Annotated in this window: 47 protein-coding genes and 1 tRNA gene (1 of these 48 running past the window's edge); 30 read left to right on the top strand and 18 right to left on the bottom strand. The window is 57.5% G+C overall.

Translation table 11 applies throughout. From position 1 onward, the window contains the following. Window positions 1–1,306, top strand: partial view of a citrate synthase gene (locus QS713_RS07095; RefSeq protein ID WP_313273909.1) — the 3' portion only. The gene continues 50 nt to the left of window position 1, outside the view; only the last 1,306 of its 1,356 coding nucleotides appear in the window; the start codon falls outside the window, past its left edge; its stop codon occupies window positions 1,304–1,306. Between the two features lie 96 nt (window positions 1,307–1,402). Here the strand turns inward: QS713_RS07095 and QS713_RS07090 are convergent, their stop codons facing one another. Together QS713_RS07090 and QS713_RS07085 are read right to left on the bottom strand one after the other, a co-directional pair. Next, window positions 1,403–2,200, bottom strand: coding sequence for a Maf family protein (locus QS713_RS07090; protein ID WP_313273907.1), 798 nt, complete (start codon window positions 2,198–2,200; stop codon window positions 1,403–1,405). Between the two features lie 16 nt (window positions 2,201–2,216). After that, complete coding sequence (locus QS713_RS07085; RefSeq protein WP_313273906.1) at window positions 2,217–3,983, bottom strand: DUF885 domain-containing protein; 1,767 nt, start codon at window positions 3,981–3,983, stop codon at window positions 2,217–2,219. A 307-nt stretch (window positions 3,984–4,290) separates the two neighbouring features. Here QS713_RS07085 and QS713_RS07080 point away from each other — a divergent pair, with 307 nt between their 5' ends. The 3 genes from QS713_RS07080 (at window position 4,291) to QS713_RS07070 (ending at window position 6,978) form a co-directional block, all read left to right on the top strand. Then, entirely contained in the window at window positions 4,291–4,575 is a 285-nt protein-coding gene (locus tag QS713_RS07080; RefSeq protein WP_102217124.1) for an HU family DNA-binding protein, read from the top strand. 238 nt (window positions 4,576–4,813) lie between these two features. Beyond that, window positions 4,814–5,176 carry a DUF3039 domain-containing protein gene (locus QS713_RS07075; RefSeq protein WP_102217123.1) on the top strand — a complete coding sequence of 121 codons (363 nt, stop codon included), beginning with the start codon at window positions 4,814–4,816 and terminating at the stop codon, window positions 5,174–5,176. Beyond that, complete coding sequence (locus QS713_RS07070; protein ID WP_313273904.1) at window positions 5,173–6,978, top strand: DEAD/DEAH box helicase; 1,806 nt, start codon at window positions 5,173–5,175, stop codon at window positions 6,976–6,978. Before QS713_RS07075 ends, QS713_RS07070 begins: the two co-directional genes overlap by 4 nt. Window positions 6,979–6,982: 4 nt before the next feature. Here the strand turns inward: QS713_RS07070 and QS713_RS07065 are convergent, their stop codons facing one another. Then, window positions 6,983–8,320: a nicotinate phosphoribosyltransferase gene (locus QS713_RS07065; RefSeq protein WP_313273902.1), complete on the bottom strand. Its 1,338-nt coding sequence runs from the start codon at window positions 8,318–8,320 to the stop codon at window positions 6,983–6,985. A gap of 58 nt (window positions 8,321–8,378) precedes the next feature. Between QS713_RS07065 and clpS the strand changes: the two genes are divergently transcribed. The 4 genes from clpS to QS713_RS07045 are packed head-to-tail and all read left to right on the top strand — an operon-like array spanning window position 8,379 to window position 10,979. Continuing rightward, complete coding sequence (clpS, locus tag QS713_RS07060; protein WP_313273901.1) at window positions 8,379–8,687, top strand: ATP-dependent Clp protease adapter ClpS; 309 nt, start codon at window positions 8,379–8,381, stop codon at window positions 8,685–8,687. Between the two features lie 52 nt (window positions 8,688–8,739). Continuing rightward, entirely contained in the window at window positions 8,740–9,360 is a 621-nt protein-coding gene (locus tag QS713_RS07055; RefSeq protein WP_313273899.1) for a DUF2017 family protein, read from the top strand. Between the two features lie 24 nt (window positions 9,361–9,384). Continuing rightward, window positions 9,385–10,185 (top strand): glutamate racemase, encoded by an 801-nt coding sequence (gene murI, locus QS713_RS07050; protein ID WP_313273896.1) that lies wholly within the window; start codon window positions 9,385–9,387, stop codon window positions 10,183–10,185. Further along, the gene (locus QS713_RS07045) at window positions 10,182–10,979 is read left to right on the top strand and encodes an MBL fold metallo-hydrolase (RefSeq protein ID WP_313273895.1); all 798 of its coding nucleotides are present in this window, start codon (window positions 10,182–10,184) and stop codon (window positions 10,977–10,979) included. Before murI ends, QS713_RS07045 begins: the two co-directional genes overlap by 4 nt. 4 nt (window positions 10,980–10,983) lie before the next feature. On the opposite strand, the gene QS713_RS07040 is transcribed toward QS713_RS07045, so the two are convergent. After that, window positions 10,984–11,772 carry a non-canonical purine NTP pyrophosphatase gene (locus tag QS713_RS07040; protein ID WP_313273894.1) on the bottom strand — a complete coding sequence of 263 codons (789 nt, stop codon included), beginning with the start codon at window positions 11,770–11,772 and terminating at the stop codon, window positions 10,984–10,986. Continuing rightward, on the bottom strand, window positions 11,772–12,575 hold the full coding sequence (gene rph / locus QS713_RS07035; RefSeq protein ID WP_313273893.1) for a ribonuclease PH: 804 nt from the start codon (window positions 12,573–12,575) through the stop codon (window positions 11,772–11,774). Before rph ends, QS713_RS07040 begins: the two co-directional genes overlap by 1 nt. 36 nt (window positions 12,576–12,611) lie before the next feature. Here rph and nudC point away from each other — a divergent pair, with 36 nt between their 5' ends. Continuing rightward, window positions 12,612–13,574: an NAD(+) diphosphatase gene (nudC, locus tag QS713_RS07030; RefSeq protein ID WP_313273891.1), complete on the top strand. Its 963-nt coding sequence runs from the start codon at window positions 12,612–12,614 to the stop codon at window positions 13,572–13,574. 188 nt (window positions 13,575–13,762) lie between these two features. Next, window positions 13,763–15,772 carry an ATP-dependent helicase gene (locus QS713_RS07025; RefSeq protein ID WP_313273888.1) on the top strand — a complete coding sequence of 670 codons (2,010 nt, stop codon included), beginning with the start codon at window positions 13,763–13,765 and terminating at the stop codon, window positions 15,770–15,772. 117 nt (window positions 15,773–15,889) lie between these two features. On the opposite strand, the gene QS713_RS07020 is transcribed toward QS713_RS07025, so the two are convergent. Then, complete coding sequence (locus tag QS713_RS07020; protein ID WP_313273886.1) at window positions 15,890–16,849, bottom strand: hypothetical protein; 960 nt, start codon at window positions 16,847–16,849, stop codon at window positions 15,890–15,892. A gap of 106 nt (window positions 16,850–16,955) precedes the next feature. Next, a complete protein-coding gene (locus QS713_RS07015) occupies window positions 16,956–18,410 on the bottom strand; it encodes a zinc-dependent metalloprotease (protein WP_313273884.1) in 1,455 nt (484 codons plus the stop codon). A 217-nt stretch (window positions 18,411–18,627) separates the two neighbouring features. Between QS713_RS07015 and QS713_RS07010 the strand changes: the two genes are divergently transcribed. Then, window positions 18,628–19,668: a YlbL family protein gene (locus QS713_RS07010; protein ID WP_313273882.1), complete on the top strand. Its 1,041-nt coding sequence runs from the start codon at window positions 18,628–18,630 to the stop codon at window positions 19,666–19,668. Between the two features lie 89 nt (window positions 19,669–19,757). Here the strand turns inward: QS713_RS07010 and QS713_RS07005 are convergent, their stop codons facing one another. Then, window positions 19,758–20,402 (bottom strand): PPA1309 family protein, encoded by a 645-nt coding sequence (locus tag QS713_RS07005; protein ID WP_313273879.1) that lies wholly within the window; start codon window positions 20,400–20,402, stop codon window positions 19,758–19,760. A 90-nt stretch (window positions 20,403–20,492) separates the two neighbouring features. Between QS713_RS07005 and QS713_RS07000 the strand changes: the two genes are divergently transcribed. Next, window positions 20,493–23,531 carry a UPF0182 family membrane protein gene (locus QS713_RS07000; protein WP_313273877.1) on the top strand — a complete coding sequence of 1,013 codons (3,039 nt, stop codon included), beginning with the start codon at window positions 20,493–20,495 and terminating at the stop codon, window positions 23,529–23,531. A 323-nt stretch (window positions 23,532–23,854) separates the two neighbouring features. Here QS713_RS07000 and QS713_RS06995 read toward each other — a convergent pair whose 3' ends face one another. Beyond that, the gene (locus QS713_RS06995) at window positions 23,855–25,684 is read right to left on the bottom strand and encodes a BCCT family transporter (protein ID WP_313273876.1); all 1,830 of its coding nucleotides are present in this window, start codon (window positions 25,682–25,684) and stop codon (window positions 23,855–23,857) included. 324 nt (window positions 25,685–26,008) lie between these two features. On the opposite strand from QS713_RS06995, the gene nrdD reads away from it, so the two are divergent. The 5 genes from nrdD (at window position 26,009) to QS713_RS06970 (ending at window position 31,553) form a co-directional block, all read left to right on the top strand. Then, a complete protein-coding gene (nrdD, locus tag QS713_RS06990; RefSeq protein WP_313273874.1) occupies window positions 26,009–28,171 on the top strand; it encodes an anaerobic ribonucleoside-triphosphate reductase in 2,163 nt (720 codons plus the stop codon). Window positions 28,172–28,186: 15 nt separating this feature from the next. Further along, the gene (gene nrdG, locus QS713_RS06985; RefSeq protein ID WP_313273873.1) at window positions 28,187–28,795 is read left to right on the top strand and encodes an anaerobic ribonucleoside-triphosphate reductase activating protein; all 609 of its coding nucleotides are present in this window, start codon (window positions 28,187–28,189) and stop codon (window positions 28,793–28,795) included. Window positions 28,796–28,903: 108 nt separating this feature from the next. Further along, window positions 28,904–28,980, top strand: a tRNA-Met gene (locus QS713_RS06980). A gap of 217 nt (window positions 28,981–29,197) precedes the next feature. Further along, window positions 29,198–30,409: an MFS transporter gene (locus QS713_RS06975; RefSeq protein ID WP_313273871.1), complete on the top strand. Its 1,212-nt coding sequence runs from the start codon at window positions 29,198–29,200 to the stop codon at window positions 30,407–30,409. A 298-nt stretch (window positions 30,410–30,707) separates the two neighbouring features. After that, a complete protein-coding gene (locus QS713_RS06970) occupies window positions 30,708–31,553 on the top strand; it encodes a hypothetical protein (RefSeq protein WP_313273869.1) in 846 nt (281 codons plus the stop codon). Between the two features lie 115 nt (window positions 31,554–31,668). Here the strand turns inward: QS713_RS06970 and QS713_RS06965 are convergent, their stop codons facing one another. Continuing rightward, on the bottom strand, window positions 31,669–32,757 hold the full coding sequence (locus QS713_RS06965; RefSeq protein ID WP_313273867.1) for a hypothetical protein: 1,089 nt from the start codon (window positions 32,755–32,757) through the stop codon (window positions 31,669–31,671). Between the two features lie 541 nt (window positions 32,758–33,298). Here QS713_RS06965 and QS713_RS06960 point away from each other — a divergent pair. Both QS713_RS06960 and QS713_RS06955 read left to right on the top strand, forming a co-directional pair. Continuing rightward, entirely contained in the window at window positions 33,299–34,552 is a 1,254-nt protein-coding gene (locus QS713_RS06960) for a Glu/Leu/Phe/Val family dehydrogenase (RefSeq protein WP_313273865.1), read from the top strand. 420 nt (window positions 34,553–34,972) lie between these two features. Further along, the gene (locus tag QS713_RS06955; protein WP_313273864.1) at window positions 34,973–35,569 is read left to right on the top strand and encodes a pyroglutamyl-peptidase I; all 597 of its coding nucleotides are present in this window, start codon (window positions 34,973–34,975) and stop codon (window positions 35,567–35,569) included. A gap of 110 nt (window positions 35,570–35,679) precedes the next feature. Here the strand turns inward: QS713_RS06955 and QS713_RS06950 are convergent, their stop codons facing one another. Next, window positions 35,680–37,353: an EndoS/ChiA family endoglycosidase gene (locus QS713_RS06950; RefSeq protein ID WP_313273862.1), complete on the bottom strand. Its 1,674-nt coding sequence runs from the start codon at window positions 37,351–37,353 to the stop codon at window positions 35,680–35,682. Between the two features lie 214 nt (window positions 37,354–37,567). On the opposite strand from QS713_RS06950, the gene QS713_RS06945 reads away from it, so the two are divergent. From QS713_RS06945 to QS713_RS06925, 5 genes are all read left to right on the top strand, one after another. After that, a complete protein-coding gene (locus QS713_RS06945) occupies window positions 37,568–38,035 on the top strand; it encodes a GNAT family N-acetyltransferase (RefSeq protein ID WP_313273861.1) in 468 nt (155 codons plus the stop codon). A 211-nt stretch (window positions 38,036–38,246) separates the two neighbouring features. After that, window positions 38,247–39,065, top strand: a complete 819-nt coding sequence (locus QS713_RS06940; RefSeq protein ID WP_313273859.1) for an ABC transporter ATP-binding protein — start codon at window positions 38,247–38,249, stop codon at window positions 39,063–39,065. Continuing rightward, window positions 39,062–39,715: an ABC transporter permease gene (locus tag QS713_RS06935; protein ID WP_313273857.1), complete on the top strand. Its 654-nt coding sequence runs from the start codon at window positions 39,062–39,064 to the stop codon at window positions 39,713–39,715. Before QS713_RS06940 ends, QS713_RS06935 begins: the two co-directional genes overlap by 4 nt. After that, window positions 39,712–40,407 carry an ABC transporter permease gene (locus QS713_RS06930; RefSeq protein ID WP_313273855.1) on the top strand — a complete coding sequence of 232 codons (696 nt, stop codon included), beginning with the start codon at window positions 39,712–39,714 and terminating at the stop codon, window positions 40,405–40,407. Before QS713_RS06935 ends, QS713_RS06930 begins: the two co-directional genes overlap by 4 nt. A gap of 4 nt (window positions 40,408–40,411) precedes the next feature. After that, window positions 40,412–41,362, top strand: a complete 951-nt coding sequence (locus QS713_RS06925) for an ABC transporter substrate-binding protein (protein ID WP_313273853.1) — start codon at window positions 40,412–40,414, stop codon at window positions 41,360–41,362. Window positions 41,363–41,417: 55 nt separating this feature from the next. Here QS713_RS06925 and QS713_RS06920 read toward each other — a convergent pair whose 3' ends face one another. The 5 genes from QS713_RS06920 to QS713_RS06900 all read right to left on the bottom strand — a co-directional run bounded on the left by QS713_RS06920 (window position 41,418) and on the right by QS713_RS06900 (window position 44,752). Further along, window positions 41,418–41,939 carry a dihydrofolate reductase gene (locus QS713_RS06920; RefSeq protein WP_313273851.1) on the bottom strand — a complete coding sequence of 174 codons (522 nt, stop codon included), beginning with the start codon at window positions 41,937–41,939 and terminating at the stop codon, window positions 41,418–41,420. Window positions 41,940–41,946: 7 nt separating this feature from the next. Further along, window positions 41,947–42,741: a thymidylate synthase gene (locus tag QS713_RS06915; protein ID WP_376779576.1), complete on the bottom strand. Its 795-nt coding sequence runs from the start codon at window positions 42,739–42,741 to the stop codon at window positions 41,947–41,949. Further along, window positions 42,737–43,534 (bottom strand): hypothetical protein, encoded by a 798-nt coding sequence (locus QS713_RS06910; protein ID WP_313273847.1) that lies wholly within the window; start codon window positions 43,532–43,534, stop codon window positions 42,737–42,739. Before QS713_RS06910 ends, QS713_RS06915 begins: the two co-directional genes overlap by 5 nt. A 159-nt stretch (window positions 43,535–43,693) precedes the next feature. After that, window positions 43,694–44,101, bottom strand: coding sequence for an OsmC family protein (locus QS713_RS06905; RefSeq protein WP_313273846.1), 408 nt, complete (start codon window positions 44,099–44,101; stop codon window positions 43,694–43,696). 147 nt (window positions 44,102–44,248) lie between these two features. Further along, the gene (locus QS713_RS06900) at window positions 44,249–44,752 is read right to left on the bottom strand and encodes a DUF2505 family protein (protein ID WP_313273844.1); all 504 of its coding nucleotides are present in this window, start codon (window positions 44,750–44,752) and stop codon (window positions 44,249–44,251) included. Window positions 44,753–44,805: 53 nt separating this feature from the next. On the opposite strand from QS713_RS06900, the gene QS713_RS06895 reads away from it, so the two are divergent. Next, entirely contained in the window at window positions 44,806–46,269 is a 1,464-nt protein-coding gene (locus QS713_RS06895) for a sensor histidine kinase (RefSeq protein ID WP_313273843.1), read from the top strand. 145 nt (window positions 46,270–46,414) lie between these two features. Here QS713_RS06895 and ligA read toward each other — a convergent pair whose 3' ends face one another. After that, window positions 46,415–48,742 (bottom strand): NAD-dependent DNA ligase LigA, encoded by a 2,328-nt coding sequence (gene ligA / locus QS713_RS06890; RefSeq protein WP_313273841.1) that lies wholly within the window; start codon window positions 48,740–48,742, stop codon window positions 46,415–46,417. A gap of 252 nt (window positions 48,743–48,994) precedes the next feature. On the opposite strand from ligA, the gene QS713_RS06885 reads away from it, so the two are divergent. Further along, window positions 48,995–51,844 carry an FtsK/SpoIIIE domain-containing protein gene (locus QS713_RS06885; RefSeq protein ID WP_313273838.1) on the top strand — a complete coding sequence of 950 codons (2,850 nt, stop codon included), beginning with the start codon at window positions 48,995–48,997 and terminating at the stop codon, window positions 51,842–51,844. A 184-nt stretch (window positions 51,845–52,028) separates the two neighbouring features. Next, on the top strand, window positions 52,029–52,277 hold the full coding sequence (locus QS713_RS06880; protein ID WP_102217088.1) for a WhiB family transcriptional regulator: 249 nt from the start codon (window positions 52,029–52,031) through the stop codon (window positions 52,275–52,277). Between the two features lie 108 nt (window positions 52,278–52,385). On the opposite strand, the gene QS713_RS06875 is transcribed toward QS713_RS06880, so the two are convergent. Beyond that, on the bottom strand, window positions 52,386–53,690 hold the full coding sequence (locus tag QS713_RS06875; RefSeq protein ID WP_313273835.1) for a phospholipase D-like domain-containing protein: 1,305 nt from the start codon (window positions 53,688–53,690) through the stop codon (window positions 52,386–52,388). A 141-nt stretch (window positions 53,691–53,831) separates the two neighbouring features. On the opposite strand from QS713_RS06875, the gene gatC reads away from it, so the two are divergent. Genes gatC through gatB form a run of 3 tightly spaced genes read left to right on the top strand, consistent with a single transcriptional unit; the run spans window position 53,832 to window position 57,121 of the window. Continuing rightward, complete coding sequence (gene gatC / locus QS713_RS06870) at window positions 53,832–54,128, top strand: Asp-tRNA(Asn)/Glu-tRNA(Gln) amidotransferase subunit GatC (protein ID WP_313273832.1); 297 nt, start codon at window positions 53,832–53,834, stop codon at window positions 54,126–54,128. 3 nt (window positions 54,129–54,131) lie between these two features. Next, window positions 54,132–55,616: an Asp-tRNA(Asn)/Glu-tRNA(Gln) amidotransferase subunit GatA gene (gene gatA, locus QS713_RS06865; RefSeq protein ID WP_313273830.1), complete on the top strand. Its 1,485-nt coding sequence runs from the start codon at window positions 54,132–54,134 to the stop codon at window positions 55,614–55,616. Window positions 55,617–55,630: 14 nt separating this feature from the next. Then, window positions 55,631–57,121 carry an Asp-tRNA(Asn)/Glu-tRNA(Gln) amidotransferase subunit GatB gene (gene gatB / locus QS713_RS06860; RefSeq protein WP_313273828.1) on the top strand — a complete coding sequence of 497 codons (1,491 nt, stop codon included), beginning with the start codon at window positions 55,631–55,633 and terminating at the stop codon, window positions 57,119–57,121. Window positions 57,122–57,671: the final 550 nt, after the last annotated feature.

Here is a 57,671-nt window from a genome sequence, read left to right as displayed (position 1 = left end):
CCCAGTGGATGGCAAACTCATAGATGGGAAACAAGAAGTTCCTTTAACTCGGGTCCGTGGGAAGCGCGGCTCGGATGGTTTGAGTGTCGGTAAAGTACTGTCCACCACCGGTGATGTCGTGTACGACCCCGGGTTCACTAATACAGCTGCTTGTTCCTCAGCCGTCACTTATATTGACGGTGGTGCCGGCGTGTTGCAGTACCGCGGTTACCCCATCGAGCAGTTGGCGAAAAACTCCAGCTTCTTGGAGACCGCGTACTTACTGATCTATAAGGAGCTGCCTAAGGCGGCGACGCTCGAAGCGTTCTTGCGTAGAATTAAACGCCACCGAATGCTGCACGAAGATTTCAAAGCGTTCTTCACCGCGTTCCCACACAATGGGCATCCGATGGCTATCTTGCAAGCTGGGGTAGCGGGTTTAGCTACTTACTACCAAGAGACTTTGGATCCGGCGGACGATGAGGCTTTGGACCTGGCCTCGGTGCTGCTGTTGGCGAAAATGCCAACGATGATTTCTTACATCCACAAGCGTGCCGTCGGCTTGCCGCTGCTGTACCCGGACGCGCGTCGTTCGTACACGGAAGACTTCATTCGGATGACGTTCGGCCTGCCCTACCAGTCCTACGATATTGATCCCACTATCGTGCGGGCCCTGGATATGCTGTTCATCCTGCATGCGGACCACGAGCAGAACTGCTCTACATCTACGGTGAGGGTGGTTGGTTCCTCGCACGCGAACTTGTATGCGTCTGTGGCGGCGGGGATTGGGGCCCTGTCTGGCCCGTTGCACGGCGGTGCGAATGAGGCCGTGTTGCGCATGCTTCAGCGGATTCGCGATTCGAAGCAGGACGTTAAAGACTTCGTGAACCGTGTTAAAGACAAGGATACGAACGAGCGGCTGATGGGCTTTGGCCACCGCGTGTACAAGAATTACGATCCGCGTGCAGCGATTGTGAAGGATGTAGCGCACGACGTGTTGGATCGTTTGGGTCGCTCCGATGAGTTACTTGAGATTGCCATGCAGCTTGAGGAGATTGCGCTTAACGACGATTACTTTATTGAACGCAAGCTGTATCCGAACGTGGACTTCTACACGGGCTTGATCTACTCTGCGATGGGCTTCCCGATGAAGATGTTCACCCCCCTGTTTGCGCTTGGACGCCTCCCCGGGTGGATCGCGCAGTACCACGAGATGGCGCGTGACCCGGAGACCCGGATTGGCCGGCCCCGCCAGGTGTACACGGGTGAGTTGGATCGCGAGTACGTGCCGTTGCGTCAGCGCACGATCCGCCCCGGCCAGGAGTAAATTGAATCGCTCGCGGGCTAGTGCCTATTAGGAGGTGCTAGCCCGCGAACTGATGTCACGAGCCTGTTGGGCGCTGGGCCTGTGCGGACATGAGTACTATCGACGCTCCGCTGCGAGTCTAGCTGCCCACAGTGAGGGCCAGGCTACCCCGAGTTGTTTCGCCATGGACCTCAAAAGTGGTAGGGAAAGGCCGACCACCGCATGGGGATCACCTTCCACCCCGCGGATGAATGGGCCACCTAAACCGTCGATCGTGAAGGCACCGGCAACTTCCAGCGGCTCACCCGTGTTGACGTATGCGCGGGCTTCCGACTCGGAGATGTCCCCGAAGTGCACCACAGTCTCCGCTTGCGCCACCACGTGTTCAACTGTTGAGACGCTGCCACTGGCGTGGTCAATGGACACCAGGTAAGCCGCGTGTCCCGTGTGTAGGCACGTGGATTTACCAGACTGCGCCCGGATCCGCTCGAGGGCAAGTTCTGGCGTATGTGGTTTTCCTACCAGCGCTCCATCGGTTTCCAGCATGGAATCGCACCCAACCACTAGCCCGCGGCTGGCTTTGGTCTGTGAAAAATCTATGCTCGTTAGTTCCGCCACCACCGCGCGGGCTTTTGCCTGCGCGAGTGCGCACACTTTCTGCGCGGCCTGCTGTGCCCCATGCGGGTTCACGAACTGTTTTAGAATCGCCTCCTCATCCACGTGGGACACGCGGATAATCGGGTCCAAACCCGCGCTGCGCGCCACCTGAGCCCGCCCGGGCGACTGCGACGCTAAAACAAACGCGACCGGGCCATCAGACTCCACCGGATTACCAGGCGCTTGCGGATCATCAGACGCCACCGAATTACCAGGAGCTTGCGGACCATCAGACGCTGCCTGACTATCAAATGCCACCGGGCCTCTGAATGGGTTACTCATCGCTGTTCAACGCCCGGTCTAGTACGGATAGGGGTAAGCCACCCAAAGCGAGGGCCTCATCGTGGAACTGCCGCAAACTGCGACGTTCACCCGTGACGGGGTCGGGCTGGGCCAAGTAGTGGTCGCGGGTCAGTTCCCACTGGTGTTGCCCCACCTTGTACGCCGACGCTTGTCCCGGCCACCCGAGGTAACGCGTAGTCTCGAACTGCAAGAACGCCGGTTGCATTGCGACGTTACTAGCCATGAACGCCCACAGGTGGTTGCGGTCCCACCCACCCGGCTGCGCGTCCACCTGCCCCAGGTTGCGGTACGGGGAGTCTTGCATATGCGCCTCATATTCCCGTTCAGTGATCCCAATTTCTTCCAAGTATGAGGTATTGGGCCGGCGCAGTTCGCAATGCAATCCAATGTCGACCACCACCCGCGCCGCACGCAGACGCTGTGAATCGAGCATGCCCATGCGCTCACCGGGGTCCGTTAGGTACCCTAACTGGTCCATGAGCGCTTCTGCGTACAGGGCCCACCCTTCCCCGTGGCCGGGATACCAGCACACGTTTGCCCGCCACGTGTTCAACCGGCCTTGCAGCGCCGTGGCTCGCCCCAGCTGCATGTGGTGTCCGGGCATGCCCTCGTGGTAAACAGTGGTTTTTTCTTGCCACGTGTGGAACACTTCTTGCCCAGGTGGAACCGACCACCACATTTGACCCGGCCGCGAAAAGTCCGCCGACGGTGCCGTGTAGTAGATCCCCCCGTCCGCAGACGACGCAATCATGCATTCAATGTGCCGCATCGGTTCAGTGACCGTGAAGTGCTGGCCCGCTAGGTCTTCTACCGCTTGGTCCGCGACCTGCTGCATCCATTTTTTGAGGGCGTCGGTGCCCCGCAGCTGATAGCGTTCCTCCTTGTCCAAGTTCGCCAGCGCCTGCGCCACAGTTGTGTTTGCGCCGTACAGTTCATGCGCGATCTCTACCTGTTGCGCGTGGATGCGGCGCAGTTCTTCCAGCGCCCAATCGTAAGTCTCCTCCGGGTCAATGCGCATTCCCAGAAACTCCATGGAATGCAGCCGGTAGTTTTGCCGTCCCACCGCATCTGGGTTCACACTCGCGGGCCGCACGTGCACTTTAATCCACTGGGCGAACTCCGCGGTCGCTTCCGTAGCAGCAAGGCTTGCCTGCTGCAGCTCCGCCTTCATGGACGCGGGCAAGTTAGGGGTTTCAACCACTTTTTTGTACGGGTTAGAGTCACTTATTTGCGCCCGGAGGTCCTCTAGCAGAGCTTCGGTCTGCGTGCGGGTCGGCGCGTGGCCACTGTCAATCGCAGTTTCAATCCCAGCGCGGTAGGTATCCAGCGCCTCAGGAACCGCGCGTAAGCGCCGCGAAATGTCCTCCCAGTCGCGGGTTGAAGCAGTTGGCATTAGCGCGAAGGCGTCGCGGATACTATGCATCGGGGTAGCGATGTTACCCACGTTCCCCACTGAAAGTCCGGCCTCATGCAACGCCAGTTCCCCGTTGAGGGACTGCACCAACGCCATCTTCGTCACCTCATCGGTCGCGTCAGCGGTGGAAGTGTTCTGCACTTTCGACAGAGTGCGTTTGACTAAGGTGGCGCGCTGCTCGGCTCCGAAGGCCGAATAATCCGCGAATGCCCGTTCTGGCAGGCGATGGCCTAACCCGATCGCCAAGTCGGGTTCTAATTGTTGCAGCTGCTCCACGTACTGATCCGCAAGCTGGTCCAACGCGGACGGTTTACGACGACTCATAGCGCCCCTCAAGTACCTCAAGAATTAACCAAGTTATCACCGCCAGTTTAACCACCTACCTCTATCGCGGGAAACGCACGGAAAAACCGAGTGACATGGCGAGATTATGAGGAAAGGTTGGGGATAATAACAGAAAATGCGCGGCAACAGAATAAACGCGGAGAAAAAGTTGCAATTTCTAACAAAAAGGCCACAGATTGAGCCTTAAACCTGACAACGAGCGCGAAAAGCTCTAATGTAACGGTTGTGAGACGCGTTAAGCGTTCTTTCCCGATATTTAGATATCGTCTAATCGAAAGGTCTTTTCATGTCCGTTAACCGCACACAGCTCGTAGCTCAGATCGCAGAGAAAGCAAACCTCACCAAGGTGCAGGCTGACGCCGCCCTGGCTGCTTTCCAGGACACGCTCATTGAATCCCTGTCTGAAGGGGAGCCCGTAAAGGTAACTGGTCTTTTCTCGGTGGAGCGCGTTTCTCGTGCCGCCCGCACGGGCCGTAACCCGCAGACCGGTGAGAAAATCCAGATTCCCGCTGGCTACGGTGTGAAGATCTCCGCTGGCTCCACGTTGAAGAAAGCGGTTTCAAACAAGTAACACGGGTTTGAACTTGAACGCCTCGGGGTAATCCCCGGGGCGTTTTTGCGCGCCCAGCGCAGTGAGGCCGTCCGTTCGCGTGACCCACCACAGTGGGGCCACCCGTTCGCGTGACCCAGCGCAGTGAGGCCGCCTGCAGGTGGTGCGCCCGCAAGTGGTGCACCTGCAGGTGGTGTGCCCACAAGTGATGCGTAGCCCCGGGGGTTGCCTCTGAGACAGCCTGCTTTAGGATGGAGGTATGTATGCCTCAGATAATCTCGACTCACCCGCCGCACCCGGTGGGCCCGACACCCCCGGTGCACCGCCGGTAGCGCCGCAAGGCGCCCCTCAGGGCGGTACATCCGTACTGGAACGCACGGAAACGAAAGAACAAAAAGACCCCGGTGACCGCGATCGGTTCGCTCATTTTGTGCGTAAAGACCGGGTTGGGCAGTCGATGATTTCTGGCCAACCCGTGATCGCCCTGTGCGGTAAAGTGTGGGTGCCGATGCGCGACCCCAGTAAGTACCCGGTGTGTCCGCGCTGTAAAGCGCTGCGCGACCAGATGGGGAAGTTTGGTAAAAACTGGCCGTATTCAGATGGAAACTCGGGGGATAAGTGAACGAAGGGGAGAACAAGCCCCACAGCTCCTACCCGCAACAAGCTTCAAGCGCTGCTGCCGAACAGCTACCACCCGCGTTCCCTGCGCGAGCCGCATGGGGGACAGCGGGTAATCTTCGTGCGTGGCAGGCGCAGGCGCTAGCGCAGTATTTAGAATCTGGCGCAACTGATTTCTTGGCGGTAGCTACCCCCGGCGCGGGGAAGACAACGTTCGCGCTGCGCGTAGCGGTGGAGCTAATGGGCCGGGGCGTCGTCAGGAAAGTGACGGTGGTGTGCCCCACTGAACACTTAAAGAGTCAGTGGGCAGATGCGGCCGCGCGTGTGGGCATCCACATTGACCCCGCTTTCACGAACTCGCAGGGCAGAGCAGGAGCTCATTTTGACGGCGTGGCCGTGACCTACGCCCAGGTGGCTGCGAACCCGCCGTTGCACGAGTTACGCACCCGCCAGTTCCCCACGCTGGTTATTTTGGATGAGGTTCACCACGCGGGGGATGCGCTGTCTTGGGGCGATGGGATCGCGAAAGCATTTGGCCCCGCGGTGCGGCGCCTGTCCCTCACGGGCACGCCTTTTCGATCGGATACCGCAGCGATTCCGTTTGTGCGCTACGAACGTGACGAGCAGGGGGTGCGCCGATCTAAGCCGGACTACGAGTACGGGTACACGCAAGCGCTAAAAGACGGGGTGGTGCGCCCCGTACTGTTCCACTCTTATTCGGGGCAGATGCAGTGGCGGACGCGGCACGGTGACGAGGTCAGTGCTCGGCTGGGCCAGCCGCTGACCAAAGACATGATGAAGCAGGCGTGGCGCACCGCGTTGGATCCGAAAGGGGAGTGGGTGGCGTCCGTGCTGGCGGCCGCAGATCAGCGCCTATCCCAAGTGCGCCAGTCCGTGCCCGATGCTGGCGGGTTAGTGATTGCGTCTGATCAAAATGCGGCGCGGGCGTATGCGCGTCATCTGCGGATGATCACAGGTAGCCCCGCCACCGTCGTCATTTCTGACGACGAGGGTGCCTCCGACCGCATTGACGCGTTCGCTAACTCTACGGACCGGTGGATGGTTGCGGTTCGAATGGTGTCCGAAGGGGTGGACGTGCCCCGCTTGTCGGTGGGAGTGTATGCGACGAACGCGGCAACCCCCCTGTTTTTCGCGCAGGTGGTAGGCCGGTTTGTGCGGGCTAGGCGGCGAGGTGAGACCGCGTCTGTGTTCATCCCGTCCGTGATGGATCTGCTTGAACTGGCAGAGCAGATGGAGGTGCAGCGCGACCACGCGTTGGACCGGCCTGAGAAACAGGAAATGTTCGACGACGAAGTGGCGTTGCAGCAGGCCCAGAAAGAGGAACGAGCCAGTGAAGAGCTGCTGCCCGGCTTTGAGGCGCTGGGGGCGCAAGCGGAGTTCGACCGCGTGCTGTTCGACGGTGCCTCGTTCGGGGAAACCGCGGACGTGGGGTCTGTTGAAGAGCAGGACTACCTTGGGATACCGGGGTTGTTGGAGCCCGATCAGGTGACGCAGCTGCTGCGCGCCCACCAGGCAGAGCAGGCGCGGACGAAACGTCGTGAAGCCCGCAGCGCCCAAAAGCGCGCAGAGAACTCAGGGATGTCACTGCACCGACAGCGGGCTGCTAAACGCAAGGAGCTTTCGCGTCTTGTGTCCACGTGGGCCCGCCGCTCCGGGCAGGCTCACGCGAAAATACACAACGAGCTGCGCCGGCGGTGCGGTGGGCCAGAAGTACCTCAAGCGAGTGTGGAGCAGATTGATGCGCGCATAAACCTGCTGCGCTCGTGGTTTGTAGGCGGAAAGTAGGGCCTCAAACGCGTTGGTAGCGGGTGGTGACGGCGGGTTCGCCCTGCGACAGTCGCCACCCCTGGTACGGCAGTTCGTTGCGGGCTTTGACGTGGCGTTCTTTCGCGGCTTGTAACGATTCTTTCGAACAGTGCTCCGTTTGGATCTCACCGTCGATTATGAGCGGTACCTGCAGTGGACGCGCTCCCGCTTCTTTTAGCGCCGCCATGGCTGCATCACGAGGGCCCATCACGAGGAGTTCCTCGGTAGCGTACCCGTCTGCCCCGTAGACCCGACCGGCGTATTTACGGCCTCCGACAGTGGATTTTGAAGTGGAGTGCTTCGCTACGTTAACGCAGTTACCGTGCTCATCCCCACGAGCCACCATCTTGTAGACCAGTGCCGCAGTGGGCACGCCGGAACCGGTTACCAACCGAGTTCCCACCCCGTAGGAATCGACGGGTGCCGCACCGAGTGCGGCAATGGAGTACTCATCCAGGTCGCACGTAACCGTGATCTTTGTTGACTCAGCACCCAGAGAATCCAACAGGCCCCGCACTTTGAAGGCTTGTGCCACCAGGTCACCGGAATCAATGCGGACCGCTCCGAGTTCACCACCGGCCTCGCGGGCTATGCGCACCGCCCGTTCCACTCCCTCGTACACGTCGTAAGTATCTACCAGCAAAGTGGTGGAGGTGCCGAGCGCATCAACTTGTACTTTGAACGCGTCATCTTCCGTGTCGTGCAGCAAAGTGAACGCGTGTGCGGACGTGCCGATCGTGGGGATCCCGTAGCGGATCCCGGCCTCCAGGTCGGAGGTGCCCCCAAACCCACCGATCACTGCGGAACGCGCAGCAGAAACCGCGGCGCGCTCATGGGTGCGCCGTGCCCCCATATCCATGCACGGGCGGCCGTGCGCGGCAATCGTCATGCGCGACGCGGCGGAAGCCACCGCGCAGTCGTGGTTAAAAACAGACAGCGCTAGAGTTTCGAGCATCACCGCTTCAGCGAACGTGCCCTCAACAGTGAGGATCGGTGACCCCTCAAAATAACACTCCCCTTCCGCATACCCGTCAATGCGGCCGCGGAAGTGGAAGTCTTTCAAAAAATCCAAACAATCGTCGGAAACAATGTGTTTTTCTGCGAGCCAATCGATCATCCGCGGGGTGAACTCGAACCGCTGCAGGGCCTCTAACACGCGTGCGGTACCGGCGACGACACCGAAACGACGGGTAGCAGGCAGTCTGCGGCCAAACAGTTCGAACACGCTGCGACGTTCGTGGTGGCCGGATTTCAACGCGGCATCCACCATCGTCAGCTCGTACATATCGGTCAAAAGTGCAGTTGATACTGAAGCAGGCATAAGTAAAGTATAGGCCGAAAGTGCCATAACTTGGTGATCTATTGCATAAGCTGAGATTATGCAGGTCGGTCCCCTTATCGATGAACAAAAACGCGAACAACCCGCAACCTCAGCATTTGAGCATGACCAGTGGGTCACCGTGGTGTGGGATGATCCGGTGAACCTGATGTCGTACGTGACGCGCGTGTTCCAACGCCACTTCGGGTATTCACCGCAGCGTGCCGAATCCCTCATGCTGCTAGTTCATAACGAGGGCAGAGCAGTGGTGGCGCGGGGCCTACGCGAACACATGGAAGCGGATGCGCTGGCAATGCATGGGTACGGTCTGCAAGCAACGGTGGAACCGGCGACCTCAAGCGAATCATAGAAGGACGCGCATTGACGAATCCGGCACGAGTAGATAGGTAGCGAAACGGGCAGTGTATATCAGCGTGTTTGAACGAGACGAACAGGGCTACCGGGCTGCGTTCGACGCGGATGTTGAAGCGATCTTCACCCAGCTTCTCGGCGAGGCACTGCAGGTATTAGACGCGCCGGTGGATCCGGTTACCAGCGTGCTGACAGCCACCGTGGAAGAAGAAGTGACTCGCCCCGAACCTCAAGATCCGGCGTTGCGAAAGCTGATTCCACCGCTCAGCTCGGACCCTCAAGAAGCGCAAAAACTTCGGGCCCTAACGGAAGAATCACTGCGGTACGACAAGAGCCAACGGCTCCACGCGCTCCTACAGTGCCTGCAAGAGCGAGAATCGCCAGAAGAAATCTGGATCCCGCTGGGGCAAGAGTGGGAGTGGTTGGCTGCGCTGAATGACTTGCGGCTCGTGCTGTCCGCTCAACTGCCAGTGGATGACGCCGAGGTGATGGGCATTTTAACTACCCGGGCGGAGCAGATCCTCTTTGCGGGCGGGCCACCGGAGGCATCAGAGAATTCGGGTACGTGGTTGGATCAGGATCCTGATGCGCCGCAGCTGCAGTTCACTGCCGTCATCTATGTCATGGTGTCTTGGTGGCAGGATTCACTCATTCAGATACTGCCCCAATGAGGTGCTTAACAGTACTCTAAGAGCATGGGGAATGCGCCAATAGGGATTTTTGATTCAGGCCTTGGAGGGCTCACGGTGGCGCGTTCTGTGATTGATAAACTCCCCCGCGAATCCATTGTTTACCTGGGGGACACTCGGCACACCCCGTATGGGGATAAGTCGCTTGAGGACGTGCGTTCACTAACTTTAAGGGCGCTCGATGAGCTGGTGGACCGCGGAATTAAAATGCTCGTCATCGCCTGCAACACGGCGTCTGCAGCGGCTTTGCCACAGGCGCGGGATCGCTATGACATTCCCGTTGTGGAAGTGGTGCAACCGGCTGCGCGGCGCGCTGGGGCGTTGACTCGCAACGGCCACGTTGGGGTATTAGCCACGGCCGCGACCGTGCGTTCCGGGGCGTACAAACGAGCGTTCTCAGCTTTCCCCGGGGTGTCCCTAACCCAGCAGGCATGCCCGCAGTTCGTGCCGTTTGTGGAACGAGGGGAAACGACCGGTGGGCGCATCCTGCAGATAGCACGTGAATATTTAGCGCCCGTGCAGGCAGCCCACGTGGACACAGTGATTTTGGGGTGCACGCACTACCCGCTGCTCACAGGCGTGCTGTCTTACGTGCTAGGGGAAGGCGTGAACCTCGTGTCCTCCTCCGAAGCCAGTGCCGACGAGGTGTATCACGTGCTGACGAACCGAGAAATGCTGCGCACCGAGCTGGACGCTCCCTCGTACGAATTTTATGCCACAGGGCAAAGTGAAAGTTTTGAACCGCTAGCGCGCCGCTTTTTGGGGCCCGTTGTCTCTCACGTAAAACACTTGGAGGTACGTGAATGAAACTGACAGTTGTGGGATGCACTGGGTCGATGTCCGGCCCGTCCGCCCCCGCATCGTGCTACCTGGTGCAGGCACGCGGGATAGATGAGGTTTCGGGTAAAGACCGCACGTTCTCGGTGGTGCTCGACTTGGGGCCGGGTGCGTTCGGGCAGTTGTGGCGCTACATGGACGTGCGCAAGATCGATGCGCTCTTGCTTTCGCACACGCACGCCGATCACATGGGAGACATCATTTCAATGCACGTGCACCGCAAGTGGCATCCGGATGGGCCACTTGGCCCGGTGATGCTCGCGGCCCCCGATGGGGTGTTAGATCGCGTGCGGGGCATTGATGGGGCCCGGCCCGAAGAGCAGTATGAGGGCGAGTTCGCGCCGTTCACCTTAGAAAATGAAGGGTCTTTTCAGGTTGGTCCGCTGAGGATAACACCGTACTCGGCGCGCCACACGGTACCGGCGTTCGGGTTCCGCATCGAAGGGCCAGCCGAGGAAGAACCGGGCAATAGTGTTTCTCTTGCCTACACGGGGGACACGGACACGTGTGCGACGATTACGCAGATGGCGCGCGGCGTTGACCTACTGTTGTCCGAAGCGGGGTTCACCGATGCGGATGAGCCGCGGGGGATTCATCTAACCGGGGAACGCGCCGGGCAGCTGGCGCGTGAGGCGCAGGTGAAAACCATGGTTCTGACACATATTCAACCCTGGACGGAAGGTACCGTAGTGCTCGCGGAAGCGTGCCGCGCGTGGGACGGCCCCCTGTCCGTCGCCTACGCCGGCGCCACCTACGAACTGTAACTAGTTACGCGAGCTGTTTTCTGATCGCTTCCGCTAACGCCCGGAACGCTTTCCCGCGGTGCGAGAGTTCATTTTTGCGGGCCGCGCTGATTTGCGCTGAAGTTTGCTCGAGCCCCTGCGGCACAAAAATCGGGTCGTATCCAAACCCACCTTCCCCACGTGGCCGCTCGATTAGGTGACCGCGCATAATCCCGTGCTCCACTACCTCAAGCGCACCTGACGGCTGGGTTTCCAACGGGTTTTGGGGCCCGTTTTGTGACCCTGGTTCCGTTACACTCCCAGCTGCGTTTGCCTCTAGTTTTTTTGGTTCCTGAGGTGCGGTTGCCTCTAATTTCCGTGGTTCCTGAGGTGCGTTCGACCCTTCTGGTTCCATTATGTCCTGAGGTTCGGTTCGTCTCGGAACGACGAGGGCGGCCGCACAGTGGAACTGCGCGCCCCGGTGCGCTGGGGCAATGTCCGCGAGTTGGGCGAGCAGCAACTCCAGATTCGCGCGATCATCGCCATGAGTGCCTGACCAGCGGGCAGAAAAAATGCCGGGTGCACCGCCGAGCACGTCTACGCACAACCCTGAGTCGTCCGCAACGGCCGCCAGCCCAGAAGCATTCGCCGCGGCCCGCGCTTTAATCAGAGCGTTCTGCTCAAACGTTAATCCGTCTTCCACAGGTTCGGGGTAACCAAAATCTGCTGACGTAACAATGTCCTCACGCGCCAAATCGGGAATCAACGGTTCCAAGATTGCGTGCAGCTCATCTGCCTTATGCGCATTATGCGTCGCCAGTATTAGCCGCGCCACTACTGCACCTGCTTCGCGGCAGCGTCATGCTGGGAAGTGCCGGACTCGGCCAGGGCCTGTGTTTGCAAACGCGTGAGCTCCGCACACCCTGTTTCCGCCAGGTCGAGCAGGGTCCCCAGCTCAGCACGGTTAAACGGCGCGTGCTCGGCCGTGCCCTGAACCTCAACAAAATCACCCGAACCAGTCATCACCACGTTCATATCCGTCTGCGCCCGCACGTCCTCTTCATACGGCAAATCCAAACGCGGCTGTCCTTCAATAATTCCAACGGAAATCGCCGCAACCGAATCCTTGAGCACCTTCCGAGAAGCCGTATCGCGGCGAATCCACTTCTTCTTCTGCCCAAACGCAATCGCATCAGCCAACGCAACGTACGCGCCCGTAATCGCCGCGGTGCGCGTACCCCCATCGGCTTGAAGCACGTCGCAATCGAGCACAATCGTGTTCTCACCCAGCGCCCGCATATCCACCACCGCGCGCAGCGAGCGGCCCACTAAACGTGAAATCTCATGGGTCCGCCCACCGATTTTGCCCTTCACTGATTCGCGTGCACTCCGGGTAGCAGTGGCCCGAGGCAGCATCGCGTACTCTCCCGTGACCCAGCCTTCACCACTGTCCTTACGCCACCGCGGCACCCCCTCGGTTAGCGACGCCACACACAAAACCCGCGTGCGTCCGAACTCAATCAACACCGAGCCTTCCGCATTGTCAATCCAGTTACGCGTAATCTTAACGGGGCGCAGCTGATCCACCTGACGGCCATCGGCCCGCACCGTTTTCTTCCCCTCATCTTGTTTAGCCATATGTTAAGACTACCGTTTTCCACTAGCGTGGTAAGTATGAGACTACAACTGCCGCTAGCGAGCGGAGAGTGGGAACCCTGTACCTACGCACGCGAGTACCTGGACCCCCTTGCGCTCGCCCAGAACCTCACGCAAAACAACGACCCTGAAGTAGAAAAGGCGTTCCTACACACGATTCGCACGCACTGCCCAGGGCAAAACCCGCAACGCATCCGCGCGATCATAACCGCTGATAGCCACCGCTTTGCCATGGCGGGCCACGGGGTACGCCACCGCGTACCAGACGTGGACATGCGTTCGATCGCCCACGTGTTCTTCCTAGGCGTCGAACAAGGCACCGCTATTTTGGGCATGGCGATGCGGCCGGGGAACACAGACGGATATTCGGATATTCGCCGCATGGGCCCCGACATGGATCCAACGGATGCGCAGATGGTCGCAACCTGCTCCGGGCTGGCCTCCTGGCACGACCGCGCCCAATTCTGCGCCCGCTGCGGAGGGCCCACGCGGTTCGAATTCTCCGGTTGGCAACGCACCTGCCGAAGCTGCGGCGCCACCGAATACCCGCGCACCGACCCGTCGATAATCACCGCTATAACCGACGCCTCAGACCGACTTCTAGTAGCGCACAACACGCTGTGGCGCCCTGGCTACGCATCTTTAGTGGCGGGGTTCATGGAAATGGGGGAGGCGCCCGAACAAACCGTGCGCCGCGAAACTAAAGAAGAAGTCGGGCTAGAGGTGGATCAGGTGCGTTACGTGGGGGCGCAAGCCTGGCCTTTCCCGCGTTCACTCATGCTCGGATTCACCGCGCGCACCACCACAAGCCAACCGGCCGTGCGGGTTGACGGCGTAGAAATCGACTGGGCCCGGTTCTACACCCGCGAAGAATACGCGGCTGCTCTAACCGCAGGGGAAGTGGGGGCTCCCGGCGCAATCTCAATTGCCCACGCGATGATCCGCCGGTGGTTCGGTGGGCCCCTACCACACGTGCACTAGCTTTTTGTCTGCCGCGTGTTATTTTGTCTTCTACGCGCGCACTAGTCCACCTGCCGCACGCGCGTTAGTTTCTTTGCCGTTGGTGCGCTATTTCCCCTGCTACGCGTGTTGTGGCGTCCGTGCCATAGTATTGGTTGGCGCTAAGTTTTGAAGACCATCATTCGAGCAGCATTTGAAAAGGAGCGGAAGTGGAAGCACAGCAGCTGCTGGAAGCCCTCGACGATCAACAAAGGGCGGTGGCTCAGCAAGTAACCGGCCCCCTGTCTGTCCTCGCGGGTGCGGGCACGGGGAAAACCCGGGCGATCACATACCGAGTGGCCTACGGCGCTGCAACCGGGGCGTTCGACCCCCACTCCGTCCTCGCGGTCACATTCACCAGCCGTGCTGCCACCGAAATGCGCGCTCGCTTGCGCACCCTCGGAGTTGGTGGGGCACAAGCCCGCACATTCCACTCCGCCGCGCTGCGTCAACTGCGGTACTTTTGGCCACAAACCATTGGCGGTAACCTCCCTCAAATAATGGAACATAAAGCTTCTATGGTGGCGTCTGCAGCAGTGCGCCTGGGGATAAAGGCGGATAAGGTTTCTGTGCGCGACATTGCTGCGGAAATCGAATGGGCAAAAGTCTCGATGATAAGCCCCGCCCAGTACGCACAGCAGCTTACCCGCCACCGCCGGGAACCACCCGCCGACCTGGATGCGCAGACAATGGCGGATCTGCTCAACGTGTACGAGGACGCCAAAAATGAGCGCGGGGCGATTGATTTTGAGGACGTCCTGCTGCTCATGGTTGGGATCTTGCAAGATAGCGAATGGGCCGCCCGCACCGTCCGCGGGCAGTATCAGCATTTTGTGGTCGACGAGTTCCAAGACGTATCTAAACTTCAACACGAACTGTTGAACCTGTGGCTTGGGGGCCGCCACGACGTCTGCGTGGTCGGTGACGTGGCACAAACCATTTACTCATTTACCGGCGCTACCCCAAAGTACCTCGTGCACTTTGAAAAAGACCATCCCGGTGCCCGCCGCGTAGAACTTTACCGCAACTACAGATCCACCCCCCAGATTGTCTCGATGGCGAACTCCGTTCTGAGGGGCCGACGCGGCGCACTGCCCGACGGAGCAGTAAAACTGGAGTCACAACGCAAATCCGGCAAAGCAGTGGCATTCAACACGTTCGACGACGTGACCGCGGAAGCTCGCGGGGTGGCCCGGCAGATCAAAGGCCTCCTCGAAACCGGGGTGGCCGCCCAAGATGTCGCCATCCTGTTTCGCACAAACGCGCAGTCAGAAGCGTTTGAGGAAGCACTCGCGGACGCGCAAGTGCCTTTCCAACTGCGCGGCGGAATCCAGTTTTTTAACCGTGACGAAATTAAGAAGGCGATTGTGCTGCTGCGCCAGATCGCTCGCACCACCGGTGATGCAGAAGACGCGCCCGTGGTGCAGATTGTCGAAGATATTGCCTCGGATCTGGGGTGGAGTGCGAAACCGCCGCAGACTCACGGGGCGGTGCGAGAGAAGTGGGATAACCTCGATGCCCTGGTGAGTTTGGCACACGATCGGGCAGATCTGTCGCTTACGCAGTTCGCAGCGGAAATGCAAGATCGGCAGCAGACCCAGACAGCCCCCCAGATTTCGTCGGTAACGCTGTGTTCGCTGCATGCGGCGAAGGGGTTGGAATGGGATCACGTGTTCCTAACCGGGGTGTGTGAGGGGTTAATTCCAATTACGTACGCCAAATCTGCGGATGCGCTTGAGGAGGAGCGGCGCCTGCTTTACGTGGGTGTGACCCGTGCCCGCGACCAACTGGTAATTTCATACTCTCGGGCGCGTGGCCAGGGGCGGGCTGCGAATCAGAAGCCGTCCCGATTCTTGGAGCACGTGTGGCCGAATGCGCACACTAAAACGCGGGCGAAACCGCGGCGGCAACGCAAACGCGAAGAGATCGAAGAATTGCCCGCCGATGCGAAACGCGTGTTTGACGCTTTGCGGCAGTGGCGCCTCATGGTCGCTAAGATCCGTTCCGCCCCCGCGTACACGGTGTTCACCGACAAGGTGCTGATCGAGATTGCGATAGTGAAGCCGAAAACAATGACCCAACTGGGCGCTGTCCGAGGGGTGGGGGCGACGAAACTGGACCGTTACGGTGGTGACGTGCTCGCCGTCATCCGCGAAACCGCAGCCGAATCCGAACACTAGGGCGAGCTGGTGGAATCCGAACCCTAGGACGGGCCGGCTGAACCGGAACACTAGGGCGAGCTGGTGGAATCCGAATACCCGGACGGGCCGGCCTAACCGGACACTATGACAGGGGCGTTAAGGCACGAGGGTTTGGGCGCATTCGCAATCGGGGTTAGCGGGCCAGGCGAATACTTCCCACAGCAGGTCGCGGCGCAGAAACCGAACCTGCCCCGGTGCAAGCCCACCACCATCAATCGCGTCCGTGCACGCGCGGGTCACTACAATGCGGGTGATTGCCTCTAACTGTGCTCCCGGACTGGGGAATGGCTGCGCGCTAATTTGCAGTAATAGCTGCGGCCAAGCGGAATCTACCGAGGTGCAGCACGCGTCAATACACTTCAAGCAGGGCCCGCGGTCGGGCTCCACCAGGGGGCCCACTTCTACGCCTTCCGATTGGAAGACCACCACCAGGTGGGGGACCACGGGTGGTTTCCAGTTGCATGCGGACGCCGCGTGCGCGAAGAAGGCAATCACAAAATCTGGCGCGTAAACCCGGTCCCACTTCGCCGCCCCGCGCTCTCGTTCAGTCTCGGTAGGGGCGTCTGGCGAACCCGCGGGTTCGCCCAGGGCACTCAGTGGGAACCCGGGAATCTCCAGGCCCACTTGTCCGATCCCAGCGGCACGTAAGTCACCGCGCAACTCCTCCAGAAAACCCCGTAGTGCAACGGTTTCGCGCCTCGACTGCGACGGCTGTAGGTATAACTGCACGGCAAAAGCAGATCGCGCCCCCAAGGCCCGGTCTGTTCCAACGTCGCGTTGCAAACGCGCGCCCTCCTCAGACGGGCTCGGTACCTCATCAATGCGCAGCAAACCAGCATTGTGCAAACGCGTGCGCAACGATTCTAAACGTTCCGCATCTATTCCCAGCCGTTTGGCGCGCGCAGCGAACCCAGCGGGGGAGCGTTCAGTGCGCAAGTCCAGCAGAATATCCCGTTCCTTCTCGGTTAACCCCGTGAAGTTAAGGCGAGAGTTAATCCCAAATTGAACTTCCCCATCGGGGCGGGCAAACACGGGAATCCCGGGGCGCAACTGCATGTGGGCTCCTAAGGCAAAACAGTCAGATTAAGCAGGTCGGTTAGACAACTTCTACTGTGCCAAATCTGCGCGCTACCCAAAAGAGCTCCCCAAGAGCTGTGGAAAACTACTCGTCGTCAGAATCGCTGGGTGGATGCGGATCCTGTTTCGCATCCCCCTCAGAATCCTGCCCTGGCTGCAGACCTTCAGCCCAACCTAACGTCCCTTCTAAAAGCTGGTTGAGCGCGTCATCGATCTCTTGATCTTCCGCATTGCGCTGCTCGCGCCGATCCAAGAACGCGGTGGGTTCCTCCAGGTCTTTTGCAGTCGGGGCCATATCCGGATGCTGCCACAGTGCATCCCGCGCTTCTTTCCCTTCCTTTTCGGCCACGTGCTGCCACAATATCGCTGCGTTACGCGCCTGGCGGGGACGCATCTGCAAGCCGATTAGTTCCCCCAGAATCTGTTCCGCAGGGGACCCGTCAATGCGACGCCGCCGCATAATCTCCCGCAACTGGTCCACGTGCGGCAGGTACGGACGCGCGGCCTCATGCGTTACGGTTTCCACCCAACCTTCCACGAGGGCCAGCAGGGTCTCTAAGTGCAGCAGCGCCTCATTCTGCTTATCCGAACGCTGCCCGGCGAACAGGTTCGTGCTCATCGCGATCTCTAACTCATCGGGGTTAGTGGGGTTAACCGACATGGCGGCGTCCCGCATCGCCTCTTCGTCAATCGTGATCTCACTGGCGTACTTGCGCACTGCCCCCAGGATTTCAACGCGCAACCAGGGGACGGAAGCGAACAGGCGTGCGTGCGCATCTTCTCGCAGCGCGAGGAACTGGCGGACCTCATCGGTTGGAATGTCGAACTCGTCCGCGAACGCATCCACGTTCGGAACCACCAGCGCCGTGCAGCCACTGCGGCCGGGCACCCCCACGTCCGTGGCGCCTAACGCGGCGTGCGAAAGTTCACCCAGCGCTTTCCCCACTTGGGAACCAAACACGGCTGCGGACATTTTCTCAATCATCGGCCCAGCCTGCCCCATCAGCGATGCAAGCCCCTCAGGCAAATCCGCCATTCCCGCGTTCGACATTTGATCCATCTGATCGTGCAACGTTTGCGTCAGCGCGTTCGCCAGATTTGACGCCACCGGTTCCACCATTTGCTTGAGGGTTTCGAGCGACTCATCCAACCAATCGCTGCGTCGCCACGCGTGGCGCTCACTCTTGGTTGGTTCCACGGTGGTTACTGCATCCAACCACAAGTCTGCGATCTGTAAGCTCTGCCGCACTTGTTCGCCCTGTGCGGAGTTGATTTGTGGATCCCCTTCACCCCACGCTTTCTGCCGCGCAATCTCGTGCGCCATCTTCCAGTTAACCGGGCCACTGTCGGTGCTCATGAAGTACTTGAACTGCGACATCATCTGCTGCATCTGGGCCGGATCCGTGGGGATAACCGCGCCCGACATCTGCGTCGGATCAATCCCCTGAGCCCGCATGGACGCCAACAGTTCATCAGCTGCCGCGTCACCGAGCAGTTCGCGGAGCATTTGTTCCCATTCAGGCTGCTTATTTTCACTCATAACCTCTAAACTACCGTGTTGCACCTTGGCGCGGGAAGTAGAACTGTCCGACAATAGGGGAGTGCACACGGAAGAACCTTTACGATCAGCCTCAACAGAGGGAACTGCCAGCGAATCTGACGCAGCAAATTCGCTAACCGCTAACCGCCCGCCCAGCCAAGTCCCACGTCAATCGTTTCTGCGTAGGTGGCGCGGCGCACTCATCGCTACGGCAATAGTGTTCCTCGTTGTCGTCCTTGGGGTTGCGATCCCCATGCCGTACGTTGTGGAATCGCCCGGCCCCACGTTCGACGTGCTCGCCTCACGCGATAACGTCCCCATGATCGAACTGCAAACTAAAAATGTCGCGCCAAAATCGGATGGACAACTCCGGATGGTGACAGTGTCTTCACACGGCGGACCCGGCCAGCACGTAACGGCTGCGGAAGTGCTGTGGGGGTGGTTGTCGCCCAAAGAAACCGTGACTCCCGTTTCTGAAATTTACCCGAGCGACATTACGCAACAGCAGGTAGAAGAACTAGCGAAAGCGCAGATGGTGAACTCCCAGTCCACAGCGGCAGCCGCAGCACTGGAATACTTGGGGTACGACGTGCCTGCAAAAATCACCATCCGCGGGCCGGTTGCGGGCACCAAGTCGGAAGGCAAAGTGGAGGACGGAGACGTGCTCCAAGCAATCACCACACCAGATGGGGTGCGTCACCCGGTTAACCGCGCGTCCGTGCCGTTCCAACTAAATCGCGAACTAAAACCCGGGCAAACCGTAACCATGCACGTGTTGCGAAACGGGAAAACTAAAGACGTGCAAATCGAAACTTATAAGCCGAGCAACGTGCCGTCCGACTTTGTGGGGTCAAAGTTCGGAATGTACCTCACGGCGGATGTGAAACTTCCGTTCCCAGTGAAGATTCATTTGGAAAAAGTGGGTGGCCCCTCCGCTGGGACCATGTTTGCCCTCGGCATCATTGACCGGTTGACGGGCGGAAAAATGGTGGGGGACCACGTGGTGGCTGGTACCGGCACGATCTCCTACGCGGGTGAGGTGGGGCCGATTGGCGGGATCGTACAGAAAATGTACGGGTCCCGCGCCGACGGTGCCCAATGGTTTTTAGCGCCGCGATCCAACTGCGATGAAGTAGTTGGGAACGTGCCGGACGGCCTGCAAGTTTGGCCTGTTTCCACGTTGGATGAGGCGGTGGATGCGGTCGCGAAGATCCGCACCGGTGACGTTGCGGGTCACCCGCAGTGCACCCGGGAGTGAGCTCGCAGTGCACCCGGGAATAAGCCCAAAGTGCACCCGGGAATGAGCTCGCGAGCCGCGCCACGCGGATCTTCGTTGCACTAAGTGTGCTAGCAGCCGCAGCCTCCGGAACCGCAGCCGCAGCCACCACCGCCGGAACCGCAGCCACACCCACCGGCGGCGGGAACATCCCGGGCCTGCGCGGGTGCGAACGTGGCGAGTAGGGCGTCTACCAGGCCGGGAACCAGGTTCATGCCCTGGGCAACTTCGTCGTCCTCATCGTGCGAACGGGTGCGTACCGCACACCAGCTCTCCCCAGAACGCAGCACCCCGGTGACGATCCGCACTTCGTCGCGGTCCGGGTGGTTCGCAAAATATTCCACGGCTTCCTGCGGGTCCTCAGGCGCGGAATCTTGCACCTCAGGTGGCACCATTACCCGCTCGGTGCACACGGCGGCCCCCAAAACGGATTCGGGCCAGCCAAGTTGGGCGAGGGTTTCTTCAAGATCCGTTCCCGGCAGGTCCTCTTGAATCACGGCGGTGAGCGTGTGGGGTGAGTGATCCCACGTTGACTCCAACTGGTCGCGCATGTCTGCGGGCAGTTCGTCGAGCTCAAGTAGTTCCCCGGTCGGCACCAGGGCGTAAACCGTGCTGGCACGGTCCCATCCCAGTTGCGCGGCGGAACGTTCAATTTCTGTTACGGCAACTGTCAGGCCCTCTTCGGGGCTCGAAGCACCTAGTTGATTATCGTCCATGGTCGTATTGTTACCCCTTTAGCATTGGGTGCGCCAATCGGTAGGATAGAACAGTATAGGTGCAAGACCTCAAAGTTAGAAAGGTCTAACGTGACATTCTTTTCGTCTTTCCCCCGTCCACCAGCCGGTGGGCGACCACCTTCTGGGCCGCGTAAACCCAGTGGTGGCAACCGTAAGCGCAAGGGGCTCACGCCACTGCGACTCACCCTGCTGATTCTCGCGGTGGTGGCGGGGCTGCTGTATTTAGCTTCCACCCTGGGAACGGAAGTGCTGTGGTTTAACCAGCTCCGTTCCGCGCGCGTGCTGTGGACTAAATGGTTATCAGTCGCCGCGATTGTGGTGGTGGCCACGGCGTGTATTGCCACGATCGTGGGTGTGAATATGACGTGGGCTTATCGCAAACGGCCGCAGTCCACCCGCGGTGGGGTGGGGGCGTCACTGCGCGAGTACCAGCAGGTCATTGAACCGGCTCGGCGCGTGATCTTCTGGGGGATTCCCCTGGTTATCGGCCTGTTCACCGGCCTTGGGTTGGCGGTTGACTGGCGTCGGATCCTCATGTTTATTAACGGCACGTCGTTTGGGCAAAAAGATCCGCAGTTCGGGTTTGACCTTTCTTTCTACGTGTTCACTTTGCCGATTGTGCAGATGCTGCTGTCGCTGCTGACCACCGTGTTCGTGGTGAGTTTGATTGCGGTTGCAGTTGTGCATTACCTCTACGGCGCGGTTACGTTTACGCCCAAACTTTCGGTGACCGTGCCTGCCCGCCGGCAGCTGGGGATTAATGCTGCAATTTTGTCGTTAATTGTGGCGTTGAGGTACTGGGTGGCTCGCTACGCCCTTTTGGTCGCGGAGGGGCGGCCTAACGACGGCGCGATGTTCACGGATGTGCATGCGCAACTGCCGGCACAGACGATCCTTGCGGTCACGTCGGTGCTGGTTGCGGTGCTGTTCTTGATTGCAGCTTTCCGGGGGACGTGGCACCTGCCGGCTGCGGGGGTTGCGGTGACGGTTGTGTCCGCACTGGTGTTTGGGATGGCCTACCCCGCGTTGATTCAGCAGTTCAAGGTGAAACCGAACGAACGGGCGTTGCAGGCTCCGTATATTCAGCGCAATATTGACGCCACGTTGCAGGCGTATGGGATTGATGACGTGGATTCCACTACGTACGCGGCGCGCACGGATACGGAACCGGGCCAGTTGCGTGGGGACGCGGAGTCAACTCAGCAGATCCGCCTCATTGACCCGGATATTATTTCGCCCGCCGTGCGGCAGTTGAAGCAGTCGCGTTCGTACTACACGTTTGAGGACATGCTGAACGTGGACCGCTACGAGATTGACGGTGAGAAGCGCGACACCGTGATTGCGGTTCGGGAGCTGAACCTCGATGGGCTGGATGACCGGGAGCAGAACTGGGTTAACCACCACACGATTTTCACGCATGGTTACGGGGTGGTTGCCGCGTACGGTAACCGCGTTGGGCCGCGTGGTGAACCACAGTGGTGGGAAGAAGGGATCCCATCTTCAGGCGATATGGGCAAGTATGAGCAGCGAGTCTACTTCTCACCTGAATCCCCGGAGTATTCGATTGTGGGGGCGCCCGAAGGTAGCGACCCGTTGGAGCTGGATTACCCGGATGAGCAGCATGATGGACACCAGGTACCAACCACGTTCTCGGGTGACGGGGGTCCGAATGTGGGCTCGATTTTGAACAAGATCCTGTACGCCATTAAGTTCCAAGAGACGAATATTCTGTTTGCCTCGCAGATCAACCCGAAGTCGCAGATCCTGTACGATCGCGATCCTGCGCTGCGGGTTTCTAAGATTGCCCCGTACCTCACGTTGGATCGCCGGCCTTACCCGGCGGTGGTGGATACGGATGGGAATCCGAAAACGCCGAAGCGTCTGGTGTGGATTGTGGATGGGTACACGACGTCGAACCAGTTCCCGTATTCGCAGCATTTGGATGTGAATGAGGAAACGCGCGACGCGACCACGGCGAATACGCAGCAGTACGCGGCGAATGACAAGATTAACTACATTCGTAACTCGGTTAAGGCTGTGGTGGATGCCTACGATGGTTCGGTTCAGCTGTACCAGTGGGATAAGCAGGATCCGATTTTGAAGACGTGGATGAAGACGTTCCCCGGGCAGGTTAAGCCGCTGGAGGACATTTCGGGTGACTTGATGGCCCACATGCGTTATCCGCAAGATTTGTTTAAGGTGCAGCGTTCCATGCTGTCTGCCTACCACGTGACGAAGGCGGAGGATTTCTACACTGGTGGTGACCGGTGGCGTTTGGCAGAGAATCCGACTTCCAAGAAGGGGCCTGAGGGGGTTGCTCCCGCTCAGCCGCCGTATTATTTGACGATGAAGATGCCGGACCAAGACAGCGCGGAGTTCTCGTTAACGTCCGTGTTCGTGCCCGGTGGTAAGGCGGATCGTGAGCCCATGTCTGGGTTCTTAGCGGTGGATTCTGAGACGGGTAACGAGCCGGGGAAGATCCGGGAGGGGTACGGTAAGCTCAGGCTTTTGGCTTTGCCGTCTTCCACGACGGTGCCGGGGCCGGGCCAAGCGCAGAACGACTTCAACTCGGATACGACGATTGGGCCGGCGCTCAACCTGTTGAACCAGGAGGGGTCGGAAGTTATTCTCGGTAACTTGCTGACACTGCCTGTTGGTGGTGGCTTGTTGTACGTGCAACCGGTTTACGTGCAAGGTACGGGTTCCACCAAGTACCCGGTGTTGGGGAAGGTGTTAACTTCGTTTGGTGATTCGCGTGGATTCGCAGATTCGCTTGAGGAGTCTTTGGACGCTACGTTCAAGGGTGACTCGGCAGCTCACCTGGCGGGTAATACCGGTGCTGAAGGTGGTGAGGCCATCGCTGGTGGTGAAGCTAAAGGCGAGGGCAAATCGGATGCTCAGCGTTTAGCGGCTGCTCTTGAGGCAGCGGATAAGGCCATTAAGGATGGCCAAGAAGCCCTCAAGAACGGAGACTGGCAGACCTACGGGAAGAAGCAAGCGGAACTGCAAAAACACATTTCGGAAGCCATGCAGGCAGATAAGAGTGTGAAGGAAGGCCAGCAGGCCGGTGGTGACGCTAAGAAAGATACCGGGAAGAAAACTGAATAACCACTTCGATTACGCCCGCGCAGGCTTGCATTATTCGAGGTAGCTCCGGGGCAAAGAAGTAAAGTGGTAGGAAATGAGGGGCGCATCCGGGTTGTGGATGCGCCCCTCGAGTTTAATCAGTTTTACTTCAGTATTTCTAACGTCTCAACCGCGTCCATCATCCGAAGCGCTTTCAATATCTGAACCAGTTCCAATACTTGAAGCGCTTTCGTTTTCTGAACCAGTTCCAATACTTGAAGCGCTTTCATTTTCTGAACCAGTTCCAATACTTGAAGCACTTCCATCGTCTGAATCGCTTTCAACAGATGAAGCGTGCGGTTGCGCTACTTATTGGAGTGGTTGGTGTCGCCTTTGCGCCGCTTGCGGTGCCGGCGGATTACGCTCACGATTTCGGGGGCAATCGGAATTGGGCTAGAAGACCACTTGGTTCGCCGCTGCTCAGCTCCGTCCTCAAGGTCTTGGGTAACTTGTTCCGAAATGGTTTCAACCAGCATTTTGCGGCGCAGTTCTTTCATTTGCCGCTCGTGGAAGCGGTGTTCAGCAGAAAGTGATTTCCACAGGCCCTGGCACATCCCAATCATTACGAAACTGAATGGAAGGGCCGACAGGATCGCAAGGGATTGCAGTGCGGCCATACCGGTTTCAGAGTCGGAGGTGCCCAGCAGGGTAGCGGTAACCAAGCCAGCCATGGTCGCCCAAGTGAGGCGTACGTACAGCGGTGGGTTCGGGTTACCGGCGGTGGAGAGCATGGACAGCACGTATGAGCCGGAGTCTGAAGACGTGACGAAGAAGATGGTCACGAGGATCATGGCGACGCCCGACAGGATAGGTGCCCCGGGGAGTGCTTCGAAGGAATGGAAGAGGACGGTGTTGATGTCTACGCCGTCGGGGCCAATTAGGGAGTTACCGCTGAACAGTTCTTGGGCGAGCGCGTTGCCACCCATTACTGCGAACCACAGGAACGTGACGAGTGTGGGCACCGCGATAACACCGATTATGAACTCGCGGATCGTGCGGCCCTTGGAGATGCGGGCGATGAAGATACCAACGAAGGGGGACCAGGACATCCACCAGCCCCAGTAGTACGTGGTCCAGGACGTCAGCCAGGTGCTGCCGTCAACGCCTTGGAATGGGAGGGTTTGGAACGCCATTTCGAGGAAGTTCGACAGGTACATGCCGATCGTTTGCACGAATTCGGAGAGGATGAACACGGTGGGGCCGAGTGCGGCAACTGCGAAGGCGAGCAGCCCAGCTAGGATCAAGTTTGTGTTCGACAGCAGGCGAATCCCATTGTCGAGGCCGGAGGCCACGGAGAGTGCGGCGAGTCCGGAGATTACGATCACGAGGATCACCAGCACGGTGCGGGTTGCGTTGAAGCCCCACAGGTATTCCATGCCCGCAGCCACTTGGTTCACGCCAAAACCTAGGGAGGTAGCGATACCGAGGATGGTGCCGATGGAGGCAACTGTGTCGATCACGTCACCGAATGCGCCGCGCACCCGTTTTTCGCCCATAACTGGTTCTAGGGTCCAGCGGATGGAAACGGGGCGGTTGCGACGGAAGTGGGCGTATGCGATGGCTAGCCCGACGATCACGTAGATAGACCACGCGTGCAAACCCCAGTGCAGGTAGGTTGCGGAAACTGCTTCGCGCGCCAAGATTGCGGGGCTGCCCGTCACGCCTGGGCGTGGGGCAGCGAAGTGAGAGAGGGGTTCACCCGCACCGTAGAACACGAGTCCGATTCCCATTCCTGCTGCGAAAAGCATAGAGAACCAGGCGCCTCGAGAGTATTCGGGTTCCTCATCGTCACGCCCGAGCTTAATGTCCCCGAAACGGGAGAACGCCAGGACTGCTGCGAAACCTACAAAACCGGTGGCGACGAGTACGTAGTACCACGACAGGTTGTTAATGACGTGGGTCGACAGCCACGAGATTGCCGTGTTGAAGCCCGTTGGAATAATGAGCGCGAGCGCTACGAGTGCCACCAGGATAATTACAGATGGGTAGAAAACGCGTCTGGAGATGCCTTCTGGAATCTCGTTTTCCACTTTGCGTTTTGAGGCTTCGATGATCTCTGCAGCCTCTTGGGTTTCCTGTTCGGTGGGTTCAAACTCGTTAGCTAAAATAGTCTTGTCTTCTTCAGACAGCGACATAGTATTACTTTCATTTTGCTTATAGGGACCTTTTAACTTTCTCTGAAAACTCGTTTGTATTCCACTTTTACCGGTTCAAATCCGGGTTCTTATGAGGCGTTTCACCAGTTACGTACCAGTGCTTTGGTTCGGTTTGAAGTTGCCAAGGTGCGGGGCGCTCGAGGAGAGGGGAGTGGGGATAATCACCATTCCTGTCGTGTCTTGTGTTTGCGCTGTAAACCGGGTGTGCGGAGTTGGTTTTGGGACGCGCGGGTCTTAGGTGGCAGAGAAAACGAATTCTTTTCAGTACTATATATAGTGTTGCAAAGATGTAAGGAGCACAATATGTGGGTTGAGTCGCCAGTTCGCACGCACGTGGAGACCGTGGTCACTAAACGCGATGGGCGCACCGTCAGTTTTGACGCAGCAAAGATATACAACGCGATTACCTTGGCCATGGAAGACCAGGGGATTGACGACGCGGATTTCGCCCTGGACCTCACGCGCGAAGTGGTGGACAACCTACCGGAAACAGACCTAGACATCCCCACGATCCAACGGGTGGTGGAAGACCGGCTGATGGCATCCCGCTACCCAGAAGTGGCGCGGGCTTACATCGAATACCGTCACGACCGCGATAAAGAACGTGAACTGGCGATGGATATCCCCACCGCTTTGCACCGCCTGATTGCGCGCGACAAAACCGTGGTGAACGAGAATGCGAATAAAGATGCCACGGTGTTTAACACGCAACGGGACTTGACGGCCGGGGCGGTTGCGAAGGCATACGCCCTCAAGCACATGATGCCGCCAGCGGTGGCGAACGCGCATATCAAAGGGGAAATCCACTTCCACGACCTGGATTACAACCCATTCCAACCGATGACTAACTGCTGTCTGATCGACATTGCGGGGATGCTGCGCGACGGCTTCCAAATTGGGAACGCGCGAGTGGAATCACCGCGTTCAATCCAAACCGCAACAGCGCAGATCGCGCAGATCATCGCGAACGTGGCTTCCAGCCAATACGGGGGGTGCTCGGTAGATCGGGCGGATGAAGTGCTCGCCCCGTATGCGCAAATAAACTACGAGAAACACATGGCAGACGCGAAACGCTGGGTGCCTCAAGAAAAATGGGAAGATTACGCGCGCACCAAGACCAGTAAAGATATTTATGACGCCATGCAATCGTTGGAGTATGAGATCAACACGCTCTACTCTTCGAACGGGCAAACCCCATTCGTCACCCTCGGGTTCGGTTTAGGCACGGGGGAGCTAGAGAGGGAGATTCAGAAGGCGATTTTGAAGGTCCGGATTAAGGGGATCGGTAAGGATCACTACACGGCGATCTTTCCGAAACTCGTGTTTGGGCTACGTCGCGGGGTGAATCTGGAGCCGCAAGATCCGAACTACGATGTGAAGCAGTTAGCATTGGAATGCTCCACTAAACGCATGTACCCGGACGTGCTGTCGTACGATAAGCTCACTGAAATTGAGGGTGACTACAAGGTGCCGATGGGGTGCCGTTCCTTCCTGCCTAAATGGGTGGATCCAGAAACCGGCGAGGCCGTGAACGCGGGGCGAATGAACCTGGGTGTATGCACGTTGAACTTGCCGCGCATCGCGATTGAAGCGCGTGGAGATGTAGCGAAGTTTTGGAAGCTTTTTCACGAGCGAATCCAGATTGTGCGTGAAGCTTTGATGTTCCGCGCTGGGCGCTGTGAGGAAGCGGTGGCGGATAACGCGCCTATTTTGTATCGCCACGGTGCGTTCGGGAAGCGGGCGCCGCAGGGGGTGAATTCTGTTCACGAGTTTTTCGCCAACCAGCGGGCAACTGTTTCGGTGGGGTACATCGGGTTGTATGAGGCCGCTACCGCGTTCTTTGGGCCGAAGTGGGAGACGAACCGGGAGGCGAAGGAGTTCACGCTCGACATCGTTCGTGCTTTGACGGATTATGCGAATAAGTGGACGAGTGAAACCCCGTATTGGTTCTCTGTGTATTCCACGCCTTCGGAATCTTTGACGGACCGGTTCGCGCGGATGGATCGGCAGAAGTTTGGGGCGATTAAGGATATTACGGATAAGGAGTACTACACGAACTCGTTCCACTATGACGTGCGGAAGAAGGTCACGCCGTTTGAGAAGATCGAGTTTGAGTCGGAGTATGAACCGTTCACGAAGGGCGGGTTCATTCACTACTGTGAGTATCCGAAGTTGACGCATAACCCCGAGGCGTTGGAAGCGGTGTGGGATTACGCGTACGACCGGGTGGCGTATTTGGGGACGAACACGCCGATTGATCGTTGTTACGAGTGTGATTTTGAGGGCGAGTTTTTGCCGACGGAGGATGGGTTTAAGTGCCCTGAGTGTGGCAATACGGATCCGGATACGTGTGACGTGGTGAAGCGTACGTGTGGTTATTTGGGTAATCCGCAGAAGCGGCCGATGGTGCATGGGCGTCACGTGGAGATTTCTTCGCGGGTTAAGCACATGGATTTGGATGAGTAGGGTTGCTGGTGCCGCGTGAGTGCAGTGGCTGATTCGGTGGTGAACGTGGATGCCCAGGCGGAGGGTGTTCACGTTCCTTCGCCGCGCCAGTGGGATGGGCGGCGTTTGTCCGCTGGGTATATTGCGGATTATAAGCCGTTCAATTTTGTGGATGGTGAGGGGGTGCGCTGCTCTGTGTATGTTGCTGGGTGCCCGTTCCGATGCCCGGGGTGTTATAACGTGGCGGCGCAGTCTTTTCGTTACGGGAAGCTGTATTCGGCTGATTTGGAGAATCAGATTCTTGAGGATCTGGCGCAGCCGTATGTGGCGGGGCTGTCTCTGGTGGGTGGGGAACCGATGTTGAACACCCCGGTTTTGAACCCTTTGGTGGCGCGTGTGCGCGCAGAGTTTGGGCAGACGAAAACTGTATGGTGTTGGACGGGCTACACGTGGGAGCAGTTGCAGCATGAGACGGATGACAAGCAGACGTTGCTGCAAGGCGTGGATGTGCTGGTGGATGGGCCGTTTATTCAGCGTCTTTTTGATTCGTCTTTGGCGTTCCGAGGGTCTTCGAATCAGCGGATCATCGATGTGGCGGCTTCGCGGCAGGCTGGTGAAGTGGTGTTTTACCGGCATTACCGGTAGGTCTGGGCGCCGTTAGCGGCGGATCTGGTGGCGGGCGCGTGTGGTGATGAAACACACGCTGAGCTCGTTTGATCTTGCTGTGTGAACGCATTAAAGTAGATGTGTCGACGCGGGGTGGAGCAGTTCGGTAGCTCGCCGGGCTCATAACCCGGAGGTCGTTGGTTCAAATCCAGCCCCCGCTACCACTTCCCCGGTACCAACAGGTGCCGGGGTTTTTGCATACCCGGGCTGATTTCGTATGGGACTTTGTCAACTCCTATTTCGGGTTGTGCATTTAAACGTGCTTGGTTACGCTTGTCAAAACGCGAAGAAGCATTCCAGATCCAGTGCTCTTTTTGCTGAAGGGGCGGCATGAATTCTTTCAATAAGGCGTCTAAAACGCTACGTAAAGCGCGTCGCCTCATGGTTGTCGGCTTAATTGCTTCGGTGTTTGGTAACCATGTCGTTGAATCGGGGTTCAGTGCTCTCACCGCTTCTGGGATGATTGCGGTTTCTTCTCTAGTAGTTTTGAAAACCGTTGAGCAGATAATCGTTTTTGCGTTTCCACTTTACGCTCGGGTAGTTGGACGTTTCAGCCCTGACAAGGCGCTTATCACTGTCGATCTGTTGGAAGCTAGTGTGAGTACTCTGTGCCTTGTGTTGGCGCTTATCAAACCGGGTTATGCCGCGGTGTTGCTGTTTGTTTACATGGTGTTTGATACGTTTGTAGCGCCTGTAAGTGATCTTGCGGATGAGTTCTACGGAGCGGTGCTGGCGACGGTGGATGCGAAAGCTGCTTTGGCTTTTAACGCAACGTTATACTCCGCACTTGCGTTTCTGGGGTTTGTAGTTGGGGGTCCGCTCGGTTCTTTTTTCGCATCAATATCTGTTGAGGCGCTGCTATTAATCAATATCTTCCTGTCGTTGTGCGGTGCTGCAGTGCGGTTCTTTGCTCGCACAAAGTTCGCTGCAAAGCCTCCGTTGGAAGTTGATGAGGAAGAGTATGAGGTTACTGGAGCGAAGTTGCCTTTGAAGAGGTTCGTGAGGGACTTGTTTGCTTCCGGCCCGGCGTCACCTCTCTTGTCACTCGTGATTCGGGTAGCTAGTGCGATGACGGGTGAGCTCTTTCTGCTTTGGGTCGCGGGTGCCTCAGCAAAAAGAGACACTGATTTGAGTGCTTTCTCTGGAATGGGACTCGTCCTCGCCGTTTTTGGATTCGGAGCAATGTTTGGGCCAATGGCAGGCCGTTGGGTTAGTAGAGCTCATTCGACTAGGACAACACTTTTCGCTTCTGCAGTGCTTTCGGGTGTAATCGTCTTGTTATTTGCGGCGTATGAAGCAGTGGTCGGTAGTCCACTGTTCTTGTCCCTGACGTTGGTTTTTCTTATAACCACGCTTAATCGGGCTCGGATCGTGATTCTAGAAACGTATCGGCAAATAGAATTTAGGGGAACGCGGTTTGTTCGCATCATGAGCTGGTCATACTCCTTTGGTGCGATAGGAACAATTCTCGGTCTCCAAATTGGATACTGGTTGAAACTAAGTTCAAACCCGCTGCCGTGCTTAGTGATTGGTGGAATCCTGTGGATCTTTATAGGTGCAATAGTTACTCGGCAAATAAAAGACGAAAACTGAAGTGGTCCGGGTTTTTAGGTTTGATTTGGTGGGATTGTTTGGGTTATGCCGTTGATGTTTGATTAGGCCGTGAGGATTGTGTGGTCCGCTTGGTTGGGGGAGGCGGATCCGTTCGGAGGGGTTATCGATGCAGGCTGCGTGTGGGGCCGGTTGCTCCGAGACTTGGGGTGTGGTGGTATACGGTTCACCAGTGGCTTCTAGTGGTTGTCGCACACCTCTGTGTGGCAAGAAGAATGCCAATTGTGATGACGTTCCCGGAACGTACGTGGTTAAGGCCTCTTTCACTGGTGATGATCGCGTGAAGGCTTTTGAGTCTTCGGCTGCGGATAAGACCGAGCAGTACACGGTCGCTACCCCGAAGGTGAAGATCCATACTCAGGCTGTGCCTGAGGCGTTTGTGGGTGAGGATTTCCACGACAAGGCTATTGTGGAAGGAACCGTGCCGGAGGGCATGAAGATCGGGTTTGAACTATTTAAACAAACCGGTGACAAACCCGTGTGCGAGCCATCTAACCTGGTGTTCTCCTCGAAGTTCGTGGATGCGGATAAGCCGGGTGAGTACAAGTCAGAGGTCACTCGGGCGAGTGAGCCGGGTAAGTACTACTGGGTGGAGAGCGCTTACGATAAGAATGGTGCTCGGATTCATCGTGGTGAGTGCGGGGCTAAGAATGAAACCACTCGGGTTAAGGGCCTGGAAGTGACTACTAAGGCTGTACCTGAGGTTGAACTTGGTGACCCAGCGCATGACACGGCGATTGTTAAAGGCAAAGTGCCTTCTGGAGCCACTGTTGGGTTCGAAGCGTTCAAACAAACCGGTGACAAACCCGTGTGCGAGCCTGGCAACCGCGTGTTTAAGTCCAGTAAGAACACGCCTTTGAAGGGTGCGGGTGAGTACGAGTCTGAGACTACTGTGTTTAAGGAAGAGGGCACGTACTACTGGGTGGAAACCGTGTTCGACCACGCGGGTAAGGTGTTGCATCGTGGTGAGTGCGGTCTTCCTAATGAGACGACTCGGGTAGTGAAGACTCCTGAACGCCCACTGGCTAAGACTGGTGCTCAGGTAATGGGTGTAGCACTCGGCGCGCTAGCGGTTACTGGCCTGGGCGCGGGCGCGTACTACACAGCGCGCCGCCGCATGAACTAAGGAAGGGTAGCGCAATCCCACTAGCATGGTGGGAGCGCGAGTAAACAAATAAATACTAGTGCCCCAACCCAAAAAAGGGTTGGGGCACAAGTGTTTTGTTAAAGACTAGATAATTCTAGTTGCAGGGTACGTCCCGGCAGTTATCATTCGTATCGCATACAGAACAAATATCGTGGCTTGTCTCAGTCCACCCGTGGGGTACTTTCTGTGAGCCTCCGTTGTTATTTTTACCGAGGTTATGTACGTATTTCCAGGCTTCGTCACGTGACGCGGGGCCATTACCCTGGTTGGATTGGGGTTTGGGTGCGGGTTTGTATTGCGGCTGCTGGTATTGCGGGGTGTTGTATCCCCGGTTTCCACTGTGGTTGTAGCCCCTATTACCACTGTAGCCTTGCGAACCGTTCGCGTAGCCCTGGGAATTGTTAGCGTATCCCTGGTTATTGGGGTTGGATGGGGCTGGGCCATTAGCCCCTTGGCCTTGCGCGCTCCCATTATTACCACTTCCGTTGGTGCCTGACTGCCCGCCTTCACCTTTATTACCGGTTTTGGGGTGGGTGTTTTTCATTGCGGCTTGTAGGTTTTGACGCGCGTCTTTAAGCGTTTTCACACTGGTTTCACTTGGGGTAGCGTCTTTCTGTGCTTTAACCGTGTTCTTAGCCTTGTTCACCGCGTCTTTAAGGGCTTTAACATTCTTGTCCCCCTCCTGGTTTTTCACTTGGTTTAACAGGTGCTGCGCGTCTTTGAGGGTGTTCTCTAGGTTTTTAACACTGGTGGTGTGTTCTTCTTTTAGGACTGCGGTTTGCACGGCCGTGGTTTCAGCTTTGATCCGCGCGTTCTGACCGGAAAGCCGCTCCGTCGCCTTGCGCACACTCTTCACGCTGGTGGCGGTGCACTTGTGGTCTACTGGTGTTTCTACCGCTTCTTTGAGGGCTTTTACTTGCTTGTCCAGGTTCTTGCTGGTGGCGGTTTTAATGGTTTCACTGGCCTTGGTTTTAGCCCCCTGGTAGTCGGCGAGGGTTTGGGTGCATTTGGTTTGCGCTTCTTTCAGGGTGTTGGCTTGGCTAGTGGTGTAGGCCCATGCTCCACCACCTGTGGCGAGAGCGAGTAGGGCTAGTCCAGCTGCGCTAGCGATGATGATGTTGCGCTTGCGCTTTGGCTTCCCCGCGTCCTGCTCGGTCGGGTTAGGGGATTGTACTGTGTTCATTTCTGTGTCCTTCATTGGGATGGTTCCTTACTGTTTAGCGTACCTAATGGTTTTACCCGCGTATAGGCGGTTTCGACTGTTATTACGGTGTTCTTGCTTACTGGCCTATGGGTCCTTTAGGGATCTGGCCTGGTCCGAGTGGGGAACCCACATCAGTGGCACTACTGGTTGCTTGCCGCAGCGCTTGCTCAACCCACTTACTCCACGTGCGAAGAAACGCACCTAAGCTTTTAGTAGCGAACGCAAAAAGTATCCAAATATTAATTCTGTTTAACATCCACAGAACTACTTTTCGGATCGTTGTCCTGGAAGTGGAATGCATTATCTAAAACATCCCCCTGGTATAGCGCAGCATTACCCCTGAGACGCGGTTGCTAAAACGCGGCTTTACCTGCAGAAAGAACGAATGGGGACGGAAGTCCCGGTTGGGGTTACATAAAGTGCGATTGCATGCAATAATCCTCAAGTACCGCCAATGTTGCAGGTGCAACCGGTCGTTTCTAATGCCACGCAAGAAGGTGGCGAAAGAGAGGGGACATAGATGTCAGAACACCGCGCCAGTCCGTACGAGGACGCGAAGAAGCAGCTGAAGGAGGCTCAGAAGATACTTGGGTTCACCGACGCGGAATACGAGATGCTCGCTGCCGCTCGGCGCGAACTGAGTGTGTCAATACCATTCCGCCGCGACGACGGCAGCGAAGAGGTACTTCACGGCTACCGCGTACAACACAACCTCACCCGGGGCCCCGCAAAAGGCGGTATCCGCTTCGATACCCACGTAGACATCGATGAGGTTCGCGCCCTCGCAATGTGGATGACGTGGAAGTGTGCGCTCGTGGGCCTACCCTACGGTGGTGCAAAAGGTGGAGTCACGATCGACCCCAGCAAGTACTCGCAAGCGGAACTGGAACGCGTAACCCGCCGCTACACCTCAGAAATCCTCCCCATAATCGGGCCAGAACAAGATGTACCCGCCCCAGATGTCGGCACTAACGAGCAGACCATGGCGTGGATCATGGACACGTACTCGCAGTTCAAAGGCTACACAGTCCCCGGGATCTGCACGGGCAAACCAGTCTCCCTAGGGGGTTCCCTAGGTCGCGCGCAATCAACCTCCCTGGGCGTAGTGATCATGGTTGAGGCCGCTCTCAAACAGGCGGGCCAAAGCATGGAAGGTGTGTCACTGGCCGTGCAAGGCTTCGGGAAAGTCGGTCGGGGAGTAGCGCATATCGCGCACGAACGCGGCGCAAAGATCGTTGCGGTATCCGACATCTTCGGTGGCCTCTACAACGAAGATGGCATTGACATTCCCGCCCTCGAAAAACACGTGGACAATACCGGTAAGGTAGTTGAATTTGACGGAGCAGAACCGCTCGACGGCGACGAGCTCTTAACGTTAGACGTCGACGTGCTCGTACCTGCAGCTGTCGAAGGGGTCCTCCATAAAGGGAATGCCGGCAAAGTACGCGCCCCCATTATCGTGGAAGGTGCCAATGGGCCCACCGACGGGGACGCAGACAAGATTTTTGAAGAAAACGGGGTCACCGTTGTGCCTGATATTTTGGCGAACTCCGGTGGCGTGATCGTGTCTTACTACGAATGGGTACAGGGGCGCGACAACTTCTTCTGGCCACTAGAGCGGGTAGAAAGCGAACAGCGTGAACGCATGATGGCCTCGTGGGAAGACGTTAACCGCTATGCGAAAGAAAAGGACGTCACGCTCCGCGTGGCAGCAACCGTACTAGCTGTGGAACGCGTGTTGGACGCACACAAACTACGCGGCCTTTACCCGTGATCGCGCTCGCGGTGATGTAAAACGCGTCTACTTCGATTCGAAGCAGAGCAAGCACCGTGAAATTGTATGTCAAAACCCCAGTTGCACGCACAAAACATGCGCGTTATCGTTTCTTCAACGAAAACTTTTGCGCACAAACCGCGTGCTGCTGGGGTTTCGCATTTCTCAATGCAGCCCCTGCGGCACGCAGCGCACAGCGTTAACACCTGGGTTTAGGTACGTGGTTGCTGCCGGCAAGAGTAGCGCCAAAGTGCCTGCACAGACGTGGGGCGTGGCGGCGGATTAGATTTTTAAACGAATCGTCCTAGTTGTATCCCGCCACGTCCCACCTTTTACATCCGACCGTTTCACATCAGTCCTTTTTGCATCCGACCTTTTGTACATCCCACGTTTCACACCCAACCTTCTTGGAGGATACTTATGACGCGGATTCTACTCACCGGATTTGAACCGTTTGCCGGCAACAAAGTGAACCCAACCGAACGAATCGTCGAAGTTTTTGAAGGCCGCCACGAGCTCGTCACCCACGTGCTGCACGTAGAGTTTGATAAGGCACGCACTCAGCTAAAAACAGTGTTGGCGCAAACTGAACCAGACGCAGTCCTCGCTCTGGGCCTAGATGCGAACTCTGAGCAAGTGAAACTAGAACGAGTAGCACTGAACCTCGCGGACAGTACTAAGCCCGATAATGCGGGGGAGCAGCCTGTGGATCAACCTTTAGAACCCGGTGGGCCGGCCGCACGGTTCTCGTCTTTTAACTGGCGGCGCATAGTAGAGCAGTTGCATTCGGTTGAGATTCCCGCTACCAGTTCTTTGTCAGCAGGAACCTACGTGTGCAACGCGGTGCTTTACACGCTGCTGGGCTACACAGAAAGCCACCCACACGCAGTGGGTGGCTTCATGCACGTTCCCCCTTTAGAACGCATCGACCTAGATACCCAGGTGCGGGCCACGGAGATCGCCCTGTACGAACTCGACCGTACAATCCACGCGGCCCACACCAGCAAGCCCGCCTAGTTAATCATTGCGGGAGGCCCTGCAACAACAACCTGAACTAGCTGCTTGCCGAGCCGATACACCTAGGCTAGCTACGTGCGCGGTTGCTCCCTAGAGTGGCCCAGCACTGACTACCGGTGGCGGCGCCGCATCGCGGTCGCAGCTGCTCCAACGGCTAGGACACCGAAGCTGAGTGTTGCCAACAGGCCAACGTTTGAACCGGTCCGTGCCAACTTCTTTACTTTGGTCGTTTTCTTAGCAGGCACGGATTTGCCCGGTCTTGCTTGCGGTGTACTGTGCTCTCCTTGCGTACCTGGCTCGGTGCTTGTGCCCGGCGTGGGCTTCGCGCCAGGCCCGGTGCTTGCGCCCGGATCCGTGGTTTCGTTCTCCGGGGGAGTAGTGGTTTCCGGGCTAGACGGTTCCGGAGTCGGGTCCGTGGGCTGCGCCTGCTCATTAGCCATCAGCAGACGCTCATAAGTGGGGTCAAACTTAGAGGAATACCCATCGTTATCGCTCCCACCCAGCACGGCCTTGAAAACCTCATACAAATTAGTGGCCTTATCTACGTCTGATCGAACACTAGCAGGAACAGGTTTATCGCTTTCACTGCGTTTAAGAAAATGCTTCGCCGCCGCTTTCGCCTGCTGCAAAGTCATGCCTTGCGACTGCGCAATCGCGGTCTTTGTCCACAATAGGTTAGACGGAATAATGTGGTTCCAATCGTGCTCATCATACGTGCGGCCGTCGCGGTCGAACGCGTAGAGGAACATTCCGCCCAGATCGTTTTCATTAACGTAGGTTGACACGCTATTAATGTGCGAGGATTCATACGGCTCCACTGCATCGAGCCAACGGTTAACTGGATCCTGCTCCTCCGGGAACGTTAAGCCCGGCACAATCTTAGAAGCCGGCACAATTTTCGCGAAGGCATCTATTACGTTGCGGGTAGTTGTCGCATCGTAACCGTACTGCTGGAACGCAATGTAATTGAACGCATCTGCCACATTCTCAAGCGGACCGGGGAACGCCGTGTTCGTGTCATACAGCAGCATCGTGTTATGCGGGTTGTTAGAAAGTGGCCCCAAGCGTTTCGCGAGCGCGCGAATAATCTGATCCGACACCTTCACCTCATCCGCATCCGGGTAGGTTTCCATGTCAATATCCAGCCCGTCCACGCCAATGGATTCCACCTTGTCGGCAATGAGCTTATCTGCGTACGCGTCGTAATCTGCTGCCTTCGCATCTGCTACGTCAACCCCGCGTTCCTTAAGGAAGTCGTGGAACTCCTCAACCATAGAATCGTAGCCAAGCCCTCGGACCAAGCGGATTCCCCGCTTGTGCAAGTACGGGCCGTAATCGTTCTTCAACTTGTCGTAGAACGGTTGCGCCTGCTTTTCCTGCCCCGGCGGAACGTAACTGAAAATGTTCACCACATCCACGCCGTAGGGGATGTCGTACATAGAAATCCAGTTCTCGTCCGGCAGATCCGTGTTTACGCCGCGCATCGTCACGTCGCGCCACGCCCGGTAGTACACCTGGAAGTGTTTATCCGCCCCGGGGTTCACGTTGTGGATTTGGTCCACCGGGGTGTCGCCCAGCGCTTGCGCCGTCGGGGCACTGAACCCAAGTACCGCCAACAATCCCACCAGAGCGGTTAGAACTATTGCGCTCAGCCCCACTCTGCGTTTACTACTTACCGGGCCGCTACTGCTTGCCAGGCCACTACTGCTCGCCAGGCCACTACTGCTTGCCGGGCCGCTATTGCTTGCCAAGCCGGGTTGCACCGCCCGCTTATTTATTTCCATATGTCACCTCATCTTCGAGTGATAAAACTCTAAACTAAAAGGGTTTAGTAATTTGAGGTTACCATTTGCGTCGCAAATATGCGGAGTAATTACGCGAATAATGTGGGAAAAGCGTGGCGGAGATTCATGGAAGGGTTGCAGTTTATTCACTCAATGGGAGTGTTTAGTGATTGTTTAGTAGTTGTCTTCGAACCCGCTGGCATACACTTTTGGGATGGTTCATTTTCGTTCGTTTGAGGATTTCACTGATTCTGCGGTGCCCCTACAGTACTTGCAAGATGCAAAGTGGGGTGCTGGGAAGTTCCTACACAAGTACCTGAGTGCGGGGACGTTCCACGAAAGATTCGGATCCTACGCGCAACTGTTTTTTGCGCAAACCGGGCAAGAAGAATCCGCGCCCATCATCGGGTTCGGAGCTCTGGTGGATCAAGATTTCATTCCGATTGCGCGCTACCGCCCGTGGGTAGCGTTCATTTACGTCGACCCGGCGCACCGCAAGCAGGGGGTAGCTAGGAAAATAGTTTCGTTCTTGGAAGCCCACGCAGTTGCGCACGGTTGGGAAGAAGTGTACATAGTTACCCAGCATGAGGGCCTGTATGAGCGCTTCGGGTATTCATTTATCGAACAGGTGGCTGAACCCGTGCATGAACGCGACTATGTGTACCACAAGTCTTTGACGTAGGCCCTAAGAGCCGGTCGAGCGGGCACTGATTTTGTGCGCGCAACCTCCGCTGGTTACCTCCGCGCGCAACCTCCGCTGGTAGCCCCCGCGAGCTACCTCTGCTGGTAACCCCCAGCGGGCCACTAAGAAGAACTGTTTACCTATCTTTTGCGTGGCCGCGCGGTGCCCGCTAGTCTAAGCAGACTACTTGGCATCGATAGATGGGCAAATAATGATCGAGTTTCGATCGGTTACAAAAAAATTTGAGGGCACCGACAGCCCGGCGGTAGATAACTTTAACCAAACTATAGATTCGCGCACACTCCACGTGTTCCTCGGTTCCTCTGGCTGTGGAAAAACCACGCTACTCAGAATGATTAACCGGATGGAAACGCCCACCGAAGGCACCGTCCTAATCGATAACGCAAATGTGGCGGACGCCAACCCCGTGGAACTACGGCGCTCCATTGGCTACGTCATGCAAAGCTCCGGGTTGTTGCCGCACCGCACCGTACTCCAAAACGTCACTACAGTACTGCGTTTACTAGGCAAAAAGAAGGCGCAGCGGCGCGAACGCGGCTTAGAAATGATGGAGCTCGTGGGACTCGACCCGAACCTCGCAGACCGGTACCCCACGCAGCTGTCCGGTGGGCAAGCCCAACGCGTTGGGGTGGCGCGGGCACTCGCACCGGAACCGAACATCGTGCTCATGGACGAACCATTCGCAGCCGTCGACCCCGTCGTGCGCCGGCAACTACAAGACCTCACGTTTAATCTGCAACGCGAACTGGGCACCACAATCGTATTCGTAACCCACGACGTAGACGAAGCCCTCCGGCTCGCAACCCGCGTGGTCCTGCTCGCCGAAGGCGCGCACATCCGTGCTGAAGGCAGCCCCGAAGAGATCCTGGCGACCAGTGACGACCAGTTCGTCGACAACTTCCTCGGACTTCACCGCGGCCGGCAGCTACAACGCAAAGGCGACATTGTCCTCGACGACGTTGGTCGCCCGCTCGGGCGGATAAACGGCACTGAAGGAGACCGCGCATGACGTGGATCCGCAACAACTACGAAATCATCCTCCAAGCCTTCACTTCACACCTGTGGCTCGCGATTCCCGCGATTGCTGCGACCCTAATCATTTCCGTGCCCGTCGCAAAACTGGCGATCACACACCCGCGGATCCGGGAAGTCACACTTACTTCCACCGGGTTACTATACGCAATCCCATCGCTGCCACTATTCATATTTATTCCCCTGATTTTCGGGATTCCCCTGAGGTCCCCAACCAACGTTCACATCGTGCTCACGGTATACGGGTGTGCCCTCATGGTCCGCGCAACCGCAGATGCACTCGGGTCGGTCAACGCCGATCTGCTCGACGCAGCCACGGCCTCCGGTTACTCGAACACCCGCAGGTTCTTCATGGTGCAACTGCCACTAGCTGGGCCAGCCATACTTGCTGGTTTACGGGTGGTAGCTGTTTCCACGATTTCACTCACCACCGTCAGCGCGGTCTTGGGAATCAAATCGTTGGGCACACTTTTTACCGACGGGTTTCAACGCGGTATCGTCGTCGAAGTGCTTGCCGGCATTATCCTCACCACTTTGCTGGCGTTTGTCATAGACGCACTGCTCGTGGTCCTAGGGCGAATAATCATGCCCTTCCAAAAACACCTCACGGCGGAGGGTAAAAAATGAACTACCTACTAGAAGCCCTGCAATGGCTCTCCACTGGTGCGAACTGGACGGGAGCAGACGGGATCCTCATGCGCACGTTCGAACACGCGTGGTACTCCATGCTGGGTGTACTGCTGGCAAGCCTTATTGCGATTCCGCTTGGCATATACATCGGTCATACCGGCCACCTTCGCACCCTCGCGGTGACCCTACTGGGTGGGATGCGATCCCTCCCCACATTGGGTGTGCTCACGATTTTCGGGATCTGGCTCGGAATAGGTTTAGCGGCACCTATGATTTCCTTCGTTGTCCTCGCGATCCCATCTATCTTGGCGGGCACGTACTCGGGAGTTGAAGTGGCGTCCCGCGACATTGTCGATGCCGCGCACGCGCAGGGAATGACAGGCCGGCAGGTGATTACGAAGGTGCAGCTACCACTTGGAATCCCTTTGATTATTGGTGGTTTAAGGTCCGCGTCCCTGCAGGTGATAGCCACCGCAACCCTCGCTGCCTACGTGGGATCCGGCGGGTTAGGACGCTACCTGTTCTTGGGGCTGCGCACTCAAAACTACGCGCTCATGGTGGCGTGCTCCCTGCTGGTCGTCGCGCTCGCAATAGCTTCCGAAATCTTATTCATGGCGATAATGCGGTACTTCACCCACAAGAACCCCGGGTTGGCTGCAATCGCCGCAACCACTCAGAAAGTGGGGTAACCTCATGCGCAAACACAAATCAACCCAGAACACCGCCAGTAACGGAACCGTTTCAAGGCGGACCGCCCTGATGGGCGCGCTACTGTCTCCAGTGGCGCTGGCCGCTTGCTCGAACGCGGACCCGTTCAGAGAGACTGATTCAGACAGTGCGAACCCCACGTTAGTGGTGGGATCCTCACAGTATTATTCAGCAGAAATAATCGCGGAAGCTTACGCGCAAGGCCTCGAAAAAATCGGTTTCAAAGTTCGCCGAGAAATGCAGATCGGTTCGCGCGAAGTGGTGATGCCAGAAATGGAGGCCGGCGCAATTGATATTTTCCCCGAATACGCGGGGAACTTGCTGCAATACTACGACAAGGATTCGAAGGCGCGGACTTTTGAGGAGATCTGGCAAGACTTGCCGCGGGTGCTACCGAAACAAATCCACGCGTTTTCATACGCTCAAGCATCTGACCAGGATTCCTACAACGTCACCAGTGAAACCGCTAAGAAACACGGGGTCAAAACAATCGGTGACCTGAAGAAACTAGGTGGCGCGGTAAAGGTTGGGGCCAATGCGGAGTTCAAAGACCGTCCCTACGGCACCGGTGGGTTGAAGCGTGTTTACGGGGTGGAGTCTACTCTGGTGCCCATTCAAGACTCAGGTGGGCCCCTCACGGTTAAAGCGCTACTTGATAAGGATGTGCAGGTAGCGAATATTTTTTCAACCGACCCGGCGATCAAAAAGAACAAGTTCGTCACCTTGGACGATCCGGAGTCGATGATCTTGCCGCAAAACGTTATGACCCTCGGATCTGATCGGGTCCCCTTGAAAGCAACCGCGGTGGTGGAGCGCATCAACGCGGCCCTAGATCAGGACACACTGATTAACCTAAACGCCCGCTCCGTCGACGAGCAGGCAGCGGCCTCCACGATTGCGCGCGACTGGCTGGAAAGCCTCGGGCTTTTTAAATAACTGCTGGTGCGCGCGGCAGTCAGGTGCACAGGGGAGGGGTTTCTAACCGGTGCTGCTAGTGCCCGCTGGGAAGCGGGGCGCGGCGCACAAAAGTAGTGACTTTCCAACGCGCGTCACCCGACTGGGCTCGCCACTGGGAATCTGAACGCTGCGGGTCGGCGCGCCACACATCCAGATCCACCGTCGGTGCGTACACCCCTTCGGTATGCGCCACCTCTAAGTCCAAGTCGGTGACAACGAGCTCGTCGGCAAACTCCATGCCCTGCTCGTAAACTTGCGCCCCACCGGTAATCCACACGGGCCGGCCCAATCCTTGGGCAACTTCGATGGCTTGCGGAAGCGAATGCGCTAAATACGCTGGGGCCGCCACGTAGTCTCGCTGCGAAGTGATTACCACGGATTCACGTCCGGGTAGATTCTTCCGCCCTAATGCTTCCCACGAGCGGCGGCCCATAATCAGCGTGGACCCCATGGTTTCACGTTTAAAATGCGCGAAATCCGCCGGCACGTGCCACGCCATCGCCCGGCCAGTTCCTAGAAAACGGTGTCGGTCTTGCGCCCAAATCATCCTCAGCATGGCCGTGTTAAACCGACACTTTAGCCTTGATCGTGGGGTGGTGTTGATAATCCTCCACTTCCACGTCCTCAAACTTGTAATCAAATATTGAGGGGGCGTGGTGCAACTTCAGGTGGGGCATGTCGAACGGTTCGCGTGCCAGCTGGGTTTTTACCTGTTCGAAGTGGTCGTTGTAGATATGACAGTCCCCACCGGTCCACACGAGTTCCCCAACTTCTAAACCAGCTTGCTGGGCGAACATGTGAGTCAGCAGCGCGTACGACGCAATGTTGAACGGCACGCCCAGAAACATGTCGGCACTACGCTGATACACCTGCAGGGAAAGCTTGCCTTGCGCCACGTATAGCTGGAAGAACGCGTGGCACGGCATTAAAGCCATGTCTGACAACTGGGCGACGTTCCAGGCGGACACCAGGTTCCTGCGCGAATCCGGATTTTCCCGCAGTGTCTGCAGGGCGGACGCGATTTGGTCTACGTGTTCGCCACTGGGGGTGGGCCAGCTGCGCCACTGAACCCCGTAAACGGGGCCGAGCTCACCGTTCTCATCTGCCCACTCGTTCCAAATCCGCACCCCGTGCTCTTGCAGCCACCGCACATTCGAATCGCCCGAGAGGAACCACAAAAGCTCGCCCACAACAGATTTCAGGTGCACGCGTTTGGTGGTGACGAGTGGAAAACCTTCCGCCAGGTTGAACCGCATTTGCCGGCCGAACACGGATATTGTTCCCGTTCCGGTGCGGTCATCTTTCGCCACTCCGTTGGTGAATACGTCCCGCAGCAGGTCTTCGTATGCCGTATTAATTGCCACTGTCAGACTCCGCCTTTGCCCGGTCTGTATCTACCACGTCCACCTGCACGTCGACCTGTATGGGCTGCGTGAACTCGGCCGGAGCTTGCCCGAGCGCTGCTTCCGTTCCAGAAATGACGTTGTTAGCCATCGACCGGCCTACGAACCAGCCCACTGCCGCACCAATTCCGAACGGCATTAAGCGGCCCAGTGTTGCGGACGCACCGCGCTTAGCGACCTGGCGTTTAGCCACTTTGGTGAGGGACTTATTGACCCGGCGCAAGGCTTGTCGCTGCAGGTCTGTGGCGTATCCGCGCAAAGCGGTGAGGGTGGAAATCCCCAGCTGTTTCGAAGCTAACTCGGCGCCGTCCTCGCCCAGTAGCGCCGTCAATACGAGCAGGCGACGCTTGTCAACATCCTCGGTGGGAACGCCGTAAATGTATGCCATTTCTAGCACGTAGTATCCGGCCTGGCTTATGAACGCGGCGAGCTGCGCGGTAGATAACCCTACGCCAGCAACAGTTCCGATGCCGGGGGAGGCCGCGCCCGCTCCTACGGCCCCGGAAGAGACCGCGGCAATTCGGCGGAACTGCTTGGTGACGATGTGTGCCAGATCCGCGGGTGTGGCTTGCGGGTTTTGGCTGCGTAGGTCAGCGATCTTTTGTTCAATCGCTTCTTGCGGGACGTCCATCATGATGTCCACCACGTCCGTGAACGAACGCGCGGAGGGCAGCTTCTTGATCGCATTGCCCGCGTTTTTTAGTGTCACGGCTGCTGAAGAACTGGTTTTCTTGTTAAAAAGCGGCACGCTGAAACCTTCTTCCATAACTATTAGGAGCGGCAACTGTATAGTTTACTGGACGTTTCTTAACCCACTAGTCCGCACGCCCGCGCGCCTGTCTAGCGGCGGTTACCACCGGGCGGCTCTTACCTGCCTGGGTGTACTTTTACCACGCCAAGGTGGTGGTTAGAAGTCGGAGGAGAACTGCAAATCCGAGTCCATCCCCTGCGTCAGGGTGTGGCCCACGGTGCACTGCCGGTCAATGGCGGAACGGGTGCGCCGGTGGAGTTGTTCACGCTCCTCATCAGACAGCTGGGTTGTGTCTGCGACGATTTCAACGTCCATGTGCGTGTACCGGTTCGACTCTTTATCGTAATCGGAGCTAATCCCAACGGTCGCATCGTAGTCGTCGCCCAAAACGGCTGCCAAACGCGCGTCCCCAGACATAATGTTGCAGCCGGCGAGCGCAATCTTCAGCAGGTCCCCGGGGCTGAACATGCCCTCGGCCTTACCGATTTTCACTTCCGCACCGTCCGAAGTTTTCCCAACAAACGTGCCCTTGCCTGTACGTTCAACCCAAATTGCTTTACTCATACCTGTATCTTCTCAATGGGCCCGCGGGTTGGCTAGTGGTTTCGCTTAGAACGTATGTCGCGACCACCAGCGCAGCCAGGCCCGGTTCGCGCACCAGTTTGGCTCGCTTTGCACACCAGGTGGGGTTTGTGCTGGACCTGCGCCCGGTCAGTTTTGTTGTAAATACTGCTGCGCCGCTTGTTCTTCTGCGCGCAGCATTTGTGGTAGGTACTGGCCCGCTTTGCTTTCCAAACTTTTTCCCATGAGGGGCACCGCAATGGTTAGCGTTCCAGTGAGTTTACGTTCCACCTCTTCGCGCGCGCCGTCTGCACTCACTGCAGTGAGCGCGGATTCAACCTGTGCCCGAACTGGCAAGATGGTGTCTATTGTCGTTTTCCCACGCGCGGTCTTGAGGTCCCAGACCTCTCTAACCGTGAGCTCTATCGGGCCGCGTGGCAAGAACCTCAGGAAACTGGAGGGGAGTGGGGACGCTTCAGGATCCCCGGTAAGTTGGACCGCAATCTCTAGCTCGTGAGGAGTGCGGCGGACCTCCACGTCTTCCACAGTAACCGGGGCGGAGGTTAAACGGGTGCGGTGGAACTGCTCATCAGCGAACATATCCCACACGTTCGCCAGCGAAGTGGGGTAGTGCAACACCTGGTCTATCTGCATTTTCTGTGTCCTTTTTCTATCCCCACCGCACGCGGGTAGGTAGAGTTATAGCCATGCAGAGCCTTACTGAACTCGCCAAGGGCCCGCTGGGCGATAGCTTGACCCATGAGGACCTCGACTGGCTACACCTGATTCTAGCCGACTGGCAAATGCTGTCGGACCTGGCGGCCGCGGACCTCGTCATGTGGTTACCAACGCGCGATGGCCGTTTCCAAGCGGTGGCACACGCGCGCCCCTCAACGGCGTCGACGGTGCATATGGATGATGTGGTGGGGCTTTACGTGCAACCGACGCGGGAGGCTTGGCTGCGGCAGGCCATGGAAGCGCAGCAGGTGCTTCATTCCGCTGCTCCCACGTGGTTGGGTACGTATGCGCGCACCGAGTTCGTGGTTCCCGTGGTGCGTAAGGGCCGGTCGATCGCAGTTATAACCCGCGAATCAAACCTGTCTTCGCTCGGCTTTCTGGTTGGTGCGGAAACGTGGACTGTGGAGGCCGCGGACACGCTGTGCGACATGATCGCCACCAGTGAGTATCCCTACGATGCGACGCCCACATCTGTCACACACGGGCAGCCGCGCGTGATGGATGGGGCGATCCTGATTGACGCGGAAGGGGTAGTTAAACAACTCACCCCTAACGCGGTGTCTTGCCTGCGCCGGTTAGGTTTGCAAGAGGACCCGATCGGACGGTCCCTCATTGAAGACGTGACGAATATTGTCAAGGAAGACCAGCAGATAGACGAAACCCTCGCGGTTGTGGTGATGGGGAAAGCCAGTTGGCGCAGTGAACTGTCTCACGGGCGTTCAACCATAACGATCCGCGCGGTTCCGTTAATTGAGGACGGCGTGCGGATTGGTGCGGTGCTGCTCACCCGGGATGTGTCGGAGATGCGACGGCGTGAGCTGGAGCTGATGACTAAGGACGCCACTATTCGCGAGATTCACCACCGGGTTAAGAACAACTTGCAGACGGTGTCGGCACTGATCCGGCTGCAGGCACGCCGATCGGATAACCAGGAAGTGCGGGAGGCGTTGACGGAAGCGGAGCGGCGGGTCAGTGCGATCGCTACCGTACACGCAGCACTGTCGCAGAACGTGGATGAGCACGTGGATTTCGATGAGGTTGCGAAAGAAGTGCTGCGGCTCGCCTCGGTTGTAGCTACCCACCACCATGAGGTGTCGGTGGATATTCGCGGTAGTTTCGGTGAGGTAGATGCTGACGCTGCGCAAGCCTTAGCGACGGTGCTGACGGAACTGGTCACTAACTCAGTTGAACACGGGTACGTGGACGGCGGTGGGGTAGTGGTTGTGGAAGCACACCGTTCGGGCCGCAAGCTAGAAGTCACCGTTACCGATGATGGGGTTGGGATTGATGAGGGCAGGGCCCGGTCGGGGCTCGGCACACAGATTGTCGCCACGGTCGTAGCTGGGGAACTGTCGGGCTCTATCGAGTGGGAGCGGCGCAGCCACACGCACGGCACTCGCGTTCGGATCCACGCGCTCCTAGAAGACAAGTGAGCGCGGCATTCGGGTTCCGGTGCTTGGCGCACCTAGAGTTTTCTTTAAAGTAGACGGATGGTGCTAAGAATTCCCGATTATGCAGGGAGTACCACAATCTGGCTGTGGGAAGTTTAGGCAATCCGGTTTAGGGACGTTTAGGCGGTTAGGCACCGGCGTCATACCCGTGTTCGAGGAGGTGCTCGAACTGGTCGGAAGCGAGCACGGGAACCCCTAGTTGCTCAGCCTTCGCCTGTTTTGAACCCGCGCCCGGCCCAGCGACCACGAGGGAAGTTTTTTTCGACACGGACGAAGCGGCTTTCGCGCCCCGCGCGACAATCGCTTCTTTCGCCCCCTGCCGGTCGTAGCCCGGGACTGTACCGGTCACAACGATCGTCAGCCCACTGAGGGTTTGCTCAACTTCGGGCCCGGATTCGTCTTCCATCCGCACGCCCGCGCGCGCCCACGCTCTCACGATCTCAACGTGCCAATCCACTGCGAACCAGTCGTGAATAGACTGGGCAATAACCGCCCCCACCCCGTCGATTTGGGCTAGCTCTTGCACGCTCGCGTCGCGTATCGCCGCCATGGTGCGGTAGTGTGCCGCCAGAGCCTGCGCAGCCGTGGGGCCCACGTGTCGGATCGACAGGGCAACCAGGACGCGCCACAGCGGCTGCGTCTTCGCGTTCTCCAACTCGTTCAGCATTGACCGCAAACTCTTGGACGGTTTCGGCTCCCCGCCCTTCGCGAAAGTGCCGTCTTTCTTAACCCTGCCTTTCGTCCAAAAAGTAGGAACCGCCTCCCAATGATCTACCGTCGGCTCCGCTCCCGCGCGCTCCCGTGCCATCGCGGGCATCCACGTGTACACGTGTTGTAACCGAGTTTCCGTGAGGTCAAATAGTTCCGCTGCAGATTTAAGCACCGGTTCTTGAGGGGGTGGCAGCAGGGATTGCGCTGCTTGCGCGTACTCCGAGGGGTGCAGCCCCTCAGTGTCTAACTGTTTAACCGACCCGTCGCGCAAGTGAACACTGAGGCCGCGGGTGAGTGCCTCAACAACCATGTCCCGCCCCGCTTCCGGCTGGGTTAAAGCAAGCGCGGATTCATCCCCCAACCCCTCAATGTCGAGCGCGGACCGGCCCCCGATATACGCAATGTGCTCCGTGATCTGGGCGGGGCACGATTCTTGATTCGGACACCGCAAGTCCACGTCCCCCTCTTTCGCGGGGGCTAGGGTGGTTCCACACGACGGGCACTGCGTCGGCATATGCCACGGCTTTTCCGTACCATCGCGCTCACTTTTAACGGGCCCGACAATCTCGGGAATCACATCGCCGGCCTTACGCACAATCACCAGGTCACCCACCAGCACTCCTTTGCGTGCCACCTCCTGCGCATTATGCAATGTAGCGCGAGAAACATGGGAGCCGGCCACCAGCACTTTTTCCATCAACCCAAACGGCGTCACCCGGCCCGTGCGACCAACCTGCACGTCAATGCTCAGTAACCTGGTTTGCACTTCAATCGGCGGGAACTTGTACGCCGCCGCCCACCGGGGGGCCCGCGACGTGGCCCCTAACTGCGCCTGGTCCGACCGCGAATCAATCTTGAACACCACCCCATCAATCTCGTGGGAAAGCTCGGTGCGATGCGCCGCAAAATACTCAATCGCCTCATCAACCTGCTCGTGAGTTTGCACCAGACGCGTATACGAAGACGTGGGAATACCCCACCCCGCCATCAGCTCATACCACTCGTGTTGACTATCGGGCAGGTCCGCCCCCTCAAAAACCCCAATCCCGTGCGCCACCATTGCAAGTGGTCGTTTCGCAGTTTCCTGAGGATCTTTCTGCCGCAGTGACCCAGCTGCCGCATTGCGTGGGTTCACAAACCTCTGCTTCCCCAATTTCTCGCGGCGCGTATTTAACTCCTCAAAATCGGAAAGAGGGAAGTACACTTCCCCGCGCACTTCAACCCGGTGGGGGATATTCGAACCGGTCAACTGGTGGGGCACGTTCGTAATCGTTGCTACGTTAGCGGTCACGTCCTCACCCACGCGCCCGTCCCCGCGCGTAGCTGCGCGCGTGTATACCCCATCTACGTAGAGTATGGAAACGGCGAGCCCATCGACCTTAACTTCAGCGGTCAACGTTGGGGCCACTTCCCCGAGGCTGCGCCGGCACCTATCTAACCACTGGTGGGTCTCTTCCACACTGAACACGTCATCGAGGCTGAGCATAGGAATGTCATGCTGAACGGGCGCGAACGCTTCGGACGCATACCCACCCACAGTTTGCGTTGGAGAATTGGCAGATACTAGCTGCGGATACTCCGCCTCAAGACTCGTGAGCTCTTGGAAGTACTCGTCGTAGCGCGCATCTGGCATAGTGGGGGCGTCCTGCTGGTAGTACTCCACCCGGGCCTGCTCGATCGTATCGACCAGTTCTTGCCAGCGTTCACGCGCCTGCTCAAAGGTATCTGCCACTTCTTCGCTCATAACAACTATTGTTCCCCATTCACCAACATTTATGAACTCCTAACTCTAGGTCGGTGCGCATCACGACGGCTGTGCAAAGACACTCGGTACGCGTAGGGCTAGCGAATCGTGTTTCGCGAAGCATGGCAAGCACACAATTTCGGAGTGTTTATCTAATCCGCTTGTGGACAAGCGCTATCCACAGCATTCTAGTAACCACAGGAAACTAGGCCGGGCAGGTATTTAGGCCTCCCAAAGCGGTGCAATAGGCCCATGCCAGAAGTTACGTATCTAACGTGCATTGACGGGCCAGACCGCGGCCTCGTGATACCGGTGCACGCCAACCAGGCACTGACGCTAGGCCGATCCGGAACTCCCATAACAGACCCGCAAGTGTCTCGCGAACACTGCGAAGTCTTAGTGCATTTAACCCGACGGCGAATGCACATGCAGGTTATCGACAAACAGTCAGTCAACGGTACCTATAGCGGCAAACCACTTCGATTCCTCCCCGGATTTGCCTACAACCGGTACTGGCTGCGCCGCCGCACACGCGCACACATAAAAACCGGAGGGGTAATTGGAATCGGCAAAAACCTTTTCCAATGGGAAGTGTCTGGCCTAGAAGTGTCAATCCCCGTGGTCGTTGACGCGCTGCAAGGCCCCAAGAGAGCGCGTTTCACCTGGCAGAAACTCTTCTACTTCCTCCCCCTGCTGAGCATCGGGTGGCTGCTGTGGCGCTTCATCTCCGCCTGGGGCGCAGCAGCGTTTATTGCCGCCATACTGCTCTCACTCCTCTACTGGTCCCTGGCTCGGCGCAGTCACATCTGGCACGTTCCCCTCCTAGCCACCCACCAAGCACTAGAGCTACAAGCATCTGAACACAGTGAGAATCCAAGCAATCTCAAGAACCAGCTCCCCCTGAACTTGAACATTGAACCGGAGTTCAAACGCCGCTACATTTTCACAATCTTGATGTGCCGCAGAAAACGCCCGCGCCGCAGAGACACTCACATCGCCTGGGGTGCGTCGATTTCTGTGTTGGGCGAGAAAATGGAAGCGTGGCAGTTGTGGATTGCCCACCAAATTTTACTGCAAGCCAGGCACCGTGGACTGTGGGACTGCACCGTGACCCACGCGGAACTACAGGAACGCGGAAGCAAGTGCCTCATCGTAAAATCCGGTGCGCAAACACTCGCACGAATAGGGAAAATGCCAAACGCACGCGTGGTTCTAAAACTTGCTGGTCCGCCGCCCATAACCACCGCGAATACGGCGCTCAAACAATCTGCTCGTGAACAGACGCTGCCACCTCGTCTGCAGGTATCAGAGCTTCCCGCTATCAAGGCTGAACCGGGGTCACTGGCAGTTCCGATTGGTGCGGGCATCGACACGCTAGACATCGTGCGCGACGGCCCCCACGCACTGGTAGCTGGCACTACTGGTTCTGGAAAATCTGAGGCACTGCGAACCTGGATCATGCAAATGGCACGGTATTACCCACCAGAACAGTTCCAACTCGTCCTATTCGACTACAAGGGCGGGGCCACCTTCAGCAAACTCGCACAGCTACCACACTGCGTCGGGCTCGTCACCGACCTCACCCCACGCCTGGCGATCCGCGCGATCCAAAGCCTGGACTACGAGATTCGGCAAAGAGAAATCCAACTGTCCGAACGCGGGTACGCCGACCTCTCAGAATGGGAAAGAGCCGGTTCCGCACCCGCCCGAATCCTCCTGGTCATCGATGAGTTCCACGCCGTGGTGCGCACCCACCCAGAAGTAATGGACAGCCTGGTCGACATGGCTGCGCGCGGCAGGTCCCTGGGAATCCACCTGATCGCCGGTACCCAAAGCCCCGGCGGCGTAATCACCGCACAAATGCGCGCGAATCTGACGCTACGCATCTGCCTACGAACCGCTCAAGTGTCACAGTCCCTCGACATCCTCGGGGTCGACGACGCAGCAAAACTCCCGCGCATTCCCGGACGCGCCATAATCGACACCGGGCAATTAAAAACAATCCAATGGGCGTACTGCGATGTTGCCCCCACCAGCGTTTCGACACCCCGCACCCACGCCGGCGCCGCACTGTGGAAACCACCCCTCCCCGCGGTAGTGAGCGAACAATTTGTAAAACAAACACTGAGCCTCACGCCCGCAGATGCCGCGGTACCGTTCGCGCTCGCGGACAACCCGCAAGTGCGGGCCTACACGCCGTTGAAGCTGCCCAAGGCGCCCGTAGCGATAGTTGCCGAACCCGACTCAAAGAATGCGGCCATCGCGCACATCAACCAGTACCTCCAGGTTCATGCCAGTGAACGCGCCGTGCTGCGCGTAGACAAAAGTGAAGACTTAGAAGCCACGCTCTACCAGCTAGAACGAGCCTGGGGTACCGACCGCCCCATAATCATCCCAGACCTGTCCACACTCATTGAAGCCATGGACGACGAATGGGGGCACGGCAGTGGGAAAAGTATTTGGAAGCGGTGGGCAAAACGAAACAGTGGCATAACCATCGTCGGCCTTGACCCGAGTGATCTGCTGACCACCAGAGAATTACAGTACGTACTGGCCTCAATCACCCCAACCCAAGCGCAACTCGCGGGGTTGGATCGCTACCAAGTGCAGATGTGTGAGGCGCTCAGTGGGGAACAAGACGCCAAAGCAGGCGTCTCACTCATGACCTTGCGCTGGAGGCATATACGAACGGTTAGTGTTGCATTAACCCAAGTGTCACCATCCGTTAAAACACTGCAAGCAGCTGAAAAACCCGAAGAAAGAACTCCGTCACTAACTGTCGATGCGCTCTTGGAAACGGCAGAAAACACGACTATAGATAGCCTCATAATCTTGGGGTATACCTCGGAAGCAGTGGAGGAAACCGCTCGGGAAGCAACCGGGGAACTGCAAGTTGAACTGCATAAATACACAGGGCTAGAACTGGGCATGCAAAGTGAGGGAATTGCACGAAAAATGGGGCGTGCACTCACCATAGTGGGGGAAGTTGAAGGTGCGGCAATGCGGGCGCTTCGGCCTCCGCTTTACGCCCGGACCCACGCTCATAATCCCCAGCGCGTGTGGGTCGTTTGCGAACAAAATTGGCTGCGATATTGGACGTAAAATAATAGTGAGTCCCAGGTGAATAATCAACGTGAGGATTTGCACATTAAAAGACATGTGATACAAGCTCAAAACCCTTGCGTCATAAGAGAAGTTCAGTAAAACTTGAGGCGTCGCAAGAAATCAATGATCAGATCGGGACGCGCACGTCTCGATCGTTTTTATTTTGGAGGAGCCATAAACAATGGACTGGCGTACACGTGCCGCTTGCCTGAGCGTTGACCCGGAGCTGTTTTTCCCCATCGGCAATACCGGTCCCGCCATCGCGCAAACAGCTGAAGCAAAAGCTGTGTGTGCAACCTGTGAGGTCAAAGAAATCTGCCTCAAATGGGCGGTCGACAACAACCAGGACGCAGGCGTCTGGGGTGGGATGAGCGAGGACGAACGCCGCACCCTCAAACGCCGCAAAGCACGTGCCCGTCGAGTAGTCTAAGCCCCGCGGTTTAACGCACGGTTAACAAACCCCAAGCGCCTGCAAACTCAGATCGGAGCCGGCAACTGCAACCAGCCGGGGAGCTCACAGCGTAACAAGCCGGGGAGCTCACATGAGGGGCGCAAGCGGTTTCAAAATCTTCTCAGCGACTCGTCGTAAGACGGGTCGCTGAGCCCATCTAGCGGCAGTTAAACGCTTCGAGTTGGTCAAGTCATTATCAAAAATGTCTTGCAACACCTTCGCGTAGTCGGTGGAGTGGAACTGCATATTGATCTCAAAGTTCCCGAACATAGATAGGCGATCAATATTCGCGGTTCCCACAGTGGACCAGTGGCCATCAACGGTAGCTGTTTTCGCGTGGATCATAGTGTGCTTGTACTGGTAGATCTCCACGCCCTCGGCTAATAGTTCGTCAAAGAACGCCGACGATACCCAGTCGGCAACCACGTGGTTCGAATGCTCCGGCACAAGTATGCGCACTTTCACGCCCCGCCGAGCTGCGTTTATGAGGGCGCGGAGAATCTCACCGTCTGGAATAAAATACGCGGAGGTCAGTAACGCCTTTTCACTAGCGCGGTCTAACGCGTCAATGTAAAGCCCCCGCACGGGGTAAAGCATGTGGGAGGGGAGGTTCAACGCAGCGAAGATGCTGGGGTTCCACCGCCGGGCCCCGCGATCTTGCAGGGTGGGTTGATTGCGCTTTTTAAACAGGTTCCAAAAGTCCACGAACCCGTTATCTAACTCCCACACTGCTGGCCCGGCAATACGTACGTGCGTGTCCCGCCACGCGTCCGCGTAGAGTTTACCGATGTTATACCCGCCGACGAAACCGATGTGACCGTCAACTACGAGTAGTTTTCGGTGGTCGCGCCCGGTTTTTCGCAGGTTCAAAACCAGCAGTCCGGTGCGGATCTCAGGGACGCGAACTACGTGCAGATTCGGGTGCTTCGGAAAGATTTTGAACCGCGGATCCACCACGAGGTTACCGAACCCGTCGTAAATGACGTACACCTGCACCCCGCGGTCTGCCGCTGCGATGAGCGCATCTTTAAAACGTTGTCCCACCCGGTCGGATTTCCACAGGAAGGTTTCGAAAAAGACGTATTTTTCGGCCGTGTTAATCGCGTTGAGCATGTCGCTATATAGGGAGCGCGCTTCCGTGTACGTAGTGATCGTATTGTCGGCAATGCGCGTGTCAATGGGGTCCAGGGCTGGGAAGCTGCGCGGGCTGGTGCGGCGTTTACGAACCTCGTCAACTATCAGTAGGGATGCGATCAGCGTGGCTTGGACGCCCAGCGCCGACAATCCTACGTATTTTGCCACGCGTAGGGCGCGTTCGGGTTTTGGCAGTCGAGTCAGTTTTGGCAGTCTAGTGAGGACTTTCCCCACTTTGGAACGGAGTCGGCGGTTCATACGTCTACTCTAGCGTTGTTGCCAAGGGGGAATGAATCCGACAAGCGCAGTGCTCAGCGGGTCCACTTTGACCGGTCAGTTACCCATGCGCGTTTCTGGTCAGTTACCCGCGCGTGTTTGTGAGCTTCTATACTGGAGGACATGTCGACTATTTCTTCAAAAGAGGTGGCTCGCGTTGCTGCGCTAGCCCATATTGCTCTGACCGATGAAGAGATCGATCGTTTCGCTGGTGAACTCGATGTTGTAGCCGAGTCAGTGGCGAAGGTCTCGGAGGTTGCTAAAGATGATATTCCAGCTACATCTCACCCGATTGCGCTCGAGAATGTGTGGCGTGAGGACGAGGTTGAGCCAACTTTGGACCGTGAGGAAACGCTGAAGAGTGCGCCTGAACCTCAAGATGGTATGTTCCGGGTGCCGCAGATTCTAGGGGAGGAATAAGACGTGACGGATGTCCTTTTGAAAACTGCGACGCAGATGGCGCAGATGCTTCGCGATGGGGAAATCACGTCGGAAGAGTTGACGCAGGCGTGTTTGGATCGGATTGAACGTTTTGACGGGAAGATTCACGCGTTTTTGTTTGTTAATCGTGAGGGGGCGTTAGCCACCGCGCGCCAGGTCGATGCCGCCCGCGAACGCGGGGAGGAATTGCCGGCGTTTGCCGGGGTGCCGATCGCGTTGAAAGATAACATTGTTACGCGTGGCATGCCCACGACGTGTGCGTCGAAAATGTTGGAGGGGTGGATTCCTCCGTATGACGCCACGGTGGTGAAACGCGTTCAGGCGGCGATGATGCCGATCCTGGGGAAAACTAATATGGATGAGTTCGCGATGGGGTCCACGACCGCTACGTCCGCGTTTGGGCGTACCGGTAACCCGTGGGACCCGGAGCGGATTCCCGGTGGTTCCGGTGGTGGCAGTGCGGCCGCTGTGGCTGCGTACATGGCGCCGCTTGCGCTGGGGTCGGATACGGGTGGTTCGATCCGCCAGCCCGGTTCGGTAACCGGCACGGTGGGGGCTAAACCAACGTATGGGGCGGTTTCGCGCTACGGTCTGGTGGCGATGGCTTCTTCCTTGGATCAGATTGGGCCGGTCGCTCGGTCTGTGGCGGATGCCGCGGCGCTGCAAGACATTGTGGGTGGGCACGATCCACTAGATTCCACGTCGCTCAACGACATGCCCCAGTCGATGGCTGAAGCGGTCGCGAACCGGGGTGAGGATCTATCGGGTCTGCGCATCGGCGTGGTCAAGCAGATGACTGGCGAAGGATATGAACGTGGGGTTATCGACGCTTTCAACGCCGGAGTTGAAGCACTGAAAGCACGTGGCGCGCAGATTGTTGAAGTTGATTGCACGTCTTTCGAATACGCGTTAGCGGCGTATTACCTGATTATGCCCGCTGAAGCCTCGTCTAACTTAGCGCGTTTTGATGGCGTGCGTTTCGGGTTGCGGGTGTTGCCTGAGGACGGGCCGGTGACGGCGGAGCGGATGATGTCGGCAACGCGCGAGGCCGGGTTTGGCGATGAGGTGAAGCGGCGCATCATTTTGGGAACCCACGTGCTGTCGGCCGGTTACTTCGATGCGTACTACGGCAACGCGCAGAAGGTTCGCACCCTGGTGCAACGCGATTTCGCGGCTGCGTTCGAGAAAGTGGATGTGTTGGCTACTCCCACGTCGCCGACCACGGCGTTCCGCTTTGACGATAAACCACAGGACCTCATGTCTATGTACTTGAATGACATTGCGACGATACCCGCGAACCTTGCGGGTGTGCCGGGCGTGAGCGTCCCAGTTGGATTGTCAGATGGCCTGCCGGTTGGCTTGCAGGTGTTGGCGCCGGCGCGTAAAGACGAGCTCATGTACAAGGTGGCGTCGTTCGTTCAAGACTTTGCGGACGTGGAGCCACACAACCCAGCGGCGCAGTGGTGAGAGGAACTGTGGATATGACTAAGTTAATGAAGTACCAGGATGCGGTAAAACAGTTCGACCCGGTGCTCGGGCTGGAAGTACACGTGGAGCTGGGGACAAAAACGAAAATGTTCGACGCAGCCCCGAACGTGTTCGGGGGTGAGCCGAATACGAATATCACGGAAGTTTCGCTAGGGCTCCCCGGTTCCCTCCCCGTGGTGAACCACACAGCGGTGGAGTACGCAATCAAGATTGGCCTAGCGCTCAACTGCCAGATCGCGCAGCACTGCCGGTTTGCACGCAAGAACTACTTCTACCCCGACTTGGCGAAGGCCTACCAGACTTCGCAGTCCGACGAACCGATTGCGTTTGACGGCTATTTGGATGTTGAACTTGAGGATGGGGAAATCTTCCGAGTTCAGATTGAAAGAGCCCACATGGAGGAGGACGCGGGGAAGAACACGCACGTCGGTGGTGCTGACGGGCGGATTCAAGGCGCGGACTACTCGCTGGTGGATTACAACCGTGCGGGCGTACCACTTGTAGAGATTGTGACCCGACCTATTGAGGGAGCGGGGGAGCGCGCTCCGGAGGTGGCAGCGCGGTACGTGCAGACGCTGCGCGATATTTTCCGAGCCCTGGACGTGTCTGAGGCACGGATGGAGCGGGGGAACGTTCGCGCGGACGTCAACGTGTCCTTACGTGAGTCGCCGGATGCTCCGCTGGGCACCCGGACGGAAACGAAGAATGTGAACTCTTTCCGCGCCATCGAGAAAGCGGTTCGTTACGAAATTTCGCGGCAGGCCGCGCGCCTTTCTAGTGGTGAGCGGGTGATCCAAGAGACCCGGCATTATCACGCTGAAGATGGCACTACGTCTGCTGGGCGTGAGAAGTCAGATGCGGAGGATTACCGTTACTTCCCAGAGCCGGACTTGGTTCCGGTAGCGCCCCCGAGGCAGTGGGTGGAGCAGTTGCGTGAGGGGCTACCTGAACTACCTGCAGTGCGTCGGCGTCGACTGCGTGAAGAATGGGGCTTTACTGAAATGGAAATGCGCGACGTGGTATCTGCAGATGCAGTAGACCTCATTGAGGAAACCGTAGCGGAAGGGACCACGCCGGCTGCTGCCCGCAAGTGGTGGATGGGATCACTTTCGCGCACCGCGAAAGAGGCGGACGTGGAACTGTCAGAGCTTGCCGTTACCCCGAAGCAACTCGCGCAGCTACAAGCCTTGGTTGATGACGGTTCTTTGAACGACAAACTCGCGCGGCAGGCACTTGAAGGGGTTCTGGCTGGGGAAGGTTCCCCCGCGGAAGTAGTGCAAAAGCGTGGCTTGAAAGTCGTTTCGGACGACGGTGCTTTAATTGAAGCGGTTGAACAAGCCATGGACGCTAACCCGGATGTGGTGGAAAAGATCCGGGGCGGAAAGATGGCTGCCGTGGGCGCGTTGATTGGACCGGTCATGAAGGCTACGCGTGGCCAGGCAGATGCTGGGCGCGTGCGTGAACTGATTATGGAACGGATCTAGTCGACGAGTCGGAACACCTAAGGTCGGGGTGCGAGCAATACCTAGTTCGCACCCCGATTTCGTGTAATCTTCATGCAGTCGCAAGGACTATGCTGCTGTTAAGGTAACCGGGCGTAACCCGTGTGTTTGCAGCGAATCACCACGGTATGCACGCAGTGGAAACAGGGTGTGGTGCTTGTCACCGCAAAGAAATTTGTGTTAAAAGTAGAACCTGAGTAATGTTGTTTCTCGCCGCCGGTTGCAGCGCTGAAGAAATCGGAACTGCGAAGGTGGAAGTCACTGCGATAGCAAACAGATGTCACAACGCTCACAACGAGCGAAGTTGACTGAAAGAAACTGAGTTGCTAGAGTAAGTGGCCGGGTCGTTCGGAAATGGCTAAAACATTTCCTTTAACGGCTCTTCCTCAGATATTTTTTGAGGATTCTTACCTGCGCTGATGCTCCAAACTATTAAGCTTGGACCGCATTGTGTGTGGTGGGGTTGTTTGTGAACTTGATAGTGTGTTTTCTTGGCTTTTTTTGCTTTTTGTTTTTGTTTTTTCTTTTGTTT

It is taken from the genome of Gleimia hominis (assembly GCF_032085515.1).
Classification (GTDB): Bacteria; Actinomycetota; Actinomycetes; order Actinomycetales; family Actinomycetaceae; genus Gleimia; species Gleimia hominis.
This window is presented reverse-complemented; position numbering and strand designations above follow the sequence as displayed.

Coding starts and splice junctions, on each gene's coding strand:
- QS713_RS07085 (WP_313273906.1), bottom strand. CDS start 3,983: ATGAGTCGTCGTAAACCGTCCGCGTTGGACCAGCTTGCGGATCAGTAC.
- QS713_RS07080 (WP_102217124.1), top strand. CDS start 4,291: ATGTCCGTTAACCGCACACAGCTCGTAGCTCAGATCGCAGAGAAAGCA.
- QS713_RS07075 (WP_102217123.1), top strand. CDS start 4,814: ATGTATGCCTCAGATAATCTCGACTCACCCGCCGCACCCGGTGGGCCC.
- QS713_RS07065 (WP_313273902.1), bottom strand. CDS start 8,320: ATGCCTGCTTCAGTATCAACTGCACTTTTGACCGATATGTACGAGCTG.
- clpS (WP_313273901.1), top strand. CDS start 8,379: ATGCAGGTCGGTCCCCTTATCGATGAACAAAAACGCGAACAACCCGCA.
- murI (WP_313273896.1), top strand. CDS start 9,385: ATGGGGAATGCGCCAATAGGGATTTTTGATTCAGGCCTTGGAGGGCTC.
- QS713_RS07045 (WP_313273895.1), top strand. CDS start 10,182: ATGAAACTGACAGTTGTGGGATGCACTGGGTCGATGTCCGGCCCGTCC.
- rph (WP_313273893.1), bottom strand. CDS start 12,575: ATGGCTAAACAAGATGAGGGGAAGAAAACGGTGCGGGCCGATGGCCGT.
- nudC (WP_313273891.1), top strand. CDS start 12,612: ATGAGACTACAACTGCCGCTAGCGAGCGGAGAGTGGGAACCCTGTACC.
- QS713_RS07020 (WP_313273886.1), bottom strand. CDS start 16,849: ATGCAGTTGCGCCCCGGGATTCCCGTGTTTGCCCGCCCCGATGGGGAA.
- QS713_RS07015 (WP_313273884.1), bottom strand. CDS start 18,410: ATGAGTGAAAATAAGCAGCCTGAATGGGAACAAATGCTCCGCGAACTG.
- QS713_RS07005 (WP_313273879.1), bottom strand. CDS start 20,402: ATGGACGATAATCAACTAGGTGCTTCGAGCCCCGAAGAGGGCCTGACA.
- QS713_RS06995 (WP_313273876.1), bottom strand. CDS start 25,684: ATGTCGCTGTCTGAAGAAGACAAGACTATTTTAGCTAACGAGTTTGAA.
- nrdD (WP_313273874.1), top strand. CDS start 26,009: ATGTGGGTTGAGTCGCCAGTTCGCACGCACGTGGAGACCGTGGTCACT.
- QS713_RS06975 (WP_313273871.1), top strand. CDS start 29,198: ATGGTTGTCGGCTTAATTGCTTCGGTGTTTGGTAACCATGTCGTTGAA.
- QS713_RS06965 (WP_313273867.1), bottom strand. CDS start 32,757: ATGAACACAGTACAATCCCCTAACCCGACCGAGCAGGACGCGGGGAAG.
- QS713_RS06960 (WP_313273865.1), top strand. CDS start 33,299: ATGTCAGAACACCGCGCCAGTCCGTACGAGGACGCGAAGAAGCAGCTG.
- QS713_RS06955 (WP_313273864.1), top strand. CDS start 34,973: ATGACGCGGATTCTACTCACCGGATTTGAACCGTTTGCCGGCAACAAA.
- QS713_RS06950 (WP_313273862.1), bottom strand. CDS start 37,353: ATGGAAATAAATAAGCGGGCGGTGCAACCCGGCTTGGCAAGCAATAGC.
- QS713_RS06945 (WP_313273861.1), top strand. CDS start 37,568: ATGGTTCATTTTCGTTCGTTTGAGGATTTCACTGATTCTGCGGTGCCC.
- QS713_RS06940 (WP_313273859.1), top strand. CDS start 38,247: ATGATCGAGTTTCGATCGGTTACAAAAAAATTTGAGGGCACCGACAGC.
- QS713_RS06935 (WP_313273857.1), top strand. CDS start 39,062: ATGACGTGGATCCGCAACAACTACGAAATCATCCTCCAAGCCTTCACT.
- QS713_RS06930 (WP_313273855.1), top strand. CDS start 39,712: ATGAACTACCTACTAGAAGCCCTGCAATGGCTCTCCACTGGTGCGAAC.
- QS713_RS06925 (WP_313273853.1), top strand. CDS start 40,412: ATGCGCAAACACAAATCAACCCAGAACACCGCCAGTAACGGAACCGTT.
- QS713_RS06920 (WP_313273851.1), bottom strand. CDS start 41,939: ATGCTGAGGATGATTTGGGCGCAAGACCGACACCGTTTTCTAGGAACT.
- QS713_RS06905 (WP_313273846.1), bottom strand. CDS start 44,101: ATGAGTAAAGCAATTTGGGTTGAACGTACAGGCAAGGGCACGTTTGTT.
- QS713_RS06900 (WP_313273844.1), bottom strand. CDS start 44,752: ATGCAGATAGACCAGGTGTTGCACTACCCCACTTCGCTGGCGAACGTG.
- QS713_RS06895 (WP_313273843.1), top strand. CDS start 44,806: ATGCAGAGCCTTACTGAACTCGCCAAGGGCCCGCTGGGCGATAGCTTG.
- ligA (WP_313273841.1), bottom strand. CDS start 48,742: ATGAGCGAAGAAGTGGCAGATACCTTTGAGCAGGCGCGTGAACGCTGG.
- QS713_RS06885 (WP_313273838.1), top strand. CDS start 48,995: ATGCCAGAAGTTACGTATCTAACGTGCATTGACGGGCCAGACCGCGGC.
- QS713_RS06880 (WP_102217088.1), top strand. CDS start 52,029: ATGGACTGGCGTACACGTGCCGCTTGCCTGAGCGTTGACCCGGAGCTG.
- QS713_RS06875 (WP_313273835.1), bottom strand. CDS start 53,690: ATGAACCGCCGACTCCGTTCCAAAGTGGGGAAAGTCCTCACTAGACTG.
- gatC (WP_313273832.1), top strand. CDS start 53,832: ATGTCGACTATTTCTTCAAAAGAGGTGGCTCGCGTTGCTGCGCTAGCC.
- gatB (WP_313273828.1), top strand. CDS start 55,631: ATGACTAAGTTAATGAAGTACCAGGATGCGGTAAAACAGTTCGACCCG.